Raw genomic sequence first — 57,121 nt, 5'->3', positions numbered from 1 at the left:
CGAGGGCGGCCTGCTGGACGGTGGCGCAGGCCGCGCCGCCGCCGTAGTGGATGCGCGAGAAGAAGGAGAGGTCCCCGATGCCGGCGGCCTGGGCCACGGTGATCTCGGGGCTGGTGTCCATGGTGAAGGTGACCAAGCCGTCGACGTCGGCGGGGGTCAGACCGGCGTCGTCCAGGGCGGCGTGCACGGCCTCCACGGCGAGCCGCAGCTCGCTGCGGCCGGAGTCCTTGGAGAACTCGGTCGCGCCGATGCCGGCGATGGCGGCGCGCCCGCCGAGTGTGTCGCGGTGCCGGACGCTCATGCCGCCACCTCCGCGGTGACCGTGCCGGTGACGTGGTGGCCGATGCCGTTTGCGCCGACGACCCGGACCTCCACCGTGTTCCCGTCGACGGCGGCCACGGTGCCGGTCAGGACCATGGTGTCGCCGGGGTAGTTGGGGGCGCCGAGGCGGATGGCCACCTTGCGCAGGACGGCGCCCGGCCCGAGGCGGTCGGTGATGTACCGGCCGACCAGGCCGTTGGTGGTCAGGATGTTCATGAAGATGTCCGGGGAGCCCTTCTCGCGCGCGAGCGAGGCGTCGTGGTGCACGTCCTGGTAGTCGCGGGAGGCGATCGCGCCCGCGACGATCAGCGTGCGGGTCACCGGGATCTCCAGCGGCGCCAGTGTGTCGCCGACGTTCATGCGTGGTCCCCCTCGGATACGGCGTGGTCGGACAGGAGTGCGCCCAGTTCGGCCAGCAGCTCGCTGCCGCAGCCCAGGTACGCGTCCAGCTGGCGCCCCCAGAGGAAGTGCCGGTGGACGGGATGGTCCAGGTCGGCGCCCATCCCGCCGTGCAGGTGCTGGCCCGCGTGCACGACCCGCTTGCCCGCCTCCGAGGCCCACCAGGCCGCGGTCAGGGCGTGCTCGCGCGCCGGAAGTCCCTCGTCGATCCGCCAGGCGGCCTCGTACGCGGTGACCCGGATCGCCTCCGTGTCCATGTACGCGTCGGCCGCGCGCAGCATCACCCCCTGGTTCGTGGAGAGCGGCCGGCCGAACTGCTCGCGGGTGGAGGTGTACTCGACCGCGCGGGCCAGGGAGCCTGCGCACACCCCCGCCTGCAGCCCGGCGAAGGCGGTGCGGGCAGTGGCCAGGACCTCCTCGTAGGCCCCGCCATCCCCCAGCGGTTCCGCCTCGGACTCGGCCAGGGTGAGCCGGCCCGCCGACCAGGGGGCCGTGGTCTCCACGTCTGCCGTCCCCACGCCGGGCGCGTCCGTCCGTACCAGCCACAGCGCCCGGTCGGCGTCCGGGACCAGTACGTGCGTGGCATCGCGCAGCCAGGGCACGACGGGGACCGTCCCGGTCAGCCGGCCGTCCGGCGAAGCGGTGATGCGGCCGCGGGCCGGAAAGGCGCCGGTGGCGACCGCCTCGCCCGAGCCCAGGGCGGGCAGCAGCCGGGCGCGCTGCTCGGCGCTGCCGTGCGTGGCGACGGGCAGGATCCCGTACACGCAGGTGGCGGCGTACGGGGCCTGCGCGGTGGTGCGGCCCAGCTCCTCCAGCAGCAGCACCAGGCCGAGCAGGCCGACGTCCTCCACGGCGGCGGTCAGACCGGCGGCGGTGAGCGCCTTCCACAGTTCGGCATCGCTGCCGGTGCCGGCGGCGGCGAGGCGTTCGTGCGTGGCGAGGTCGCGGAAGATCCGGGCGGCGAGTCCGGCTGCCGCTGCCTGCTCCTCGGTGGGGTGGAAGTCCATCAGCCCTCGCTCCCTCGGAAGACCGGCAGTTCCAGGTCCTCGTCGGCCCGCAGGAACTCCAGTTGCACGGGCAGCCCGATGCGCACCTTGTCGTAGGGGACGCCGGTGATGTTGCTGACCATCCGGACGCCCTCGGCGAGTTCGACGAGGGCTACCGCGTACGGGCCCGCCGCGGCAGCGGCGTGTTCATGCGCAGTGAACGCCGGGAAGGGCGGGTGGTGCATGACGACGTAGCTGAACACCGTGCCGGCGCCGGAGGCCTCGACGGTGTCCCAGTCCAGGCTCGCGCAGGCGTTGCAGCCGGGCAGCCAGGGGAAGCGGAGGGTCTCGCAGGCGGTGCAGCGCTGGATCAGCAGCCTGTGGTCCGCGACCCCGTCCCAGAATCCCTGGTTGTCGCGGTTGACCACCGGGCGGGGGCGTCGGGCCGCGGGCTTCTTCCCGCGCGGGGCGGCGGGCACGTACTTGAGGATCCGGAAGCGATGGGTCCCGGCGAGTTCGCCGTCCGCGCGGACGTCCATGCGAGTGGTCACGAAGTGGCCGGTGCCCAGCTTGGTCGTCTTGCGCGGGGACACCGACTCGATGACGGCGTCGTAGGTGATCGTGTCGCTGGGGCGCAGCGGACGCAGGTACTCCTGCTCGCAGTCGGTGGCCACCACGGAGGTGCAGCCCGCGTCGTCGAGCAGCCCGAGGAGCTCGTCGTAGGCGGAGGAGCGGTCGCCGTGGCCGGAGAGCCCACCCATCGTCCAGGCCTGGAGCATGGTGGGCGGGGCGATGGCGTCCGGGCCTGTGTAGGCGGGGTCGGTGTCGCCCATCGCCTCGCACCAGTGCCGGATCATGGGCAGGTTGACCGGGTCCTTGCCCTGGCCCGCGGTGGCTGCGGGCTGCCCCTCGAAGGCCTTGAGCAGCGTGTGGAACAGGGCGGCCTCCTCGGCGCCCGCGCCCGCTGCCTGGTCCGCCGTGGCGGTCATCGCTTCCTCCCCTTCATGCCGAGCCGCATCATGGCGACGATCTCCCGCTGGACCTCGCTGACCCCGCCGCCGAAGGTGTTGATCTGGGCGGCCCGGTTCATCCGTTCCAGCTCGCCGCCGGCGAAGGCCGCAGGCCCCCGTACGAGAGCCTCCTCGCCCACCACCTCCTGGCACATCCGGTACACCTCGACGGTGGACTCGGTGCCGAGGAACTTCACGCCACTGGCGTCGCCGGGGGCCAGCGCGCCGCTGCCCACGTCCTGGACGAGGCGCCAGTTGAGGAGGCGTACGGCGGCCAGCCGGGCATGGGCCTCGGCGAGCCGGGACTGCACCCAGGGCAGGTCGGCGGGGCGTTCGCCGGTGACCGGATCGGGGGTGCGGGCGTGGCGGAGCGCGCCCGTGTAGAAGTCCTCCGCCTGCATACCGATGGCTGCGAGGGCCACGCGCTCGTGGTTGAGCTGGTTGGTGATCAGTCCCCAGCCGCCGTGCTCGGGGCCGACGAGGTTGCCGGCGGGCACGCGGAGGGAGTCGTAGTACGTCGACGTGGTCGTGAGGCCGCCGACCGTGTCGATCGGGGTCCAGGCGAAGCCCGGGGCGTCGGTGGGCACCAGGATGATCGAGATGCCCTTGTGCTTGGGGGCGTCGGGATCGGTGCGGCAGGCGAGCCAGATCCAGTCCGCGTTCTGGGCGTTGGAGGTGAAGATCTTCTGCCCGTCGACGACCCAGTCGGCTCCGTCGCGTACGGCGCGGGTGCGCAGCGAGGCGAGGTCCGTGCCGGCCTCGGGCTCCGAGTAGCCGATGGCGAAGACGGTCTCACCGCGGAGGATCCGGGGCAGGAAGTAGTCCCTCTGCTCCGGGGTCCCGTACTTCATCAGGGTCGGGCCGACGGTGTTGAGGGTGACCATGGAGACGGGGGCGCCGGCCCGGTAGGCCTCGTCGAAGAACACGAACTGCTCGTCCGGGCCGCGCCCTTGGCCGCCGTACTCGACGGGCCAGCCGAGGCCGAGCAGTCCGTCGGCGCCGATGCGGCGCAGCAGTGCGCGCTGGGCGACGGGGTCCTCGGGAGGCCCGTCCGGCAGCAGATCGTGGAAGTACTCCCGCAGTTCGGCGCGGAGCCGCAACTGGCCTTCGGTCGGGGCGAGGTGCACGGCGCTGGCCTCCCGGCATCACATCATCGAGTGAACCTGACTGTCCGTCAGATTCCCTGTCGATGTCAAGGTCGGGAGAACCCGGAAGGGGCTCGGCCGGATCGTCGTCCGGACGCGCGAGGGCGCCTGCCCCACCGGACCCCAGCCGGTCCGGTGGCACAGGCGCCCTCAAGACTCAGAGGACCCGGGGAGCGTCTACCACCAGGGGTGGAGGTTGACCGCGAGGTTGCCCTGCTGGATCGCCGTGAAGGCCGAGCCGTTGACCTGCGCGGTGTTGTTCTGGTTGGACGCACCCGAGCCGGTGGCGACCTGCTGGGAGGTGGACGAGTTGCCGTGGTTGTTCCCACCGACACCGCTGCCGATGATGCTGGCGACGCTCGCATTCGATCCGTCGTTCGCGAAGGAGCCGTTGTCGGCCGAGGCCACACCGCCGAAGAGGGCGACGGCGAGGGGGAGAGCGGCGACAGCGGCGAAGACGCGGGCGGTACGGATGCTTGCCATGTCTGAATCCTCCAGAAAACCGAAGTGGGAGTTCCTCCAAGGCAGTTGGCCGACCGCCTCGGTCGTTCTGTGTGGTGACGACGTCGCGAGACCAGAGTTGCCCACCGAATCCCCGGCGAACCACCCCGGAGCCCACGATTCCCCCGCAAGCATGAGCAACATCGGATAAACCTCGTTCGCGCCCCGACACCGCAGGTCAGCGGCTCGGAGGGGGCTGAAACCTCCGCCACGCATGAGGCGAAACGTTCCCTCAAACTCTTGTGCGCCGGGCATGCCGAAAAGGGCCGCGTCGTCCGGGAACCCCACCGTCTCCCGGGCCTGCGGCCCCGCAATGCCAAGCTTCACGCCCCCTGCACGCCCCCGGCGCCCGCCGGGGCCATCCCACCCGTGCCCCGCTCCGGGGGCACACCTCCGGCGCGATCCGCGGTCGCGACCTGCCGACCGGGCTCCAGCGCCTGCTGGTGTTGGTGTTGCTGCCGTTGCTGCTGTCGACTCCGTGCTGCTCACTGCGTACTGCGTACTGCGTACTGCGTGCGCGTATCGCATGCGCGTATTGCGTATTGCGTATTGCCGGCCAGGTACGGGTACCGCCCGCTACGTCCGTTCGAGGTGCGCGATGCGTCTCGTACGGGCGCTATGCGACCAGCCCGAGCTCTTCTCGACCGGCTCCGAAGGTCCCCCCGGCCAGCGAGGCGGCGGTGGTCGAGCGGCGGACCGACGGGGCCTTGCCGTGCGCCTCGGCGCGGATGCGCTGCTTGATGGTCGGCGGGAGCGATCCGCCCCGCATCATCGCCCGCCAGGTCCGGCGCCCCATCGGACGGGCGGGTCGGCGCACGGCGGCGTCCGCACGGCGGGAAGGAGCAGCGGCGGGGGCGCCGGAAGCGACGGCCGAGGCGGCCTTGGCGGCCTTGGCGCCGAACCCGAGCGAGGCCAGCAGCGCCACGAGGGCGGCGACCACTGCGGTCCAGATCGACGTGACGGTGATGCGGTGAGCCATGACGGGGTCCTTCGTTTCGCGATGTTCCGACGGGCGGATCTGCATACATTCGTCATGATGTATTCGCAACCGCAGCACCCCCACCACGCGCGCCGATCTTCCGACAAACACCACTCAAAGGGCGCAACGCCACCCGCCGGCCGACGCTGACGCCGCCAAGAGCCGGGAGGGCCCCGTCGGCTCGAGGTGTTCGACGCAGCCCCGGAGACGCTCGGGCGGACCCGTCAGGCGAGCTTGGCGGCCAGGACGTCTACCGGGAGGATCTCGGGGGCCCCGGCCAGCAGCTTCGGGGCGTTCTCCATGAGAGCCGCGGCGATCCTCCCCTGGAGATGGGCGGTGCGGTCCTCGTCGCTGCCGAAGGCGTCGAAGACGCCGAACGTGGTCGGGCCGAGCCGCAGCGCAAACCAGACCGTGGTGCCGGTTTCTTCCTCGGCCAGGGCCAGGGCGCCGGTGAGCAGGCCCACGCGGGTGGTGTCGGGGACGGAAGGGCTGGGCATGAAGGTCTCCTTCTGAGGGGGCGTACCGCGCCGCGGGATGCGCGCCACGCGATGGGTGCTGTGCGGTGCGCGCCGTGCGGTACGACCACCGCAGGAGCGGGCGCCCGGCCGCGCTCAGTGGCAGATCCAGACCTCGGTGCTGGTCATGGACGACCTCTTCGGCTCCGGGCCGGCCACGGTCCTCGACGTCCTGCAGACGGCCAATGAGCTGCGCGCCGAGCTGCCCCATCCCCCGGCGCGCTGGGAGCTGACCCGGGTCAGCGGCTCCGGCGCCGTACGCACCGCCTCCGGGCACGTGATCGAAGCCGTCGCCGTCGAGGACGCGCCCCGGCCCGATCTCCTCGCCGTGCCCGGCGCCGGCCCCGAGCAGCCGGACCACTGCTGGACCGGGTGGCGTGGCGGAGCGGGGGCCGGAACGCGAGGCCCTGCGGCAGGCACGGGCCGACGGCATCCCCCTGGCCGCGGCCTGCACGAGCACGTTCCTCCTCGCCGAGGCGGGGGGGCCTGGACGGGCTCGGCGCCAACACCAGTTGGTGGCTGGCCCCGGCCTTCCGGCAGGCCTACCCGCGCGTGGCACTGGACGAGAGCAACATGCCGGCCCACGCCGACGGGGTGATCACCGCAGGTGCCGCCATGGCCCACCTCGCGCTCGCCCTGGTCCGGCCCAGACCATCCGCCTCGAGCAGGCCCAGGCACCACCCCCGGCCGCTTCCGCACCCCGGACGCACCCCGCCCATGACGAAGGGGCGCCCCCCTGACGGGGGACGCCCCTTCCGGTCAGCGACGCCGACCTGATGCGGTGGGTGTGGGATTTGAACCCACGGTGACTCGCGCCACGACGGTTTTCAAGACCGTTCCCTTAGGCCGCTCGGGCAACCCACCTGGCCGGTACAGAGTACCGGCAGGTGGGGGGCGGCTGGGTCAGGAATTCTGGGCCTTGTCGTACGCCGCCTTCGCTTCGTTGCCGAAGTACGGGCCGAACATCCGGTTGGGCAGGAAGGTGTAGCCGAAGCTGTTCACCGAGACCTGGGTGCCCAGGCCCGTGGACTCGTTGAAGTCCTGGAACCAGGGGCCGCCGCTGGAGCCGCCGGTCATGTTGCAGCCCAGGCCGTGGTCCTTGGTCAGCAGGAAGTCCTTGCCGGAGTTCCCGCTGCAGTAGACCAGCTTGGTGCCGTCGTAGGGCGCGGCCGCCGGGAACCCGAAGGAGTACATCTTCTTGTTGTAGCCGCCGTTGAACAGGATCCCCTGGGCACCGACGACCTGGCTCAGCTTCTGGCCGTTCAGTGGGGCGACGACGGCGAGGCCGACGTCCATGTTCATGTCCTCGCTGGCGGCCCACTGGTCGGTGGCGAAGGTCTTGGTGGCCGACCACTGGCCGTAGGGCGCGTTCCCGTTGTCGTACGCGGGGACGAAGATCCAGTTGGTGTGCCAGGTGCCCTGGTACTTCACGCAGTGGCCGGCGGTGATGACCGTGCTGCCGTTGGCGCTGCTGATGGAGTCGCCGGAGCAGGATGCGGTCCGGTCTCCGAAGGTGAAGAAGACCCGGCCCGATGTCTTGACCACCGCGCCGCCGCCCGTCCACGCGCCACCCGCCTGCGGGAACGCCGTCGGGGAGGCCGCCGCGGACGGCGCCGCGGAGGACGCCGCCGTCGGGGCGACCGCCGTGGGCCGGTCCGAGGCCGCGACCCGCGCACGCCCGGCGCCGGGGGCTGCCGTCACGTCCAGCGGGGTGGCGCTGCGCATCCGCTCGGCGGTCCAGAAACCCTGGCTGGGCTGCTGCTTGAACGAGGCCGGGGCGTCTGCGGCGGCCGAGGGGGTGGCCGACGTCAGCGCGCCCGCGATCAGGGCGCCCGCCGCCATGAGGACCGATGCTGCCGTGCGATGACGATTCACGCAGGACTCCTTCTGCCGTGCCCGGTCCCGTCGGAGCGGGCAGGGTGGGGGTGAAGAGCTGTCGGTGCGGATCGGCCGCAGAGTCGCACGCGCGGCACGAGAAGTCAGGAGACGGTCGGAACGTTCGGTCGGTTCCGGCCAGGAATTGGCGAACTCCCGTCGATGGAAGGTGGCCGCGGGTCACATCGTCAGCAGCACTCCCGCGTACGAGACGCCGGCCACCACGATCCAGGCGCCGAGCCCCAGTACCGCGGCCCGTCCGCCGGTCTTGGCCAGCCGGGGGAGGTCCACCGCACTGCCGAGTCCGAACAGGGCCGCCGCAAGCAGCAGTTCCTGCATGGTGTGCGCCCACACCAGTGCCGCGTCGGGCAGCACCCCGGTGGCGCGCAGCGCGGCCGCGGCCAGGAACCCGGCCACGAACAGCGGCACCGGCGCCGGGCGGCGGCCCGAGGACGTGCGCACACCCTGCCGGCGTGCCCGTACGGAGAAGGCCACGGCGGCCACCAGCGGGGCCAGCAGGGCCACCCGCATCAGCTTGACCAGGACGGCCTCGCCGAGCGCTCCCGGGCCCGCCGTCTGGGCGGTGGCGACCACCTGGCCGACGTCGTGGACGCTCGCGCCGACCCAGCGGCCGAAGGCCGGGTCGGAGAGCCCCAACGGGTCCTGGAGGAGGGGGAGGACCGCGATGGCCAGCGTCCCGCACAGGGTCACCAGCGCCACCGAGGCGGCCACGTCCTCCTCGTCGCTGCCGGACACCTGGCTCACCGCGCCGATCGCCGAGGCCCCGCAGATGGAGTACCCGGTGGCGATCAGCAGCGGCTGGTCGCCGGGGAGCCCGAGCCTGCGGCCCAGCCAGAGCGTGCCGAAGAAGGTCGCGGCGACCACCGCGGCCACCATCGCCACCGTGGCCCAGCCCAGCCGGAGCACCTGGTCCAGGCCCAGGCCGAGGCCCAGCAGAACGATGCCGATCCGCATCAGCCGCCGCCCGGCCAGCGAAAGCCCTGGCCGGGCTGCTCCGCGTACGACCTCGCGTATGCCCGGGAGATGGGCCACCGCGATGCCGAGGACCACCGACGCGGTCAGCATGGGCACGTCGGGCACCAGCCGGTGCACACACCACGCCACCAGCACGCCCACGGCCGCCAGCCCCAACCCCGGCCAGGACGAGGATGTTTCACGTGAAACACGCCCTGCGCCTTCTGTCTCCGCCCCGCGTACCGGGCGGTTCAGCAGGGCCATCAGTCGGTGGGGAGCGTATAGACGCGGCGGACGCTGCTGCCCAGGCGGATGACGTCGGCTCCGTAGACGTGAAGGGATATCGCCGTGGTGCCACAGGAGTTGCGGACCTTGTGGATATCGCCGGGCGGGGCGAATCCGCAGACGTCGCCGGGGCCGTTGACCACCTGCTCGGTCGCCACCAGCCGGGCACAGGACTCTCCGGCGGCGGGAGCCAGCCGGTAGCGGAGCTCGCTCTCCTCGCCCTCGTGCACCCCGGCCACGCACCAGGAGACGTGGTCGTGGATGGCGGTCTCCTGGCCGGGCAGCCACACCAGGGCGACCACCGAGAAGCTGCCGTCCGGCTCCGCGTGCAGGACGTGCTGCCGGTACCGGTCCGGGTGCCCTTCGCGCTGCTCGGGGGTGAGCAGGTCGGCCGTGCCCAGGTGCGGGGCGACGCGCTCGCCGACGAGGTAGGCAGTCACGTCCGGGGCCAGCCCCCGGTCCACGACCGTACGGATCTCACTGACGAGGGCGGCCATCCTCGCGGTCGTACGGGCCGGCGTAGTGGTGGTCATATGGGCAGCGTCGGACAGCCGTCCCATCACGTCCAACGACAGTTCTCACCTGAAATCCCAAGCAGTGCTTATGGATTCGGGGAAGGAGCCGCCAGACGGTCAGCAGCCCACGCGGTTGGAGGCCGCCTGCTTCAGCGCGTTGAGGACCACGGACGTCGCCGGGATCCGCAGATGGTCGCGGTAGACGTGCGCGGCGATGTGCCGGCGCGCGGCGGGCTGCAACGCCCGTCCGCACACCTTGTTCAAGGAGAGGGAGGGAAGCACCAGTGCGGGCATCATCGCCACGCCGAGGCCCTGCCCGACCATGCTCTGCACCACCAGGTTGTCGTCCGTGGCGAACCGGATGTCGGGCACGAAGCCCAGCTCGGCGCACTCGTGCAGCAGGTTCGCCCGGCAGCGCGGACAGCCGGCGATCCACCGCTCCTCCGCCAGGTCGGCCAGGTGCACGGCCCGCCGCCGGGCCAGTGGGTGCCCGGTCGGGAGCAGCACCGTCAGCTGGTCCTCCATGAGTCTGACCTCGGCGACCTCCTCCGGAATCTCCTCATGGAGCCCGGGATAGGTGAAGGCGAGGGTGATGTCGCACTCCCCGCGCTCCAGCCGGCGCAGCGACTCGGGGGGCTCCCCTTCCAGCAGCTCGACCTGGATGCCCGGATGCTCCTTGGCCAGGCTGCTCAGGGCCTCCGGGACGAGCGTGACGTTGGCGCTGGGGAAGCCGCACAGCCGTACCCGCCCGGTGCGCAGGCGTGCGTACGCCTTGAGCTGGGCCTCTGCGGCGGAGAGACTGCCGAGGATGGACTCGGCGTGCCGGGCCATGGACTCCCCGGCCTCGGTGAGCTGCATCTTTCGGCCGACCCGGGTGAACAGCGGGGTGCCGACGGCGCGTTCCAGCGCCTTCATCTGCTGGGTGACAGCAGGCTGGGTGTAGCCGAGAACGCGAGCGGCCGCCGAGTATGACCCGTTGGTGACCACTTCGTGGAAAGTACGTATGTGCCGCGAATCGAACACGTGGGAAGCATAAGCGGACATTGGGAGGGTCCGTAGGCGTATTCGCGCCCACGGACCCTCGCCATCAGGCCAGCGGTCCCGGCCGGTCCTCGCGCGCGGGGACCGGCCGGGGAACCGTGGTTACTTGTCGCCGACCCGCGAGCCGAGCGTGATGTCGACGGTGTTCGGCTTGCCGTCGCGCAGGTAGGTCAGCTTCACGACGTCGCCGGGCTTGTGCGTCCAGATCTCACTGATGAGGGTCGGGCCGCTGTCGATCGACTTGTCGCCGAACCGGGTGATGACGTCGCCGGGCTTGAGGCCCGCCTTGCCGGCCGGACCGTTGGGGTCGACCAGCTCGTTGGCGGGGGCGCCCTGCTCGGAGATCTTGGCGCCGTCGGTCTTGGCCTGGAGGTCCACTGAGACGGAGATGATCGGGTAGACCGGCTTGCCCGTCTTGATCAGCGATTCGGCGACGTTCTTCGCCTGGTTGATCGGGATGGCGAAGCCGAGGCCGATCGAACCGGCCTGCCCGCCGCCGAAGCCGCCGTTGCCGGCCGACTGGATGGCGGAGTTGATGCCGATGACCGCGCCGCGCCCGTCGAGCAGCGGGCCGCCGGAGTTGCCGGGGTTGATCGAGGCGTCCGTCTGGAGTGCGCTCATGTACGAGCTCTTGCTGCCGGAGCCGTCCCCGGAGGCCACCGGTCGGTTCTTGGCGCTGACGATGCCGGTGGTGACCGTGTTCGACAGGCCGAAGGGGGCGCCGATCGCGATGGTCGAGTCGCCGACCGCGACCTTGTCGGAGTCGCCGAGCGGCAGCGGCTTGAGCCCGGCCGGCGGGTTCTTCAGCTTGAGCACGGCCACGTCGTAGCCCTGGGCCCGGCCGACGACCTCGGCCTCGTACTTCTTGCCGTCGGAGAAGGTCGCCGAGAGCTTGCCGCCGTTCGCGGCGGAAGCCACAACGTGGTTGTTGGTGAGGATGTGGCCCTGCTGGTCGTAGACGAAGCCGGTGCCCGTGCCGCCCTCGCCGTCGCCGGCCGAGGCCTCGATGGTGACGACGCTGGGCAGCGCGCCCGCGGCCAGGCCCGCGATGGAACCGGCCTCCCGCTTGAGGTCCTTGGGGGTGTTGCCCGCGGTGATCGTGGTCGAGCCGAAGCCGTTGTCGTTGCGCTCGGCGGCCCAGTAGCCGATGCCGCCGCCGACGCCGCCCGCGAGGAGGGCGGCCACGAGCACCGCGGCGACCAGGCCGCCCTTGCCCTTCGGCTTGGCGGGCGGCATGCCGCCCGCGGTCAGGGGTGCGCCCCAGGCGCCGCCGTCGTGGCCGCCGGATCCGTACGCCGGGACGCCGGGCGGCGGGGGCGGCCAGCCCTCGGCGCCGTGCGCGGCCGGGGCCTGCGGCGCGGCGGCCTGGGCGTAGGCCGGGGCGGGGGTGGGCGGGAGCTGCTGCGTCGGCTCCGCGCCCGGCGCGGGCGTCGGCGGGAGCTGCTGGGTGACGGGCTCCGCGGCGGGCACGGCCGGCGCGGGGGCATGAGTGGCGGCGGCCTGCTCTGCCGTCGGAGCAGGTGCCGTCGGAGCAGGTGCCGGGGCGCCCGCGGGGGCCTCTGCGGCCGGTGCGTGGGCAGACGTCTCGGGGGCGGGAGCGGCCACCGGGCGTGCCGACGGGGCCGCGGGGGGCGTCGGGGCCGCGGTGCCCTCGTTCTCGGTGCTCACAGCGCTCTTCTCCTCGTCACACACGGCTTCAGACAAACTGGCGGTTCGGCCCGACTGAACGTTCGACGTGCCGCACAAGTTCCTGGGAAAAGCCTTCCCCATGACCCGTCAGAGCACTGTAAGCCGGACCTGTGTATCTCCCCCATCCTTTATCTCCGGCATTTCGGTCGCATCCGGAGGGCGGATCCCGACACCGGGCGCCTTCCCGGTGGCACCATGACCCGGTGACCCACGCAATGCCGCCCATCCAGGTCGTCGCCCACCGCGGCGCCTCGGAGGATGCCCCCGAGCACACCCTGGCCGCCTACCGCAAGGCCATCGAGGACGGCGCCGACGCCCTCGAATGCGATGTCCGGCTCACCGCCGACGGCCACCTGGTCCTGGTCCACGACCGCCGGGTCAACCGCACTTCCAACGGCCGCGGCGCCGTCTCCGCCCTCGAGCTGGCCGACCTCGCCGCCCTCGACTTCGGCTCCTGGAAGGACCGCGAGGAGTCCCCCGACTGGGACGCCGACCCCGAGCGCACCTCCGTGCTCACCCTGGAGCGGCTGCTGGAGCTGGTCTCCGACGCCGACCGGCCGGTGCAGCTCGCCATCGAGACGAAGCACCCGACCCGCTGGGCCGGACAGGTGGAGGAACGCCTCCTCTTCCTCCTCAAGCGGTTCGGGCTGGACGCGCCGCCCGCCGAGGGCCCGCACCCGGTCCGCGTCATGAGCTTCTCCGCACGCTCCCTGCACCGGGTGCGGGCGGCCGCGCCGACGATCCCGACCGTGTACCTGATGCAGTTCATCTCGCCCCGGATGCGCGACGGGCGGCTGCCGGCCGGGGTACGGATCGCCGGTCCGGGGATGCGCATCGTGCGCAGCCATCCCGGGTTCATCCGCAGGCTCCAGAGCGCGGGCCACTCCGTACACGTATGGACCGTTAACGAACCGGAAGACGTTCAGCTCTGCGCTGATCTGGGTGTAGAAGCGATCATTACGAACAGGCCGCGCCAAGTTCTGTCACAGCTCGGGCGCTGACGTCCCCTTTTGCCCACCCGTCCCGCAGGTCGCGCACGTGACAGGGTGTGCCCCGGCGCATCCGCTCCGCAATCGCTGGTCATGAATGCGTCAGAGGGCTCTGCTCGGTCGGTTTCCGGTCCAGGCCATTGGGGCATCCAGACCATGGCGTGGGGCTAAGGAGGTTCCGGGGGTGGCGTTGGTGGTGGCACAGGAAGTGCCCACGTCGTCGTGCATGGACGTATGCCATGGTCCTGCGGGCGTGGGCGAGGCGAGACGCCGCATGCGTGAGCAATTGCGTATGAGCGGGGTGTCCGAATCGGTCGTTGACGACGCCGTACTGATCCTTTCCGAACTGCTCAGCAATGCCTGCCGACACGGCAGACCGCTGGGCGCCGGGGAGATCGGGGACGGGGAGATACGCGCCGCCTGGCGCATCGACAAGGCGGGGCGGCTGACGGTCGAGGTCACGGACGGGGGCGGTCCCACCCGCCCGGTTCCGGCCACGCCCTCGGTCACAGCGCGCGGCGGCCGGGGGCTGAACATCATCAGCGCCCTCGCCCAGAACTGGGGTGTCCGGGACGGAGCGGCAGGCGAGGTCACCGTATGGGTGACCGTTGCATGTGGGCCCCGGCACGACGATTTCGCTACGCGCGTTGCGCCCCCGGCGATCGACTTCAGCACGGCCTTCGACGATCTGAATCCGTGACCGGATACCGACGCGGACCCGACCCGGATCCCGGCACGGATCCCCGAGGCGGACCCGACCAGGATCCCCGACAGCAGCACCCGCACCTTCGGCCATCCGAACGAGCGGCCGCCGGGAGCGCACGCCGACCGTGCTCCCGGCCGCATCCTCCCGGTTGCAGCGGTACGAACGGCTAGGCTCGCGCCCAGACACAACGCCGTACCGCCGCAACCGGGAGACACCCACGATGGCCAAGAAGCGCCCCGCAGCCAAGACTGCAAAGCCGCAGCTCAAGAACGGGGAGATCCCGGTGGTGGGCGCACGCGAGCCCTGCCCCTGCGGATCCGGGCGCCGCTACAAGGCCTGCCACGGAGCAGCCGCCGCGCACGCCGTCACCGAGCACGTGGCACGCCCCTTCGAGGGCCTGCCCGGCGAGTGCGACTGGGTCGCGCTGCGCGAGCTCGTGCCCGCGGCGACCATCCCGCTCACGCTCAAGGGCGGCCTGCCCGAGGGCGTCCCCTCCGTCACGCTGGTGACCGTACTGCCCATGGCCTGGCCGGCGCTGCGCCGCGAGGACGGGTCCGTCCTGCTCGGCCTGCAGAACGACTCGACCACCGGGGACCTCTCCCGGGACATGGCCGACACGCTGGAGCGCGCGCTCGTCGCGGAACCGGGTACCCCGATTCCGGCCCGCCGTGTTCCCGCCGAGGGTCCTCGACTTCAGGATCTCCTGGACACGGACGGCGTTTTCGAGCCGGTTGTGCACAGCGGCTTCGAATTCTGGATTCCGGATGCGGAGAGCGCCCAGAGCGCCTCCCCGGAGATCGCCGCCTCCCTCGAGCGCGCCAACGCCGCCGCCATCCCGACGGTCAAGCTGGCCGGCGTGGACGCGGCCTACTGGTGCGAGACCCCGGACAAGAACCACCTGCGCTGGGTCATGCCGCACGCCGAGGAGAAGCTGCTCGACGCCCTTGCGCGGCTGCACTCCGCGGGCACCTCCTCGCTCGGCGAAGGCACCCGACTGGTCGGTTCCTTCCGGGCGCACGGCCTGATGGTCCCCGTCTGGGACCTGCCGACCGGAGTGACCGCCGACGACGTGGAGAAGCCTGCGGCGGAGTTCGCGGAGCGGCTGGCCACGGCCCTGGCCGCGGACGCCCCGCTGACCGCGGAGGAGCGCCGGGCGCGCGGCGGACTCACCAACCGCCAGGTCACGCTCAGCTGACCGCCGGGCCCCTGCAGGACCGGTGACTGGGGTCACAACTCCCGCTAATCGCCTGCAAATCGGTGTCTGAATATCAGAGATCGAATTTGCGAACAGGCGATCTCTTGTTACCGTTCTTGTAGCCCGGTCGCTGGTGCATCCCCCGTCGCCAGCGACCGGGCCCTTCCATTTCCGCCGTCGCTCAACCGTCGGCCGGTGCCGGTGAGTTGCTCCCGGACCGCAGCAGCAGTCGCCCTTCATCATCCGGAACTGCAAACTCCGCAACGGCCGAGTAGGCGTCCGGCGCCCCCGCCGAGTCCTCCCGCGGCGTCTCGCACAGTCCCGGCTCGTCGCCCGCCCCGACCGCGCACCGGATCTGCACCGTGCGCCCCGCGGGCCCCATCACCGTCAGGACGGCGTCCAGGGCGTGCCCGGTGGTGTTGCGGTAGTAGCTCCGGCCCCAGGTCCGCCCCTCGCCCACCAGGATGCAGGTCTGCGCCTCCACGCCTTGCGGGGAGGAGAGTTCGGGGCCGCACCGGGAATCCGTACGGGGCTGCTCGGACGGACCCGGCTGCGACTGCCCGGCCTGCGGATGCCCGGCGTGCCTCGCGGGCGGGGCACCGGGCGCCGGCGCACGGGATCCGCCCGCCGGATCGACCAGCCCGAGCGAGGAGAGCAACCCGCCGCCTTTTCCGTCGTCCTGACCGGCGAAATCCGGTCCGGCGATCGCTCCTGCCAGCGGGAGCGACAAGATGATCAGCACACCCGCGCTGATACCGATCAAGCGGAGATTCATTCGGCGAACATAGCGATGCTGGAATGGGGCGCGGAGATCCCCGCGCCCAATTCCCTTGGAAACTCGTCGCACTGGCACCCGTACGAGTGATCCGCGGGCGCCCGGCGCGCCGCTGCGGCCGCTCGCGCGCGGGCCGTACGCCCACCGTGCGTGATCAGTACGCGAGCCGGCTGCCGCCGCCGGAGGCCCCGCTGCTCGCCTCGACCAGTGCGTCCACGACGGCCTCGATCTCCGGCAGCCAGAGTCCCCCGGCATCCGCGGGCTCGCGCTCCCACCGCACCTGCCCGCCGCCGGACGCGGGGGAGGGCGGGAGCAACAGGTAGCCGCCCTCGCCGTGGAAGCGCAGCGCGGAGGGCACGTGGTCCTTGGCGTACAGGAGTTCGCCGAGCCGCTCCAGCGAGTACGGCGCGACCAGGAGCGACCACCGGGTGGGGGTGGCCACGATCGGGCCCAGCCGCATCCCCTGCGCGTCCAGCCGTACGACGGCCCGCGCGGCCGCGGCGGCCGGCAGGCTCACGGCGCACGGCGCGGACCCGCCGGTGGCCAGCAGCACGGGTGCGGTGGGCCGGTTGGTCCACCACCAGGCCACCATCCGGGGGTCGGTGGTCGCAGCCAGCAGCCCGGGGTCGAAGGGGTGGGCGCCGGGGACGACGCAGTCGGGGTCGGGGCAGGCGCACCGGGTGCTGTCGGCGCCGGAGCGGCCGACGCCGGGCAGCACCGGCCACTGCCAGGCGGTGGCGCAGGTGAGCGCCGCGTCGAAGAGGGCCTGGTCACCGCTCTGCCCGGGGGCGGGGCGAAGGGATTTCAGGCGATTGCGAAGCCGCTGGAGACGCCTTCCGAGGATCTCGCGCATGAGCGCTCGTTCCTTTCCGTTGAACGCCGAGGGCCACATCACACCATGTAACCGGTGTCTCACCACACGTACACGTTTCGCGTCACTGTCCGCCAGAAGCAGGTTCACACGGTTCGTGCAGTTTTCTTACGGGTCCATGAAACGTCCGGCGGGGGCGGAACGCGACCCGCGCCGGTGCCGAGACCGGCTGCCGCCGCTAAGGACGACGGCCCGTGCCGGGCGGTTCCCGGCGACCACCGGGCTGCGCCAACTCTCCCCGGGCACCACCGACTAGGTACCCGGAGCCACTCCGGCGCCTGACCAGTCGATCGCAAAAACCGTCCGCTTCCAGTTCTTTCCGGCCAAGTTCTAGCCTTGGCTGGACAGTGAGTTGCAGCCCCACGGACACCAGGATTCCCACCTGGGCAATGCTGGACATCGATCCTCGTGTGCGTGTAGATGTGGATTCATTGATGGCGGCGCAGCACGATCTGGGGGTTTGCGATGCTATATGGCGAATCGCACCAGGTGGAAAGGCGGACGCCATGAGCGCCCCGCATCTGCCGAAAGTGGCTGGAATCGATCCAGCAGTTACCGCGGTCCCGCACACTGCGGCGCCCACGCCCGCCCGAACAGCCCCCGCACCGGCCCCGGCACCGGTCCCCGCACCGAGCACTCTGATCCAGGACCGCCTGGCGGGGATGGTCTCCGACCTCACCACCCTCCACGAGCTCACCGAACGCCTCGCCCGCGCCCGTGACCTCGACTCCTCCCTCCAGGAGTTCCTGCGCGCCGGAGCCGCGCTCGTCGGCGCCCGCCGCGGCCTGATCGTCCTGGAGCCCTCCGACGGACTCGGCCCGACGGCCACGATCGGCCTCGGCCTCGGCCGTGCGGACCTCGGGCACATCGAGACCGTCCCGCGCGCCGCGACCTCGTACGGCCGGATCCTCGACGGACTCCCCGACGCCCACGGCGGTTCCGAGGTGCTCCCCGAACCCGACGCCGTCCCCGGCTCGAGCGGGTACGGCACCCCGGTCGACCCCCGCCACCGCGAGGTCGCCGCCCGGCTCGGCTACGCCGCGAGCTACGCCTTGCCGCTCACCGCCGAGGCCACCGGCCGGCTCGGCGCGGCCGTCTGGCTCTACGACGAGCAGGCCGAGCCGAGCGACCGCCAGCGCGATCTCGCCGGGCTCTACGTCCGGCACGCCGCCGAACACCTGGCCCGGATGCTCGAGGTGGAACGGTCCCGCAGCCGGCTGGCCACGGTCGCCGAGGAGCTGCTGCCCAGCCGGCTCCCGCGGATCCCGGGCGTCCAGCTCGCCGCCCGCCACCACACCGGACCGCGCGGCGGCGGCGACTGGTACGACGCGCTGCCGCTGCCGGAGGGCGCCCTGGGGCTGGCCGTCGGCTCCGTCACCGGAGCGGGGCCCAGCGCGGTCGCCGCGATGGGGCGGCTGCGGGCGTCGCTGCGCGCGTACGCCGTCATGGAGGGGGAGGACCCCGTCGCGGTCCTGTCCGATCTGGAGCTGCTGCTGCGCCTGACCGAGCCTGCGCGCTGCGCGACCGCGCTCTTCGCGTACTGCGAGCCCGCCCAGCGGAAGATCATCCTGGCCGGGGCGGGACACGCCCCGCCGCTGCTCATCGGCGAACGCCGCACGGAGTACGTGGAGACCTCGCTCTCCGCGCCGCTCGGGATGCTGTCGTGCTGGGAAGCGCCGAGCGTGGAGATCGAACCTGCGCCTGGAGAAACGGTGCTGCTGTACACCGACGGGCTGCTGCGGCGGACCGGCGACCCGATGGACCGGGCCTACGCGCGGCTGCACGCCGCGGCCGCCGGAGTGCCCCGGGGCATCCGGGACGACCCGGCGGCCGTCTGCGACCACATCCTGCGGACGGTGCTTCCGGAGGACGACCCGGCGCTCGCGCCCGCCGGATCCGCGGCCGCCGCGGCCGCCACCGGGACCACCGCCGCCATGGCCGCCACGGAGGACGGGGTGGAGGACATCGTCCTGCTCGCCGCCCGTTTTGACTGATTTATCACACCCGCCGCCGGGCGTCTTCCCCTCGCACATACGATGGATGCGGTCCATACCCGGTCCTGTCGTAGCTGAGGAGAAGACGTGGCTGACGAGCTCACCCCGGAGACCCCGGAAGAAGAGCAGCCCCAGAAGAAGCACAAGCAGCGCAAGAACGGGCTGTACCCGGGCGTCAGCGACGAACTCGCGGAGAACATGCGCACGGGCTGGGCCGACACCGAGCTGCACGGGCTGGAGCCGATCGCCCAGGCCGCGCACACCGCCGCCCGTCGCGCCGCGCTGTCCGCGCGCTTCCCCGGCGAGCGCCTGGTCGTGCCCGCGGGTCGCCTCAAGACCCGCTCGAACGACACCGAGTACCCCTTCCGCGCCTCGACCGAGTACGCGTACCTGACCGGCGACCAGACCGAGAACGGCGTCCTGGTCCTCGAGCCCGCGGGCGAGACCGGCCACACCGCCACCGTCTACCTGCTGCCCCGCTCGGACCGCGAGAACGGCGAGTTCTGGCTCTCCGGCCAGGGCGAGCTGTGGGTCGGCCGCCGCCACTCCCTGGCCGAGGCCGAGCAGCTGCTGGGCATTCCCGCGAAGGACGTCCGCAAGCTCGCCGACGAGCTGGCCGAGGCCGAGGGCCCGGTGCGGGGCGTCCGCGGCCACGACTCCGTCATCGAGACCGCTCTGACCGACAAGGTCACCAAGGAGCGCGACGAGGAGCTGCGCGTCTACCTCTCCGAGGCACGCGCCGTGAAGGACGACTTCGAGATCGGCGAGCTGCAGAAGGCCGTCGACTCCACCGTCCGCGGCTTCGAGGACGTCGTGAAGGTCCTGGACAAGGCCGAGGCCACGTCCGAGCGCTACATCGAGGGCACGTTCTTCCTGCGCGCCCGCGTCGAGGGCAACGACGTCGGCTACGGCTCCATCTGCGCCGCCGGACCGCACGCCTGCACCCTGCACTGGGTCCGCAACGACGGCGACGTCCGCTCCGGCGACCTGCTGCTGCTCGACGCCGGTGTGGAGACCCACTCCCTCTACACCGCCGACGTCACCCGCACGCTGCCGATCAACGGCACGTACACCGACATCCAGCGCAAGATCTACGACGCGGTGTACGAGTCCCAGGAAGCCGGCATCGCGGCCGTCAAGCCGGGTGCGAAGTTCCGTGACTTCCACGACGCCTCTCAGCACGTCCTCGCCGAGAAGCTCGTCGAGTGGGGCCTGCTGGAGGGCCCGGTCGAGCGCGTCCTGGAGCTCGGCCTGCAGCGTCGCTGGACCCTGCACGGCACCGGCCACATGCTCGGGATGGACGTCCACGACTGCGCCGCCGCGCGCACCGAGGCGTACGTCGACGGCACGCTGGAGCCGGGTGTGTGCCTCACCGTCGAGCCCGGTCTGTACTTCCAGGCCGACGACCTGACCGTGCCCGAGGAGTACCGCGGGATCGGCGTCCGGATCGAGGACGACATCCTGGTCACCGAGGACGGCAACCGGAACCTGTCGGCCGGGCTGCCCCGTGCCTCGGCCGATGTCGAGGCCTGGATGGCGCGCCTCAAGGGCTGATACCGGCTGGCCGCGACGGCCGGCCTGCGAAGGCCGACCTCAGGCGGCTGACCTCCGATGGGCGGGATCTCGTACGCGAGTCCCGTCCATCGGCGTATCCGGGAGGACTTGGGCGGCTACGACGCCTTCAGCAGCGCTCCCTCACGCCATTTCAGGATCTTGTCGAAGCTGACCACCGCACCCCGGCCCGGCCGGTTGCGGAGCCTGACGTGGTCGGCGAGCTCCGCGATCAGCCACAGGCCCCGGCCGTGCTCGCTCTCCGACGGCTCGGAGGGGCCGGCCGGCGGGGGTCTGCGCCCCGCGACCGTCGCCGCCGGGAAACCCGGGCCCGAATCGGTCACCTCGATGCGGCAGCAGTCCCCGTCCAGGTACGCCGTGACGCGGTACGCCGCGCACGCCTCCGGATCCGGTTCCGCGCCGACACCGGCTTCGGCCGCCGGGCCGCCGTGCTCCACCGCGTTCGCGCACGCCTCGCTCAGTGCCACCGACAGATCGAAGGAGATGTCCGGGTCCACCCCCGCGGTCTCCATCGTCCCCAGCAGCAACCGCCTGGCGAGCGGCACGCTCGCGGCTTCGCGCCTCAAGTGGAGAGACCACCAGATGCTCATACGGGTACCTATTGCCGCCCGCGGGGGTGCGTAAGCGCCCGGCGGGCGCCACAGCCCTCATTCGGCCGATGCGGCACTCCCGGGCAGCGGTGTATGCGGCGGCTCACGGGCCTCCACACGGCGCGGACACCCGAGGTGAAGCCCGCGTACAGGGGCACTCACGACCTTCCGGACCTGCCGTATGGACGGCGTGAGCTCAGTGCGATGATGGCCCGGCCATGACTGTCCCCCACGCGACGCCCGCCGGAGCCGGCCTCCGGCTGACCCGGGCCGCGGTGTTCACCGCGGTCTGCGTCGTGCTGTCCGCGGCCGGGCACGCACTGGCGTCCTGCGCCATCGTTCCCTGGTGGGCCCTCGTCATCGCCTTCCTCGCCGTGTTCGCGGTCGCCGCCCCGCTCGCGGGACGCCGGCGCTCGCTGCCCGGCATCGCCGCCGGGCTCGCCTTCGGGCAGCTCGGACTGCACGCCGTGTTCGGCCTCGCCCAGCACGGTGACGCCGCGGCCCAGGCACCCGCCGGCACCGACACCTCGCTCGCGGCGCTCGCCGCCCGGCTGGTCTGCGGGGGCAACTCCGTTCCGCTCAGCCCGGCCGACGCCCGGCAGATCCTGGAGACCGCCGGACTGGACCCGGCCGCCATGACGGCCCAGGCCGCAGGGCAGGCCGCGGCGCAGGCACATGCCGGCCACGCGCACATGGCCCAGGCCTACGCGGCGCCCGCCACCGGCCTGTTCAGCACCGGCATGCTCGTCGGCCACCTGCTGGCCGCGCTGGCCGCGGGCTGGCTGCTGGGGCGCGGCGACGCCGCCCTGTTCCGGCTCGTCGAGCTGTCCCGCACCTCCGCCGAAGCCGATCCGGTACGCCCGCTGCGCGCCGCGCTGGCCTTCGTACGCGCCCTCGGCGCCGGGCTCGCGGGCACGCCTGGCGGTACCCCGCAGGCCACCGGTAGCGCTGCCGAACCCGCTGCCCACACCGGCCGGGAGACACTCCAGCACACGGTGATCAGGCGCGGGCCGCCCTGCACGGCACTCGCCCTCGCAGCCTGACGCGGCACCCCCTCCCCGGAGCACCCGGCGGAAGAACCGGTGCCGCGAACTCCGCGCGCGCCCGTGCGCGGAGCCACCGTCACCACTGCCCCCGTGGAGTGTTTCTGCCATGAAGACCTCTCGCGTCTCCTTCGCCGCCGCCCTTGCCGCCGGCGCCGTCCTCGTCCTGTCCGGCCCCGCCTTCGCGCACGTCAGCGTGCAGCCCGGCGAGGCCGCCAAGGGCGGCTACGCGACGATCAACTTCAAGGTTCCGAACGAGCGCGACAACGCCTCGACCACACAGCTGGAAGTCAACTTCCCCGTGGACCAGCCCCTGACGTCCGTCATGCCGCAGGACATCCCCGGCTGGACGTCGAACGTCGAGAAGACCAAGCTCGACAAGCCGCTCACCGTGCACGGCAAGCAGGTCAACGAGGTCGTCACCAAGGTGACCTGGAGCGGCGGCAAGATCGAGCCCGGCAAGTTCCAGCAGTTCCCGGTCTCCGTCGGCAAGCTGCCCGACAGCGCCGACCAGATGGTCTTCAAGGCGATCCAGACGTACGACAACAACGAGATCGTCCGCTGGATCGAGGAGACCAAGGAAGGCGCGGCGGAGCCGCAGAACCCGGCGCCCGTCCTGAAGCTGACCGCGGCCAAGGCTGCCGACGGCCACCACGACGACAAGAACGCCACCGCCACCAAGGACGACCACAGCCACGACGAAGCCGCCGCGGACGCCTCCGACACGACCGCGCGGGTCCTCGGCGTCGCAGGCATCGTCATCGGACTCGGCGGTGTCGCCTTCGGTGTCGCCTCGCGTCGCCGCGCCTCCTGACCCGACGCGGCCACAGGCCGTATCCCCGTATTCAGAACGTGCGCGCAGCCGGCCCGCCCTCGTGGCCGGCCCGCCCGCACCACATACCCGATCCCAGGGACATTTCTCCATGCGCACCACACGTGTGACGGCCGCCGCCCTCGCGGCAGCGGCCGCGCTCACCCTCACCGCCTGCGGCGGTGAGCCCACCAAGACCAACGCGGTCACACAGATCACCGGCCAGTCCAAGGCCGGTACCGCCACGGTCCTCGACCGCCCCTTCGACAAGCCGGAGCTGGTCCTGACGGACACCACCGGCAAGCCGTGGAACCTGCGCGAGCAGACCAAGGGCAAGCCGACGCTCATCTACTTCGGCTACACCAACTGCCCCGACGTGTGCCCCCTGACGATGAGCAACATCGCCGTCGCCAAGAAGGCACTTCCCAAGGCCGACCAGGAAAAGCTCCAGGTCGTGTTCGTCACCACCGACCCCGAACGGGACACTCCCGACTCCCTCGGCGCGTGGCTCAAGGCCCAGGACCCGTCCTTCACCGGACTGACCGGGGACTTCGCCACCATCCAGGCCGCCGCGCGCAAGCTCGGCATCGGTATCGAGGCCGCCAAGAAGGAGGCCGACGGCAGCGTCGTCTCCATGCACGGCGCCCAGGTCATCGCGTTCTCGCCCAAGACGGACGAGGGGTACCTCCTCTACGGCGAAGGCAGCACCGTCGACGACTACACCAAGGACCTGCCGAAGATCATCAAGGGAGAGAACCCGTGAACGCCCGCACCACCCGCACCCTCGCCGCCGCACTCTCCCTGACGGCAGCGCTCGCCATATCCGGATGCTCCTCGGACTCCGACTCCGGCTCCGCCGCCAAGGCCGGCGCGGACAAGCCGAGGATGACGGTCACCGGCGCCTTCATGCCGGAGCCCGTGAACGACAAGATGGCCGGCGCGTTCATGGTCATCAAGAACGACTCGAAGACGGCCGACAAGCTCACGGCCGTCACCAGCCCGCTCTCGGACGATCTGCAGATCCACGAGACCAAGGACCAGAAGATGCAGCAGGTCGCGGCCATGGACGTACCGGCCAATGGCGAGCTCAGGCTGGAGCGCGGCGGCAACCACGTCATGTTCATGGGGCTGAAGAACGCGCCGAAGGTCGGTGACAAGGTCACCGTCGAGCTGCACTTCGAGAAGGCCGAACCGGTCAAGGTCGAGCTGGACGTCAAGGAACGGACGTACAACGCCCAGAACACCAGCGCCCACTGACGGACCGAGGTACTGACACGCCATGACGGCCATCGCCCCCTCCCCGGCTCGCGTCCGGGCCGCGGCACTCCTGCCGCGGCTCGCGCTGGTCCTCGCGGCCCTGCTGGCAGCCCTGTTCACCGCGGCCGGCCCGGCCACGGCACACGCCGCACTCACCGCGAGCGACCCCAAGGACGGGGCGGTGGTCGCCACGGCCCCCGCCCAGGTCACCCTCTCCTTCTCGGAGCAGGTCGCCATGGGCGACGACTCCATCCGCGTCATGGACCCGCAGGGCAGGCGGGTGGACACCGGCGAACTGCGCGACATGTGCAGCGGATCCACCATCCGCTACGGCACCGCCCTGCACTCCGGGCTGCCGGACGGCACGTACACCGTCGCGTGGCAGGCCGTGTCCGCCGACAGCCACCCCGTCTCCGGCGCCTTCACCTTCTCCATCGGCGCCCCCTCGGCGACCAGCGTCGCCCTGCCCACCGGGCAGGCGGGCGGCGGACCCGTCGGCATCGCGTACGGGATCGCCCGCTACGCCGCCTACGCCGGTTTCACCGTCCTCGTCGGCGGGGCCGCCTTCATCCTGCTGTGCTGGCGCCGCGGCGCCGCGCAGCGCCCGCTGCAGAAGCTCGTCGTGCGCGCCTGGGTCACGCTCACCGCCGCCACGCTCGCGATGCTGGTGCTCCGCAACCCGTACACGGGGTCGGGGAAGTTCGCCGACGCGCTGGACCTCGACGGCCTCAAAGCCGTGCTGGAGACCAAGCCCGGCGCCTCCCTCGTCTCCAGGCTGCTGCTTCTCGGTGCTGCCGCGCTGTTCATCGCCGTGCTGTTCGGCGCCTTTGCGCGCAGGACCGCCGAGACCGGGGACATCGGCAAGGGCAAGAACGGGGACAAGGACAACGGCAAGGCGCAGGCTGCGGACAAGGAGGCCAACGACCTGCTCTTCGGCCTGGGCATCGGCGGAGCCGTCGTCGCCGGCGGTATCGCCGCCACCTGGGCCCTGTCCGAACACGCCTCGACCGGCATCCAGCCCGGTATCGCCATGCCCGCCGACATCCTGCACCTGCTGGCCGTCGCCGCCTGGCTCGGTGGACTCACAGCCCTGCTCGTCGCCCTCCACAAGGTGCCCGGGATCGAACGCGAGGCGGTCCAGCGGTTCTCCCGGGTCGCGTTCATCAGCGTCCTGGTGCTGACCGTCACCGGCATCTACCAGTCCTGGCGCCAGGTCGGCAGCTGGACGGCCCTCACCGGTACCAGCTACGGACGGCTCCTGTTGCTGAAGGTCGGGCTCGTCGCCGTCCTGGTCGGCATCGCCTACGTCTCCCGCTCCTGGACCGCACGGCTCACCGACGCTCCCGCCGGGAAGCCGTCCAAGATCGCCCGGCAGCGCGATGTTTCACGTGAAACACGGCCGGCCGCCGTCACGGTCCCCGAGGACCCCAAGCGCGCCGCCCAGCTCGCCCGCCAGCGTGCCGCCCGCGAGAACGCACGCGAGAAGCAGGTCCGCGACGCCGATCCGACCCGGGCAGGGCTGCGCCGCTCCGTCCTCGCCGAGGCCGGGGTCGCCGTCGTCCTGCTCGCGGTGACCACCGTCCTCACCAGCACCGAACCCGGCCGGACCGCCGAGCAGGCGAGCGGGCGCGAGTCCGCGGCCACCGCCGTCCCCAACCGCGCCATCAAGATCACCCTGCCGTTCGACACCGGCGGCGAGAACGGGAAGGGATCGGTCCGGGTGGAGCTCGACCCGGGCCGGGTCGGCGCCAACTCGCTGCACGTCTGGGCCGACGACCCCGAGGGCAAGCCTCTCGACATCCCCGAGATCAAGGTCGCCTTCACCCTCCCCGCCAAGGACATCGGCCCCCTGCCGCTCATCCCGGAGCGCGCGGCCCCCGGACACTGGAGCGCATCCGGCGTCCAGCTGCCGCTCGCCGGGGAATGGCGGATCGACGTGACCGTCCGTACCTCCGACATCGACCAGACGACCGTGCAGAAGAACGTGAAGATCGGCTGACCAGCGTGACCGAGAGCAACCCCGACATCGAGATCTCCCGGCGCCGGCTGCTGGGCACCGTCGGCGCCGCAGGCGCCGCCGGGCTCGCACTCGGCGCCACCGGCGGTGCCCTCGTGCACTCCGCACTCGCCGACTCCCCGGCCGGCGCTCCCGGCGCCGCCGGGAGCCTCGCCTCACTCGGCGCCACCGAGGTCGCCTTCCACGGCGACCACCAGGGCGGCATCACCACCCCGCTGCAGTCCAAGGGCCACGTCCTCGCCTTCGACCTGGCCCCGGGTGCCGGGCGCAAGGAGGCCGCCGCCCTGATGCGCCGCTGGTCCGACACCGCCCGCCTGCTGATGGCAGGCAAGGCCGTTTCTTCCACGGACACCGGGATCGCCCTCGACGCCGGGCCGTCCTCCCTGACCGTCACCTTCGGCTTCGGGCACTCCTTCTTCGAGCGGACCGGGCTCGCCGCTCGCCGCCCCACCGCCCTCGACCCGCTGCCCGACTTCTCCGCCGACCGGCTCGACGCCCAGCGCAGCAACGGCGACCTGTGGGTCCAGATCGGCGCCGACGACGGGCTCGTCGCCTTCCATGCCCTGCGCGCCCTGCAGAAGGACGCGGGGGACGCCGCCCGCGTGCGCTGGCAAATGAACGGCTTCAACCGGTCCCCCGGTGCCACCGCCGCCCCGATGACCGCGCGCAACCTCATGGGCCAGATCGACGGCACCGGCAACCCGAAGCCCGCGCAGCCGGACTTCGACAAGCGGATCTTCGTCCCCGCCGCGGGCCCCGGGCCCGCCGAGCACGCCTGGATGGGCGGGGGCTCGTACGCCGTCGTACGCCGCATCCGGATGCTCCTCGACGACTGGGACAAGCAGTCCCTGGCCCAGCAGGAGCAGGTCATAGGCCGTACGAAGGCCACCGGCGCGCCCCTCACCGGCGGCAACGAAACCACCGAGATGGCCCTCGACAAGATCGGCCCCGACGGCAAGCCGGTCATCCCGTCCAACGCGCACGCCCGGATCTCCGCCCCCGCGCAGAACGGCGGGGCCGCCATGCTCCGGCGCCCCTTCTCCTTCCACGACGGGATCGCCGCCGACGGCACCCCGGACGCGGGGCTCCTCTTCATCTGCTGGCAGGCCGATCCGCTGCGCGGTTTCGTCCCCGTCCAGCGCAAGCTCGACCGCGGGGACGCCCTGTCGGAGTTCATCCGGCACGAGTCCAGCGGGCTGTACGCGGTGCCGTCCGGCCCGCGCGACGGGGAGTACGTGGGGCAGCGGCTGCTCGAAGGATGAACAGCGCCCCGGCGGCCGGGGGCCCGGCATTAGGCTGATCACATGTCGGCCACCCGCTTCACCTATCTCGGTCCCGAGGGCACCTTCACCGAAGCCGCCCTCCGCACACTGCCGGAAGCCGCGACCCGGGAGCTCGTCCCGATGGTTTCGGTCCCGGCCGCCCTGGATGCCGTACGCAACGGGGAGGCCGCGGCCGCCCTGGTGCCGATCGAGAACTCGGTGGAGGGCGGTGTCACCGCCACGCTGGATGAGCTGGCCTCCGGCGAACCGCTGATGATCTACCGCGAGGTGCTGCTGCCCATCACGTTCGCGCTGCTCGTGCGGCCCGGGACCACGCTGTCGGACGTCAAGACCGTCACCGGGCACCCGGTCGCCCAGCCCCAGGTGCGCAACTGGCTGCGGGCGAACCTGCCCGACGCGGTGTGGGAGTCGGCCGCCTCCAACGCCGACGGCGCCCGGCTGGTCCAGGAGGGCCGCTTCGACGCCGCTTTCGCGGGCGAGTTCGCGGCCGCCACGTACGGGCTCGTCCCGCTGGTCACCGAGATCCACGACGCGGAGAACGCCGAGACCCGGTTCGTGCTCGTCGGCCGCCCCGCCCGGCCCGCTGCACCGACCGGCGCCGACAAGACCTCCGTCGTGCTGTGGCTCGGCGACGACCACCCCGGTGCCCTGCTGGAGCTCCTCCAGGAGTTCGCCGTCCGCGGGGTCAACCTGATGCTGATCCAGTCCCGGCCGACGGGCGCGGGCATCGGCAACTACTGCTTCGCCGTCGACGCGGAGGGCCACATCTCCGACCGCAGGGTCAGCGAGGCGCTCATGGGGCTCAAGCGCACCTGCCCCCAGGTCCGCTTCCTCGGTTCCTACCCGCGCGCGGGCGTGGCTCAGGGTGACGTGCGCGATCCGCGACCCGGCACCTCGGACGGTGACTTCACGGCCGCTTCCGACTGGCTGACGCGCTGCCTCGACGGCCGGGCGTAGCTCTTCCTCCACTGTCCACAGAGTTATCCACAGGCCGAGATGGGGACCTGTGGACTAGTCGACATCGCGGCGCGACAAGGTCGACAAATCGGTCGGCGGGCCCAGGTTTCGCGCTGGGGAGCGGGAGGTGAACGTCGTCACCCCCGCATCGCCGATCAACTCTTTGGAGCGAGTCATTCCCACCCGAATGAGTGTGTGAGGGTGGTTTGAACCCTGATTCGTCTGGACGGCCCGCCGGTGGGGATTGATCTAATTCCGTGTCCACAGATCCGGCACACAGCCTGTGGAAAAGTCTCCGCAGTGGACAATTCCTGTGGACAAGGAAGGCCTTCCGCCCTGCTCAGAGGATGCCCGGATACCCCGGTTGTGCCCCTTTTCAGGGAATGGGCCGCTTTTATTGACCGCCCAACAAGGGTCACTTCCAGCCAGTCGGCCAGAGTTTTCCATTCTCCGCAATTAGGACATAGCGACACGCAGCGTGATATCGGTGTGAGCCCAGGAAGCCCAGCCCGGTAGCCTGGAGGGGTGATTGACCTCCGGCTGCTCCGTGAAGACCCTGACCGTGTCCGCGCCTCGCAGCGCGCCCGTGGAGAGGACGTCGAACTCGTCGACGCACTGCTCTCCGCCGACGAGCGCCGCAGGTCCTCCGGCATGCGCTTCGATGAACTCCGCAATGAGCAGAAGTCGCTCGGCAAGCTCATCCCCAAGGCCTCCCCGGAAGAGCGGGCAGAGCTGCTCAAGAAGGCCGAACAGCTCAAGACGGACGTCAAGGCTGCCGAGGCCGAGCAGAACGAGGCCGACGAGGCCGCCAAGCGTCTGCTGCTCCAGCTCGGCAACATCGTCCACGAGGACGTTCCGGTCGGCGGCGAGGAGGACTTCACGGTCCTCGAGACGCACGGCACGATCCGCGACTTCGGCGCCGAGGGCTTCGAGCCCAAGGACCACCTGGAGCTCGGCGAATCGCTGGGCGCCATCGACGTCGAGCGCGGCGCCAAGGTGTCGGGCTCGCGCTTCTACTACCTGACCGGTGTCGGCGCCCTGCTGGAGCTCGCCCTCGTCAACGCGGCGATCGCGCAGGCCACCGAGGCCGGCTTCATCCCGATGCTGACCCCTGCGCTGGTCCGCCCGCGCGCCATGGAGGGCACCGGCTTCCTCGGCCAGGCCGCGGAGAACGTGTACCACCTCGAGAAGGACGACTACTACCTGGTCGGCACCTCCGAGGTCCCGCTCGCCGCGTACCACATGGACGAGATCATCGACGCCGACAAGCTGCCGCTGCGCTACGCCGGCTTCTCGCCGTGCTTCCGCCGCGAGGCCGGTACGTACGGCAAGGACACCCGCGGCATCTTCCGCGTCCACCAGTTCGACAAGGTCGAGATGTTCTCGTACGTCGCGCCGGAGGAGGCCGAGGCCGAGCACCAGCGTCTCCTGGAGTGGGAGAAGCAGTGGCTGACCAGCCTGGAGCTGCCCTTCCAGGTGATCGACGTCGCCACCGGTGACCTGGGCTCCTCCGCCTCGCGCAAGTTCGACTGCGAGGCGTGGATCCCGACGCAGGGCAAGTACCGCGAGCTCACCTCCGCCTCGAACTGCAACGGCTTCCAGGCCCGCCGCCTGTCGATCCGCTACCGAGACGGCAAGAAGACCGCGCCGCTCTCGACGCTGAACGGCACGCTGTGCGCCGTACCGCGCACGATCGTCGCCATCCTGGAGAACCACCAGCAGGCCGACGGTTCGGTGCGGGTGCCTGCGGTGCTCCGTCCGTACCTGGGCGGCCGCGAGGTCCTGGAGCCGATCGCCAAGTGAGCCCGGCCCCGTTCCCGTACAAGCTCGTCGCGACCGACCTCGACGGCACGCTGCTGCGTGGCGACGACACCGTCTCGGAACGCACCCGTGAAGCGCTCGTCGCGGCCACCGCGACGGGCGCGGCGCACATCATCGTCACCGGCCGGGCCGTGCCCTGGACCCGGAGCGTGCTGGACGACCTCGGCTACAAGGGGATCGCGGTGTGCGGGCAGGGCGCGCAGGTCTACGACGCGGGGGCCCACCGGCTGCTGACCTCGGTGACGCTCGACCGGCAGCTGGCGGGTCTGGCGCTGTCGAAGCTCGAGGCCGAGGTGGGTCCGCTGGCGCTCGCGGCCAGCCGGGACGGGGTGGACGGCGACGTGCTGTTCGGGCCCGGCTACCGGGTGCAGGAGGGCCTGCCGGCGCTCTACCTGGAGGACACCACGGAGGTGTGGTCCGCTCCGCTGAACAAGCTGTACATCCAGCACCCGGAGCTCGACGACGACGCGCTGGTGAAGGTGGCGCGGGAGACGGTGGGCTCCTTGGTGGACATCGTCCTGGCCGGCCCGGGCATAGTGGAGATCCTGCCGCTGGGGCTGACGAAGGCCACCGGCCTCTCGCTCGCCGCCCGCCGGCTGGGCGTGAAGGCGGCGGAGACGATCGCCTTCGGTGACATGCCCAACGACATCCCGATGTTCGGCTGGGCGGCCCACGGTGTGGCGATGGCCAATGCCCATACGGAGCTGAAGGCGGTGGCCGACGAGGTGACGACCTCCAACGAGGAGGACGGCATCGCGGTGGTGCTGGAACGCCTGCTGGGCGCCGCCTGACGGCTCGGCGGGGAACAGGGAAGGTCCGGAACAGCCCGCGCCGCAAGGCACGCTCGAAGTGGCTGCTCCGGACCTTTTTGTTGCTCCCCGCACGACTCACTCTGCCCGGGGCGTACGTCCCGTACCAGTCAATTTCCGTGCGTCAGCCCGGCGAGCGCGGTGCTCATGTTTCACGTGAAACATGCCTGGGGTGCGGGTGGCGGGTCAGCGGCCAGGCGAGCAGGCCGACGGAGAGCGAAATGGCGTGCCCGAGGTCGGTGAAGGTGCCTCCGGTGAGGAGGGGGAGCCCGAAGAAGGCGACGACACAGGCGAGGTAGAGCCAGCGCAAGGGGTTCGGCAGCCGGTAGGTGAGGACCCCGATCGAGGCCGCGAGTCCGTAGCTGACGCCGACATCGACGACGTGGACCATGCTCTGCGGGGCCCGGTGGTCCTGAATGGCCATCAGGACCACCTTCTGGCTGATCAGGGTGGCCGTGATGTGGGCGGTCGCGACGATGGCGAGCCAGCGCAGGGTGCCGAGCCAGCGTTCGACGGGGGCGTGGAAGAGCTCGAAGAGGACGGCGTACAGGGCGAGCGAGGCCGGGTTCGCTATCCAGAAGGCGCTGGAGAGCAGGGCCCGCACGGGGTGCCGGGTGAGCTCGTGGATATTGCTGCTGTGGCGGTGGAGCAGGACGTGCTCGAGGTGGTCGGGCGCGATCACGACGATGATGCTCGTGACGGCGATGATCAGCAGCCATATGTGCGTACCGGGCGAGGAGCGTATCCAGGACCGTACGGGCCTGGACGGCTCGGGCTCGGTGTGCTCGATCATGCACTGATTTTGCCCCGTACGGCGGTGCCCCGCCTGGCCGGTGGGCCGGGCGGGGCACTGGATGCGGAGCCGGTGCGGCGGGGCCTACTCCTCGCCCGCCAGGGTGAGGCGGCGCAGCTTCTGGCCGGCGTAGACGGTGGCGCCGACGGTGACCACCAACAGCAGGATCACCGCAGTGGGCAGGCCGACGGTGGCGTCCACGTAGCCTTCGCCGGCGACCTTCTCGGCGAGAGCCAGGGCCCACTGCTGGACGCTGAGGGTCTTCGCCCCGGAGACCAGGCTGCCGAAGAGCGACTCCCAGATCAGGGCGTAGACCAGGCCGAAGACGACCGCGTGCCGGCTGACGGTGCCCAGCAGCAGGAACAGGGCGCTGTAGGCGATCGAGGCGACGAGGGCGGCGACGGTGTAGGCGACGGCGATCTGCTGGCCGTTGCCGTTGAGGATGAAGCCTGCGATCAGGGTCGGGATCGCGGAGAAGGCCATGGTGACGGCGATCGCGACAATCAGCTTGGTCATGATGATCGTCGGACGCTTCACCGGCTTGGAGAGCAGGTAGACGATCGAGCCGTCGTCGATCTCGGGGCCGATGGCCCCGGTGCCGGCGATGACGCCGATCAGCGGAACCATGGTGGCGAGGGCGAAGCCGCCCAGCAGGTCGGCCGCGACCTTGTCGTCCAGGCCCGTGAACGCGCGGACGGCGAGGGAGATGACGATCAGAAGGGCGGGCAGCGCGAAGAGGATCAGTGCGCGGCGGCGGCCGAGCAGCGCGCGGTAGGTGAGCCGGGCGACGGTGGGGTTGTACATGGGTGCCAGCTCCTTCAGGCCGCGACGAGGTAGGAGAAGACCGACTCGAGGGACTCGTCGGAGGGCGAGACCGTCAGCAGCCGGATGCCGTGCGCACGGGCGACCCGCGGCAGCAGCTCGGTGAAGCGGCCGAAGTCGACGGCCTGGATGCGCAGTGCGCCTTCCTTGAGGTCGATCTCGATGCCTGCGGTGGAGGGGTCGGCGATCAGGGCCGCGGCGAGGGCCCGGTCGTCGGAGGAGCGGACGACGTAGCGGTGCGGGCGGTCCGTCATCAGGCGGCGGATCTTGCGGAAGTCGCCGGAGGCGGCGTGGCGGCCGGCGACGACCACCTCGATGTGGGAGGCGAGCTGTTCGACCTCCTCCAGGATGTGGGAGGAGAACAGCACGGTGCGGCCGCTGTCGCCCATGCGCCGCAGCAGGTCCATGAGCTGCATGCGCTGACGCGGGTCCATGCCGTTGAACGGCTCGTCGAGGAGCAGCACGGACGGGTCGTGGACGAGGGCCGAGGCCATCTTCACGCGCTGCCGCATGCCCTTGGAGTACGTGGAGATCTTGCGGTCCTGGGCGTACTCCATCTCGACGGTGGCGAGCGCCCGCTGGGCGGCCGCGTCGTCGAGGCCGTGCAGCTCGGCGTTGGCGACGACGAACTCCCGGCCGGTGAGGAAGTCGTACATGGCCTCGCGCTCGGGCACGACGCCGATCTGCTTGTAGACCTGCTCGTTCTGCCAGATCGGCGCGCCGTCGAGGGTGACAGTGCCCGTGGAGGGGGCGAGGAAGCCGCCCATCATGTTGATGAGGGTGGACTTCCCGGCGCCGTTGGGGCCCAGGAGTCCGGTGACGCCGGGGCCGATGCGCATGGTCACGTCGTTGACGGCGACGACGTTCCCGAACCAGCGGGAGGTGTGGTCGATGTCGATGGTGGTCACAGCCCGGCCTTCCGGTAGCGGGCCATCAGGGCGGCGTAGGAGCCGGCGATGAGGGCGAGGACGACGAGCAGGTAGACGAAGCCGACGCCGGCCGAGGGGCCGTCTCCGCCGGGGAAGGCGGAGGTGCCGCCGAGGAACGCGGCCTGGACCCCGTCGATCAGGCTGATCGGGGAGAACAGGCCCATCCACTCGATGGCACCGGTCGAACCGGTGCTGTACGCGATGCCCTGGACGGCGGTCACCGCGCCGAAGGGGATCAGGAGCACGGCGATGATGGCGGCGACGCCGAAGCCGCGGCGCGGCGTGAGCGCGGCCATGATCAGGCCGATGCCGGAGAACAGCACCGAGAGCAGCAGCACGGAGACCAGTCCCTGGGCGAACCCCTTGGTCTGGTCCGCGAAGTCGAATTTGGCCAGCAGCGAGCCGATCCACATGATCAGCAGCGGTGTGGCGGTCAGGATGAACAGGGCCGAGGCCATCGCCGCGAACTTCGCGAGGACGTAGTCGACGCGCTCGATGGGCCGCGAGAAGTAGAGCGGCACGGTCTTGAAGCGCAGGTCCCGGGAGACCGACTGGGGTGCCTGCGAGGCGAGGTAGAGGCCGATGATCACCTGGGTGGTCAGGGCGTACGTCGTGTACTTGATCGGCAGGCTGGTGGAGCCGGGCACCGCGATGGCGACCGCGACGATGATCAGCGCGGGGACGCACATCACCGCGAAGAGGAGCATCGGGAGGACCTTGGACTTGGCCGACCGGCCGAGTCCGTACGCGCCGCGCAGGGACTGCGAGAACAGCGACTTGCGGGCGTAGGCGCGGCCGAGCCGGGCCCCCTCGTAGGACCGGTAGCCGATGTTGTGGATCTGGGTCGAGGTGTCAGGCGCCATCGGAACCGGCTCCCTTCCGGACGAGCTGCTGCTGGTCGTTGTCGCGGAAGACCTCCGCGATGTGGTGGCGGCGCTGTTCCATGCGGACCAGGCCGAGGCCCAGGTCGGCGACGGTGTCGCGCACGGTGTCGTAGGTGTCCTCGCCGGTGGCCTCGACGAGCAGGATGTGGCCGGCTCCGGGCAGCCCCTGCTCCTCGCCCGCATGCAGGGTGATGCCCGCCCCGACGAGCGCCTTGCGCAGGGCGGCGGTGCCGTCCGGGTGGGTGTCGGAGTCGGTGACCTCGACCGCGAGGGTCGTGGTGATCTGCGTGAAGTCGCTGGTGGAACTGGAACGCAGCAGCTTGCCGCCGTCGACGACCACGACGTGGTCGCAGGTCCGCTCCAGCTCGCCGAGGAGGTGGGAGGTGACCAGGACGGAGATGCCGAAGTCGGTGTAGACGCGGCGGATCAGGCCGAGCATCTCGTCGCGGCCGACGGGGTCGAGGCCGTTGGTGGGCTCGTCGAGGAGCACCAGCTGGGGGTCGTGGACGAGCGCCTGCGCCAGCTTGACCCGCTGCTTCATGCCCGTGGAGTAGCCGCCGATGGGGCGGTAGCGCTCCTCGTACAGGCCCACGTGGCGCAGGGTGTCGGCGGTCCGCTCGCGGGCGGCGGTCGGCGGGAGCCCGGACATGCGCGCCATGTGTACGACGAACTCGGTGGCCGAGACGTCGGGCGGCAGGCAGTCGTGCTCGGGCATGTAGCCGACGCGCTCACGGATGGCGCTGCCATGGGTGGCGACGTCGAGTCCGAGCACGGCGGCGCGGCCCTCGGTGGCGGGGGACAGTCCAAGCAGGATCTTGATCAGCGTGGACTTGCCGGCTCCGTTGGCACCCACGAGGCCGGTCACTCCCGGCCCGATGTCCAGGGAGAGCCGGTCGATTGCGGTCACTCGGGGGTACCGCTTGCTCAGGCTTTCGGTCGCGATGACAGTCACGGCTCCGACGTTAGTGGCGTCGGCCGTGCGGAGCGTCAGACCTGGAGCGTCATCCCGTCTCCGCCTTCAGGACTACAGACCCTGACGAAAGGCTGATGCGGTCCGGACAAGTTTGTCCACAGGTCTGTGCACGGGCCTTGACGTGATCTCCGGTCATTGTCACATTCATCAGTGTCAAGTTACGGGCGGGTACGGCTCTACGGACGGACGGCTGTCATGGCTGGGGACACCAGGGAACGCACCGCGCAACTCTCGGCGGACCTGCGGGGGTTCAGGGAAGTGCAACGCCTCTCGTACGAGTGCGCGGAGACCGTCGCGGCCCAGCTGAGGCCGGGGGTGACCGAGCGCGAGGCGGCGCGGATGCAGCGCGAGTGGCTGCGCGAGCGCGGTGTGCGGGACTGGTTCCACCTGCCGTTCGCGTGGTTCGGGGACCGCACCGCCTTCGCGAACTTCAAGATCCCTCTGCAGTTCTTCCCGACGAACCGGAAGCTGGAGCCGGGGATGCCGTTCATCCTGGACATGGCGCCCGTCCACAAGGGGTACGCGGCCGACATCGGGTACTCGGGCAGCCTCGGGCTGAACCCCGTACAGGACCGGCTGATGTCCGATCTGCGGGTGCACCGCGAGCTGATCCTGGAGCAGGTCCGCGAGCGCCGCCCGCTGCGCGAGATCTACGAGAACGTCGAGCGGCTGATGATCCGCCAGGGGTATGCCAACCGGCATCGCGCCTACCCCTTCGGGGTGATCGCCCACAAGATAGACCGGGTCAAGGAGCGGCGCTGGGCCCCGACCGCCTTCGGGTTCGGGACGCAGTCCCTCAAGGGGCTGGCCTCCGACGCCCTGCACGGGCACCGCGAGGGCTGGTCCCCGCTGTGGAGCCCGTACCGCTTCTCCGACCACCCGCCGCAGCCCGGCCTGTGGGCGGTGGAACCGCACCTGGGCTTCCGGGGCACCGGCGCGAAGTTCGAGGAGATCCTGGTCGTCACCGACTCACGGGATCCCGAGGAGAGCGCGTTCTGGCTGGACGACGATCTGCCGCACGTGCGGCGCTGGGCCGAGGAGAAGGCAGCATGAGCGGCATGAGCGGAGCGGACGGCAGCAAGGACGGCATCAAGGGGACGGCCCTCGCGGGGGCCCGCGAGCGCCGGGTGAGCACCGGCGGCATCGAGCTGTGCGTCGTCGAGCTCGGCGACGGCGACCGGCCGACCGTGGTGCTCGTGCACGGGTACCCGGACAGCAAGGAGGTCTGGTCGGAGGTCGCGGAGCGGCTGGCTGCCCGCTTCCACGTGGTGCTCTACGACGTACGCGGCCACGGTCGCTCCACCGCGCCGGTACCACTGCGCGGCGGCTTCACCCTGGAGAAGCTGACCGACGACTTCCTGGCGGTGGCGGACGCCGTCAGCCCGGACCGGCCGGTCCACCTGATCGGCCACGACTGGGGCTCCGTACAGGGCTGGGAGTTCGCGACGGTCGCCCGTACCGAGGGACGGATCGCCTCCTTCACCTCGATGTCGGGACCCTCCCTGGACCACTTCGGGCACTGGATCAAGAAGCGGCTGGCCCGGCCCACCCCGCGCCGGGCCGCGCAGCTCCTAGGCCAGGGCGTCAAGTCCTGGTACGTGTACATGCTGCACACCCCCGTACTGCCGGAGCTCGCCTGGCGCGGGCCGCTCGGCAAGCGGTGGCCGCGGATGCTGGAGCGCGTGGAGAAGGTCCCGGCCGGCTCCTATCCGACGGCCTCGCTGCCCTCGGACGCCGCGCACGGAGCCTGGCTCTACCGCGACAACGTACGGCCCCGGCTGCGCCGGCCCCGCCCCGATGCGTACGCGCACGTGCCCGTCCAGCTGATCACCCCGACCGGGGACGCCTTCCTCTCCGAGCGGCTCTACGACGACCTGGAACTGTGGGCCCCCGACCTGGTGCGGCGCACTCTGCCCGCCAAGCACTGGGTACCGCGGACCCGGCCCGACCAGCTGGCCGCGTGGATCACCGAGTTCGTCACCGCCCGGGAGGAGCCCGCCACCCGGGCGCCGGAACAGAAGGCTCCGGGCCGGTACGCCGACCGGTTCGGCGGCCAGCTGGTACTGGTCACCGGCGCCGCCAGCGGCATCGGCCGGGCCACCGCGTTCGCCTTCGCCGAGGCCGGGGCCCGGGTGGTGTGCGTGGACCGGGACGCCGAGGGCGCAGCGCGGACGGCCGGCATGGCGCGGCTCGTCGGGGCCCCCGAGGCATGGGGCGAGTGCGTCGACGTCAGCGACGAGCAGGCGATGGAGAAGCTCGCGGCCAAGGTCGCCGCCGAGTACGGAATCGTGGACGTCCTGGTCAACAACGCGGGCATCGGCCTGTCGGGGCCCTTCCTGGAGACCACCTCGGAGGACTGGAAGAAGGTCCTCGACGTCAACCTGTGGGGGGTCATCCACGGCTGCCGGATCTTCGGCCGGCAGATGGCCGAGCGCGGCCAGGGCGGGCACATCGTCAACACCGCCTCCGCCGCCGCCTATCTGCCCTCCAAGACCCTGCCCGCGTACAGCACGTCGAAGGCCGCGGTGCTGATGCTGAGCGAGTGCCTGCGCGCCGAGCTCGCCTCGCAGTCGATCGGGGTCTCGGCGATCTGCCCGGGGATCGTCAACACCAACATCACGGCCACCTCGCGCTTCGCCGGGGTGGACGCAGCGGAGGAGAAGCGCCGCCAGGAGCGCTCCTCTCGGCTGTACGGGCTGCGCAACTTCCCGCCGGAGAAGGTCGCCGACGCGATCCTGCGAGCCGTGGTGCGCAACGAGGCCGTGGTTCCGGTGACACCAGAGTCCAAGGGCGCCCTGTGGATGTCCCGGTTCGCACCGGGCGCCCTGCGGCGGCTCGCGAAACTGGAACCCCGGCTGTGAACAGGGCGGCGGAGCCGGTCCCCGGCGGTCCGGGGGCGGCGGTGGGGGAGCCGGGCTGCAGCTCCCGCGGCCGCCCCGCGCGGCTGCTGTCGACGTGGAGAGAGCTCGGCACGGCCATATCCCGCTACTTCCGGCGGTCGTACCATCCCTCGCAGGAGGGCTCGCTGCGCAGGGCGGTCGAGTACCTTGCGGCTTCGCCTGCCGCCCGGGCCGCGGCGGCCGCGGTCGGCCGAGCCGCCATGTCGTAGGGAGCCGGGATTGTCAGAACAGGCGGTGGCCGAGTACCGGATCGAGGATCTCGCGCACCACAGCGGGGCGACGGTGCGCACCATCCGTGCGTACCAGGACCGCGGGCTGCTGCCGAAGCCGGAACGGCGGGGCCGCTCCAACGTCTACCGGGACACGCATCTGGCGCGGCTGCGCCAGATCGCCGACCTGCTGGACCGCGGCTACACCCTGGCCTCCATCAAGGAGCTGCTGGAGGCCTGGGACGCCGGGCGCGGGCTCGGCGGAGTGCTGGGGCTCGTCGCCGAGGTGCACGGACCGTGGACCGACGAGGAGGCCGCCCGGATCAGCCGGGCCGAGCTGAACGACCGGTTCGGCGGCCGACCCGACGACGACGCGGTGGGCGAGGCGTGCGAGTTGGGGGTGCTGGAGCGGATCCCGGGGCGCCCTGACGATTTCCTCGTGCCCTCCCCGCAGGAGCTGGCGGTGGCTGCCGAGCTGTACGCGGCCGGGGTGCCGCTGTCGGCGATCACCGGGCATCTGCGGGAGCTGCGCGGGCAGGTGGAGCACATCGCCTCGCGGTTCCTCGAGTTCACCACCGAGCACGTCTTCGCCCGCTACCTCGGGCAGGTGCCGCCGACGGACGCGGACGCGGCGGAGGCGGCGACGATGGTGCGGAGACTGCGGCCCCTGGCCCAGCAGACGGTGGACGCCGAGCTTGCGCGGGCCATGCGGCTGTTCGCGACCCGGCATCTGCAGCGCCACCTGGGGGCGGCCGGGACCTCGCAGCCGTCGGGGCCCGCATCGGTGCCACTGCCGGCGGAGACGGTACGAGCGGTGCAGGAGCTGGTCGGCGCCGAGCACGTCGGGGAGTTCGTCCGGGCTGCGACGGAACGGGAGCTGCAGGCCCGGACGATGAACGAGCTGGCGCGCCGGGGCGGCGGGTAGCAGCCGCCGCCGTCCGGTGACGTCGGCCGGTAGTCCACAGGGCGGATCACTCGTTTGCCCTCAAACCCGACCCAACCGGCTGTGGACAAGTCGGTGCTGCCTGTGGGCAACCCTGTGGACAGCGGTGTGGGCGGCTACTCGGACGGCTCAACCGACGGTCTCGTACGCGGCGTTCACGGGACCGACGGGGCCGACGGCGCCGACGCTTCCGGCGGAGTCGGGCGGGCTGACGGGCACCGGCGCGAGGGCCTCCGCACCCGCCGCGGGGGCGGCCGGCGCGTCCTGCCCACCGGGCCGGGCGCTCCCGTAGAGGAGTGCGGCGAGGGCCAGGCCCAGGACGCCTCCGACCAGCTGGGCCGCGACGAATCCGGGCAGTGACTGCGGGGCGATGCCGGCGAAGGAGTCGCTGAAGGCGCGGCCGATGGTGCCCGCCGGGTTGGCGAAGGAGCCGGACGACGTGAACCAGATCGCGGCGGCGATGTACGCGGCGACCGCGGCCGGGATCAGTTTCGGGCGCCCGATGCGCTCCAGGCCCTGGATGACGAGGACGAGCCCCGCGGTGGCGACGATCTCGCCGACGAGCAGGTGGCCCCCGCCCCGGATCTGCGTGGAGAACGTGCCGGGGACGTGGCCGAACATCAACTCGGCGACGACGGCGCCGCCGATGGCCCCGGCGGTCTGGGCCGCGGTGTAGACCAGGGCCTCCCGGCCCCCGAGCCCCTCACCTCCGGTCCGCCGGGCCCACCAGGAGGTGAGGGTGACGACCGGGTTGAGATGCGCTCCGGACAGCGGTCCGAAGAGGGTGATGATCAGCCCGAGGCCGATGGCCGAGGCGAGCGAGTTGGCGACGAGGGCGACACCGGTGTCACGGCTGAGGTCGGCGGCCTGGATTCCGGAACCGATCACCACCACGAGGAGGCCGGCGGTGCCGATGAGCTCGGCGACCGCACGGCGCGGCAGGGAAGCGTGGATTGTCATGGGTTCTCCCCCTGGGCAGAAGTTCAACGGAAAATGTATTCCGTATCTTGGAAGCGCGATAGGGGGTGTCCGGGGTCGGCGGAGCGGCGAAAAATCGCTGCCCGACCCCGCTGCGACGCGGCAAGCTGGGGCCATGGACGACAGACGCACCGTGAAGGTGTCCAAATACGTCTCGAAACATCTGCGGCATCAGCCGGAACGCATCGGACTGGTGCTCGATCCCCAGGGCTGGGTGGAGATCGACGATCTTCTCCGTGCGGCCGCCGCCCACGGCTTCCCCGTCAGCCGCGCCGAGCTCGACCACGTCGTCGCCGCCAACGACAAGCAGCGGTTCGCCGTCGACGGCACGCGCATCCGGGCCAACCAGGGGCACACCGTTCCCGTGGACCTGGACCTGCCGGAGGCCGAACCGCCCGCGTACCTCTACCACGGCACCGTCGCCGCCGCCTTGGACCCGATCCGCGCCGAGGGCTTGCGTCCCATGGCCCGCCACCACGTGCACCTGTCCCCCGACCGGGAGACCGCGACCCGCGTCGGCGCGCGGCGCGGCCGGCCGGTCGTGCTCAGCGTGGACGCGGGGGCGATGCGCGCCGCCGGGCACGTCTTCCGGATCAGCGCCAACGGGGTCTGGCTGGTGGATGCCGTACCGCCGCAGTTCCTGCGTTTCCAGTAGCGCCGGCCTCGGCGCCGCTCGGCAGCCCCCTCGGCGCCGCCGGAATTCACGAAGAGATTGTCAGATCATCCCCCTACTCTGTTCCTCATTCCGATCTGTGAGGGGGGTACCTCGCGATCGCCGAACCATCCATGCGAGCACGCGAGGTGACGCCCCGTGACGTCCACATCCCCTTCCCCTTCCCACTCCGCCGACCGCTCCGACCCGTCGGCCAACAGCTTCCAAGTCGATCTGCGCGGCCTGGTCGACCTGCTCTCCCACCACCTCTACTCCAGCCCGCGCGTCTACGTCCGCGAGCTCCTGCAGAACGCGGTGGACGCCGTCACCGCCCGCCACGCACTCGACCCGGAGGCGGAGATCCGCATCCGCCTGTCGGCGTCCGCGGGCCGGGTGACCATCGAGGACAGCGGTATCGGCCTGACCGCCGCCGAGGCCCACTCCCTCCTCGCCACCATCGGCCGCAGCTCCAAGCGCGGCGGCGACCACGGCATCGAGACCACCCGCCGGGAGTTCCTCGGCCAGTTCGGCATCGGCCTGCTCGCCTGCTTCGTCGTGGCCCGCCAGATCCGCGTCATCACGCGTTCCGCCCGCGACCCCGAGGCCGCGCCGGTCGAATGGCTGGCCACGGACGACGGCTCGTACACCGTCCGCGAACTGCCCGACGAGGCACGCCGGGAGCCCGGGACCACCGTCATCCTCCAGGCCCGCCCGGGCGCCGAGGAGTGGACCGTCCCGGCCAAGGTCGAGCAGCTGGCCCGCGACTACGGCTCCCTGCTCCCGTACGACATCACCTTCGACGACGGCGAAGGCGGCGAGCCGCAGGCCGTCACCGACCGGCCCGCCGTATGGGACCGTCCTTTCCCCACCCCCGCCGCCCGCCGCGTCGCGCTCGCCGGCCACTGCGCGCAGCTCTTCGGCTTCACCCCGCTCGACAGCATCGACCTCGACCTGCCCGTCGCCGGGGTGCGCGGAGTGGCGTACGTCCTCCCCGAGCCGACCAGCCCCGCCCACCGGGCCGGACACCGCGTCCACCTCAAGGGCATGCTGCTCACCGACCACGCCGACAACCTGCTGCCGGACTGGGCGTTCTTCGTTCGCGCGGTCATCGACACCGACACGCTGCGGCCCACCGCCTCCCGCGAGAACCTGTACGACGACGAGACCCTGTCCGCCGTACGGGAGGCCCTCGGCGCCCGCGTCCGGGCCTGGCTCGCCGAACTCGCCGCGAGTGAACCGGAGCGTCTGGCCGCCTTCCTGGGCGTCCACCACCTCGGCGTGAAGTCCCTGGCCCGGCACGACGCCGAGCTGCTCGGCCTGATGCTGCCCTGGCTGCCGTTCGAGACCAGCGACGGCTCGATGAGCCTCCAGGAGTTCACGGCCGCCCACACCGAGATCCACTTCACGCGCACCGTCGAGGAGTTCCGCCAGATCGCCCCGATCGCGGCGGCCCACGGCCTCGGCGTCATCAACGCCGGATACACCTACGACGCCGACCTGCTCGCCCTGCTGCCCTCCGTACGGCCGGACCTCAAGGTCACGGAGCTGGACGCCGGAGCCGTCACCGAGCGGCTCGACCCGGTCCCGACCTCCGCCGAACTCGCCCTCGCGCCCTTCCTGTCCACGGCGCGCACCCGGCTGGAACCGCAGGGATGCGACGTGGTGCTGCGCGCCTTCCAGCCCGTCTCCGTCCCGGCGCTCTACCTCGACGACCGCCAGGCCCGCCAGGAGCGCGACCGCACGGCCGCCCTGAGCAGCGCCGACTCGCTGTGGAGCGGAATCCTCGGGGCGCTGCGCGGCTCCGCGCCGCGCGCCCGCCTGGTGCTCAACCACAACAACCCGCTGATCCGCCGGATCTCGGCCCTGCCCGATGAGGCCCTGACCGGCACGGCCGTCGAATCGCTGTACGGGCAGGCCCTGCTGATGTCCCAGCGGCCGCTGCGCCCTGCCGACTCCACCCTGCTCAACCGGGCCTTCCTCGGGCTCCTGGAATGGGCGACCCACTCCACCGACTCCCCGGAGGGCCAGAAGTGACCATGCTGACGCGCGAGGAGATCGAGCGGGGCCTGGCGGAGAACAGGGACGCCCCGAACGGGGCCGCGCGCAACGCGCACGCCGAGGTGCTCGTGGGTGCGGCGGAGGCGAACGGTGACTGGGCGCTGTTCCGCAAGGCGCTCGACAACCTGATCAACGCCTACCTCTGGAGTGCCGAGTCCTCGAAAATGCTGGTGCCGTTCGCCCGGCTGCTCCAGGAGTACGACAAGGACCCCGGCGCCTTCGACCGGTGGGACGCCCACTCGCTGTTCTGGCAGTTCAAGTGGGTGGCCACGGCCATCAGCGATTCCCCCGAGATCCCGCTGGAATCCGCCACCGGCTGGCTGGACGAGATGGAGCGCCGCTACCGGATCGCGGGCTACAGCGAGCGGCCGGTACGCGAGGCCGAGCTGTGGCTGGCCGACGCGATCGGCGAGGACGAGCGGGCCGAGCGGGCGTACCGCGCCTGGCTGGCGGCCGACCGCGACAGCATGAGCGACTGCCACGCCTGCGAGCTCAACGGGCAGGGCGCGTACGCCGTGCTGCGCGGTGACGACGCCCAGGCCCTGGAGGTCTGGCAGCCCGTACTGGCGGGCGAGCGGACCTGCGCCGAGGAACCCCACCGGCTGCTCGCCCACTCGCTGCTGCCGCTGCTGCGCCTCGGCCGCTTCGACGAGGCCCGTTCGCACCACCTGCGCGGCTATCGCATGGCCCGGGGCAACGAGAGCCTGCTGCCCTCGGTCGGCAAGCACATCGAGTTCTGCGCCCTGAGCGGCAACGAGTCGCGCGGCCTGGAGATCCTCGCCGAGCATGCAGCCCACGTGGGCCCGCTCGCCAATGTCGACGACCGGATGGCCTTCCACGGCGGCGTCCTGGTGCTGCTGCGCCGGCTGACGGAACTGGGGCACGGCCAGAGCCCGGCCGTCCCTTACGAGGGCGTCCCGCGCACGGTCTCCGAGCTGTACGAGGTAGTGCGCGCGAGCTCGCTCGAGATCGCCCGGCGGTTCGACGCCCGCAACGGCACCACCCGGGTCTCGGACCGCTTCCTCGCCCGGATCGAACGGGAGCCGCTGGTCGACGTGCTGCCGCTGGGGGTACGCAGCACGGCCCTGCCGAAGACCTCTGCGGCGCCCGCAGCCGTGGCGGCCCCCGCGGCTGCGCCCGTGCCGCCCGCCGCAGGCCTCGACGAGCTGGTGGAGCGGGCCCGGCAGGCCCGCGACCAAGGGCATCCCGCCTCGGACGGGCTCTGGGCCGAGGTCGGCGCACGGGTGGACGCCCGCCCGGAGGGCGAGGTGGACCCGCTCGTCGCCGCCGATGTGGCGGACCACCGGGCCCTGACGGCAGCCCGCGGCGGTGCCGCGAACGCGGCGGAGCTGCTGGGGGCTGTCCGCGACGTCTACCAAGTGCTCGGGCAGGCACAGCGCGCCGCACTGGCGCAGCTGCGGCTGGCGAGCGAGGCCGCGCAGTCCGGAGCCGAGCCTGAGCGGATCCGGGAGCTGCTCGAGGTCGCCGCGCGGGCCGCCGAGGCGCTGGACGCGGACGAGCCGCTGCGCGGGCGCCGGATCGCACTGGCGGAGCTGGCCTCGATCCGTGTGGAGTCGTACCTGCGCTCGCTGGAGGCCGGCCCGGCGCACGACCACGTCCACGGCCCCGGACAGGATCACGGACACGGTGGGCTGGCGGCCGAACTCGGCGCCTTCGTCGCAGCCCATGCCGAGGATCTGCCCGACCTGGTCGCGGAGGCCGAGGAGATGATGGGCCGCGTCGCCCTGTCCCAGGGCGACCCCGAGCGGGCCCTGCCGCTCCTGGTCTCGTCCGCGGACCGCGCGGTGGCGGCGGACCGGCCGTGGCAGGCGGTGGATCCGCTGGTGCTGCGGGCCGGGGTGCTGATGTCGCTGGACCGGCCGGAGGAGGCGGAGGAGGCGGCGCGCGCCGCGCTGGAGCACTCCGCGGAGGTGACCGAGCCCGAGACGCACGCAGTCGTACGGCTCACCCTCGCGGACATCCTGCTGCGCCGGGCCGATGCTGCGGAGGAGGCGGCCGAGCACGCCCTCACCGCGGCGCACTGGTTCGACCAGGCCGGTCTGACCGCCGACGGAGGTGCTCAGGCCCGGCTCGTGCTGGCCCGGGCGCATGCGCGGGAGGGCCGGAACGCAGACGCGGCGGAGGTGTTGCAGTCGACGCTGCCCGATCTGCTGGAACACGGCGAGGGACAGGCCGTGTCCGCAAGGGAGTTCCTCGGCGATCTGCTGCGGCAGCTCAACGACCCGCGGGCGGCGGCCGAGCAGTACCTGCTGGCGGCAGAGGTGGCCAAGGGCTGGGAGGACACCCGCCCGCAAGCCGCCCTCGCGCAGGCGGCCGCGGAACAACTCACCGCCGCGAGCCTGCACCAGGAGGCGGTCGCCGCGTACGAGCGGTCCCTGGAGCTGTACCGGGTGACGGGGGACGCCCCGATTGCCGAGGTGCGGATCCTGCGCTCCCTGGCCTGGCTGGCACCGCGGGAGAACCTCACCGCGGCGGCCTGGGCACAGGCGCGGGAGCTGATGCACCAGGCGGCCGGCGTCGTGGAAGCCGCACTGGCCGAGTACGGGGAGACCTCCGCGGCCCCGCAGCTGCGGGCCGAGCTCGCCCAGACCTGGCTGCAACTGGCGCAGGTGCTCGACTGGCGGGTCAACTCACTCGAGGAGACCGGCGAGGAGACCGGCGAGGAGGACGGCGGCGAGGACGGCAAGGGGTCCCCTGGCGCCGTCGTGGGCCGCGACGCGGAGATCGAAGCGCTGCGGCTGGAGGAGATCGGGCTGAGTGAGCGGGCCGCGGCCCTGTACGCGGAACTGGGTCCGGACCATCTGGGGGACCGACTCCAGTGCGTCCAGTACGCAGCCTGGACCGAGCAGGAGACAGGTCGCGCGGAGGCGGGAGTCGCTCGGCTCTCGGCGCTGATCGATGAACTCCGGGCCCGGCCCGAGGGGGTTCCGGAGGGCCTGCTGGAGCGCGCCCAGTCCTCTCTGGACAGCCTGCGGTCCTGACCGCGATGCCCCCGTCACCAGGCGGCGACGGGGGCATCGGAGCCATCAGCTGTCCAGCTGGGCCAGGCCCTCGGTGGCGATCTCCTCGAAGACGTTCTCGTCCGCCGCGAACTCGGAGTCCGGGATCGGTGCGTGGATCACGATCTCGGTGAAACCGAGCTCTTGGTGGCGGCCGGCGAAGTCGACGAACGCATCGACGGAGTCCAGCATCGTGTTGCGCTCCGGGGTGAAGCCGGTGAGCAGGATCCTCTCCATCGGCTCCGGCGCGCGCCCGATCTCGGCCATGGCCTTGTCGAGCTTGGCCAGCTGGCCGCGGATGGCCTCCAGCGACTGCTCCGGGGTGCCCTCCTCGAAGAGCTTCGGATCGCCGGTGGTCACCCAGGCCTGGCCATGGGCGGCGGCCAGCTTGAGTCCCCGCGGGCCGTTCGCAGCGACGGCGAAGGGCAGTCGCGGCTGCTGCACGCAGCCGGGGATGTTGCGGGCCTCGTCGGCGGAGTAGAAGGTGCCGCGCTCGCTGACCGCGGCCTCGGTGAGCAGCCGGTCCAGCAGCGGCACGAACTCTGCGAAGCGGTCCGCACGCTCACGCGGGCTCCACGGGTCCTGGCCCAGCGCGGTCGCATCGAACCCGTTGCCGCCGGCGCCGATACCGAGGGTGAAGCGGCCACCGGAGATGTCGTCCAGCGCCATGAGCTCCTTGGCCAGCGTCACCGGGTGCCGGAAGTTCGGCGAGGTGACGAGCGTGCCCAGCCGCATCCGCTCGGTGGCGGCGGCCGCCGCGGTCAGCGTCGGGATCGCGCCAAACCACGGCCGGTCACGGAAGGACCGCCAGGTCAGGTGGTCGTAGGTGTATGCGGTGTGAAACCCGAGCTTCTCGGCTCGCACCCACTGGTCACGACCGCCCTCATGCCACGGGCGTACCGGGAGGATCACAGTGCTCAGACGCAGACTCATGTATTCGAGACTACGGCCCTGCCCCTGTTTCACGTGAAACGTCAGCCGCCCATGTTTCACGTGAAACATCAGCCGTCCCTGTTTTCACGGGGAGCACCTGGGTGCCCACCGGACGGGGTTCGTGGGCTGGTGACCGGGGGAGAAACATCGCCATCCGGTGCAGGGTCCGACCCCGCACCGGGCCTCAGCCCCCGGGCCATGGGCGAAGATGGATCCGTGACCTCGGCTCCCCAGCGCCCGGACGGGCCAACCCCCACTCCCCGGCTCATCGCCACCGACCTCGACGGCACCCTGCTGCGCGACGACAAATCCGTCTCGCTCCGCACGGTCGCCGCGCTCGCCGCCGCCGAGGAGGCCGGGATCGAGGTCTTCTTCGTCACCGGCCGCCCGGCCCGCTGGATGGACGTGGTCAGCGACCATGTCCACGGCCACGGCCTGGCGATCTGCGCGAACGGGGCCGCGGTGGTCGATCTCCACGCGGGCCGGAAATTCGTACAGGTCCGGGCACTGCCACGGGCCACGGCCCTGACGGTCGTGGAGACCCTGCGCGCCGCCGCCCCGGGCACGTCCTTCGCGGTCGAGATGACCACCGGGATCAACTACGAGCCGCTGTATCCGCCCTTCTTCCAGGACCCGGGCGCCCATGTGGCCACCGCGGAGAAGCTGCTGGAGGAGGACGGGGACGACACCTCCGCTCCGGTCCTCAAGCTGCTCGCGCACCACGCCGAGCTCGCCCCGGACGACTTCCTGACGCTCGCCCGCTCGGTCGCCGGCGTCTACGCGTCGATCACCCGCTCCAGCCCGACCGCTCTGCTGGAGATCAGCGCGCTGGGCGTCTCCAAGGCCAGCACCCTGGAGCTGTGCTGCGCCGAGCGCGGTATCTCCCCCGCCGAGGTCGTCGCCTTCGGGGACATGCCCAACGACGTGGAGATGCTCCGCTGGGCAGGTACCTCGTACGCGATGGGCAACGCCCACCCGGACGTGATCGCGGCCGCCTCCGGCCGTACGGTCGCCAACAACGATGACGGCGTCGCCGTCGTCATCGAGCGCATCCTCGCGGAACACGTCGCGCACCGGCGGTAGACACCAGCAGTGGGGCCGGCCCGAGCGGGCCCCGACAGGTCAGAGCGGGGCCTCCCACACCAGGGTGGTCCCGCTGCCGTCCTCTCCGATGCCCGTGCCGTACGAGCTCGACCCGCCCAGCGACTCGGCCCGTCGGCGCAGATTCCGCAGCCCGCTGCGCCGCCCGCCCTCGGGAATGCCCACGCCGTCGTCGGCGACCTCCAGCCGCACCCCCGGCCTCCCGTCGGCCAGCGTGGCGGTGCAGTCCACGACCACCTCGATCCGGGACGCCTCCGCGTGCCGGAAGGCATTCGACAGGGCCTCGCGCAGCGCCGCGATCAGGTTCTTGCCCACCAGCTCGCCGACCACCGCGTCGATCGGGCCGAGGAAGCGGTGTGCCGGCTTGAAACCCAACGGCACTGCGGCCATGTTGATCTCTCGCAGGACCCGGGTGCGCAACCCCGACGGAGCCTCGGCCGGTCCCTGCTGGAGCGCGAAGATGGCGGTGCGGATCTCCTGGATCGTCACGTCCAGCTCGTCCACGGCCTTGCCGACGCCGTCGACGACCTCCGGGACGACGGACCGCCGCTGGGCGCCCTCCAGCATCATCCCCGTGGCGAACAGCCGCTGGATGACCAGGTCGTGCAGGTCCCGGGCGATCCGGTCGCGGTCCTCGAACACCGCGAGCCGCTCCCGATCGCGCTGTGCCTCGGCCATCATCAGCGCGAGCGCCGCCTGGGACGCGAACTGGGTGGCCAGGGTCCGCTCGGACTCGCTGAACGGCCTCTTGCCGCGGGCCCGGGGGGTCACCAGCGCACCCAGCACCCGCCCGCCACTGTGCAGCGGCAGCATCATGCAGGGCCCGTACTGACTGGTGAGCCGGCTGATCATGCGGGGGTCGGAGGCGGCGTCGTCCACGAAGACCGGCTCGCCCTGGAGCAGCCTCGCCACCACCGGGCTCTCGGCCGGGATCACCAGGCCGAGTGAGGTGGCCGGATTCTCTGCGGAGACGGCGACGATCTCCATCCCGCCCTCCTCGGCCGGCAGCATCACGATCCCGGCGGCGGAGTCGGCCAGGTGACGGGCCTGTTCGGCCACCACCGCCAGGGCGTCGTCCGCGTCGCCGCCCGACAGCAGGGCGGTCGTGACGGCCACCGAGCCGTCGATCCACCGCTCCCGCTGGGTGGCGGCCTCGTACAACCGGGCGTTGCCGATGGCGATCCCCGCCTCGGTGGCCAGGACCCGGACCATGTGGACGTCGTAGTCGTTGAACTGGCCGCCGCCGTTCTTCTCGGCGAGGTACAGGTTGCCGAAGATCTCCCCCTGCACCCGGATCGGGACGCCGAGGAAGGTCTTCATGGGCGGGTGGTGCGGCGGGAATCCGGCCGAGCGCGGATCCTTCGTCAGATCGGCGAGCTGCACCGTGTCGGGGTGCGAGATCAGCGCGCCGAGCAGGCCCCGCCTCCCGTCCGGGCGGTGCCCGATCCTCCCGGCCGCCTCGGCGTCGATGCCGAAGGTGACGAAGTCCGAGAGCCCGCGGCCCTCGGTGTCGACGACGCCGATCGCCGCGTACCGGGCGTCGGCGAGCTCGGCCGCGGTCTCGCAGATGCGGTCGAGGGTGGAGTGCAGTTCGAGGCCGGTGCCGACCGAGCGCATGGCCTCCAGCAGTTGGGGCACCCGGGCAGTGAGCTCGGTGGAGAGGCCGTGCAGACTCCGGGCGGCCTGGGTGGCTGCCTCCAGCGGGTCAGGCGTTCCGGGTGGTGACTCCGGCGGTTCCTGCGACTCCTGCACTGACATGCCTTGAGACTAGTTAGTCCCTTTTACCGGGGAAAGTCGGCGAGGGCCCCGTCGGCCGCCCGCTCCCGCTCCAGCAGATTCCGCAGCGGGCCCTCGGCTGCGGCCAGCTCCGCGTACGTGCCGCGCTGCACGACCGTTCCGCGGTCCAGTACGAGCACCTCGTCGACCGCCTCCAGGCCGGCCAGCCGGTGCGTGATCAGCACGGTGGTGCGGCCCTCGGTCGCGGCGAGCAGATCAGCCGTCAGGGCGTCCGCGGTCGCCAGGTCCAGGTGCTCGGCCGGCTCGTCGAGGACGAGGACGGGGAAGTCGGCGAGCAGCGCCCTGGCCAGGGCCAGGCGCTGCCTCTGGCCGCCGGAGATCCGCTCGCCGTGCTCACCGACCAGGGTGTCCAGCCCGTCGGGGAGCCCGTCGGCCCACTCCAGCAGCCGGGCCGCCGCCAGGGCCTGTCGCAGCTGCTCCTCGCTCGCCCCGGTCCTGGCCAGCCGCAGGTTCTCCCGTACCGAGCTGTCGAAGAGGTGCGCGTCCTGGGCGCACAGGCCCACGATCCGGCGGACCTCGTCGCTGTCGAGCGTGCGCGCATCGGTACCGCCCAGGGTGTACGCGCCCTCGTGCGGGTCCAGGAACCGCAGCAGGACCTGGGCCAGCGAGGTCTTGCCCGCACCCGAGGAGCCGACGACCGCGATCCGCCGGCCGGCCTCCAGGGTCAGGTCCAGCCCGTGCAGCGCGTCCTGCTCCTGCCCGGGATGCCGGACGGCGAGTCCGGTCAGCCGCAGCGGGAACGGAGAGGTGGGTACCTGGGCCGGCCGCTCCGGCTCGGCGACCGGGACGGGAGCATCGATGACCTCGTAGATCCGCTCGGCGCTGCGGCGTACCCGCTGGCGGTACTGGACAGCCTGCGGAAGCCCGTTGACCGCCTCGAAGGCGGCGAGCGGGGTCAGCACGGCAACGGCCATGGCCACCCCGGACAGCCTGCCGTCGTGGACGGCGTTCGCGGCCACGGCCGCGGCGACCACCACGGTCAGCCCGCACACGAGGGCGGAGAGCCCACTGCCGAGCCCGGTGGCGGCTGCTCCCCGTGCGGCGATGGCCGTCAGCGTCCGGTCGCTCTCCCTCGCGGCGTCCTTGCGGCCGGCCAGCGCGCCGGCGACGGTCAGCTCGGCGGTCCCTGTCAGCAGGTCGGCCGCCCGGGTGGCGAGCTCGCCCCGGGCCGACGCCAACCGCCGCTCCGCACGCCGGGCGCAGGCCCCGCTGACCAGCGGCACCCCCACCCCGGCGGCGAGCAGCCCGACGGCGACCGCGGCCCCTGCCCCAGGCAGCAGCCAGGCGGTGAAGGCGACCGAGCCGGTGCCGACGAGAACCGCGGTGCCGACCGGCAGCAGCCAGCGCAGCCAGTAGTCCTGGAGGGCGTCGGCGTCGGCCACCAGGCGGGCCAGCAGGTCTCCGCGCCGCTGCTCCCGCAGCCCGGCGGGCGCAATGCGCTCCAGCCGCCGGAACACCGACACCCGCAGGTCGGCGAGCATCCGCAGCACGGCGTCGTGGGAGACGAGCCGCTCCGCGTACCGGAAGACGGCCCGCCCGATCCCGAAGGTCCGGGTGGCTGTGACGGCCACCATCAGGTAGAGCACCGGCGGTTGTTCCGAGGCCCGTGAGATCAGCCATCCGGAGACGGCCATCAGCCCGACACTGCATCCGACGGCCAGCGCCCCGAGCAGCAGACCGAGCCGGAACCGCCCCTGCCAGGCCTTGGCCACGGCGCGCACCCGCCGGAGCGGATCGCCCCCGCCCGCGTCGGCCCCGGCAGCCTTGGCCGCCCGCTCCGGGGCGCTGCCGAGAATCCACTCCCCGGGGCCGGACGGCCCGTTGCGCTCCCCGCCGAGGCTGTCCGAGGTCCCCGGCCGGGCCCCGAGCCGGGCAGGGGAGACGGCAGGCAGGAGCCCCGCAGGGCCCACCGGCACCACGCGGTCGGCCACGGCCAGCAGCGCCGGCCGGTGGACGACCAGCAGCACGGTCCGCCCCACCGCAAGGCGTCGTACCGCGTCGACCACGGCCGCCTCGGTCTCCCCATCGAGGGCCGCGGTCGGCTCGTCCAGCAGCAGCACCGGCCGGTCCGCGAGGAACGCCCGCGCCAGCGCCAGCCGCTGGCGCTGGCCGGCGGACAGCCCGACTCCGCCTTCGCCGAGCTCGGTGTCGACGCCGCGCGGCAGCACGGCCACGAACTCCCACGCCCCGGCGTCCTTCAGCGCCTCGACAACGGCGTCCGCGGACGCATCCGGCCGCGCCAGCCGTACGTTCTGCGCGATCGTCCCGGCGAACAGGTGCGGCCTCTGCGGCACCCAGGCGATCCGCTCCCGCCACTCCTCGAGCGACAGCGACGCAAGGTCCACGCCTGCGATCCGCACCCGCCCGGCGGTCGGCGCCACGAAGCCCAGCAGCACCTGGAGCAGTGTGGATTTACCCGCCCCGCTGGGCCCGGTGAGGGCGACGCACTCCCCGGGCCCGACCGCCAGCGAGACCGGTCCCGGCGAGTCCTCGGCCCGGCCCTCGTAGCGGACCGCGACCCCGTCCATCTCGATCCGCAGCCCCGCGGCCGGCACCGGGGCCACGCCGCCCAGGGCGGCGACCGGGGTCTGCAGCACCTCGAAGATCTCCTCCGCGGCCGCCAGACCCTCGGCGGCCGCGTGATACTGCGCCCCGACCTGGCGTAGCGGCAGATAGGCCTCCGGCGCCAGGATCAGGATGACCAGCCCGGTGTACAGATCAAGGTCCCCGTGGACCAGCCGCATGCCGATCGTCACGGCCACCAGCGCCACCGAGAGCGTCGCCAGCAGCTCCAGTGCGAAGGACGAGAGGAAGGCGATGCGCAGGGTCCGCACCGTCGCCTGCCGGTAGTCATCGGTGATCTTGCGGATCGACTCGGCCTGCGCCTTGGCCCGGCCGAAGACCTTCAGCGTCGGCAGCCCGGCCACCACATCCAGGAAGTGTCCCGACAGCCGGGACAGCAGCCGCCACTGGCGGTCCATCCGGGACTGGGTGGCCATGCCGATCAGCACCATGAAGAGCGGAATCAGCGGCAGGGTGACCACGATGATGGCCGCCGACACCCAGTCCTCGGTGACGATCCGGGCGAGGACCGCCACCGGGACGACCACCGCGAGGCCCAGCTGGGGCAGGTAGCGCGAGAAGTAGTCGTCGAGGGCGTCCACGCCCCGGGTGGCCAGCGCCACCAGCGACCCGGTCCGCTGTCCGCTCAGCCAGCCGGGCCCCAGATCCGCGGCCCGGTCCAGCAGCCGGCCCCGCAGTTGCGACTTGACCGCCGCACTGGCCCGGTGGGCGGCGAGCTCCGTGAGCCAGGCGAGCAGGCCGCGGCCCAGCGCCACTGCCGCGAGCAGCAGCAGAGGTGTCCGCAGCGCCTCGCCGTCCAGCCCCTGCTCGAAGGCGCCGACCACGATCTCGGCGATCAGCATCGCCTGGCCGACGACCAGCCCCGCCCCGGCAAGTCCCAGGGCCACCACGGCCGCCAGGAAGAGGCGGGTGGAGCTGGCGTACCGAAGCAGGCGCGGGTCGATCGGTTTCACGTGAAACATCCCCCAGAGCAGGGTCAGGCAGGACGGTCAGGGATCAGTGCGCATCGACGATGTGCTGCGTGCCGATCCGCTTGCGGAACACCCAGTACGTCCAGCCCTGGTAGAGCAGGACGAGCGGCGTGGCCACTCCCGCACACCAAGTCATGATCTTCAGGGTGTAGGGGCTGGACGAGGCGTTGGTGACCGTGAGGTTCCAGGCTTCGTTCAGCGAGGACGGCATCACGTTCGGGAAGAGCGTCAGGAAGAGCATCGCGACCGCGGCCGCGATGGTGATCCCGGACAGGGCGAACGACCAGCCCTCGCGGCCCGCCCGGTTGAAGGCGAGGGCCCCGACCAGTGCGACAACCGCGACGGCCATGGCGATCAGGCTCTTGCCGTCACCGCGCGAGACCTGGGTCCAGATCAGGAAGACGAGTGCCAGCACGGCGGTGACCACACCCAACCGGGTCGCCAGCGCACGCGAGCGCTCCCGGATGTCCCCGACCGTCTTGAGCGAGGTGAACACCGTTCCGTGGAAGGTGAAGAGGGTGAGGGTGACCAGGCCGCCGAGCAGGGAGTAGACGTTGAGCAGGTCGAAAAGGCTGCCGACGTACTCCTTGTGCTCGTCGATCTTCACGCCGCGCACGATGTTGGCGAAGGCCACGCCCCACAGGAACGCGGGGATCAGCGAGGTCCAGAAGATCGCGTGTTCCCAGTTGGTCTGCCACCGGTCCTCGTCCCGCTTGTGCCGGTACTCGAAGGCGACACCACGGATGATCAGACAGATCAGGATGACCAGGAGCGGCAGGTAGAACCCCGAGAAGAGCGTGGCGTACCACTCGGGGAAGGCGGCGAAGGTCGCCCCGCCGGCGGTGAGCAGCCAGACCTCGTTGCCGTCCCACACGGGCCCGATCGTGTTGATCAGGACCCGCCTCTCCCTGCGGTCGCGAGCGAGCAGCTTGGTCAGTACGCCGACTCCGAAGTCGAAGCCCTCCAGGAAGAAGTAGCCGGTCCACAGGACGGCGATGAGCACGAACCAGACGTCATGGAGTTGCATGGTGTGGTCCCCTCAGCCTCAGTACGAGAAGGCCATCGGCCGGTCGGGGTTCTTGTCATCCCCGCCGATCTTGGTGGGCGGGTTCAGGTCTGCCTCGGTGAGCTCGGGCGGCCCGAGCTTGACGTACTTCACCAGCAGCCTGACCTCGATCACCGCGAGCACGGCGTACAGGAGCGTGAAGCCGATCATCGAGGTGAGCACCTCGCCCTGGGAGACGTGGGGCGAGACCGCATCGCGGGTGCGCAGGACTCCGTAGACCACCCAGGGCTGGCGGCCCATCTCGGTGAAGATCCAGCCCCAGGAGTTGGCGATGAGCGGGAAGCCCATGGTCCACAGGGCGACGATCCAGTACCAGGTGGTGAACCGGGGGCTCAGCGCCTTCTTGAAGAGGACCAGGTGCGGGACCTCGTCCTCGCCGGTGCGCAGGCCCGGCGGCAGCATGAACTTCTTCCGGGTGAGCCAGAGCCCCAGCACCCCGACGCCGAGGGAGGCCATGCCGAAGCCGATCATCCAGCGGAAGCCCCAGTACGCGACGGGGATGTTGGGCCGGTAGTCGCCGGGCCCGAACTTCTCCTGTTCGGCCTTGTTGACGTCGTTGATACCGGGGACGAAGGAGGTGAAGTCGTCATTGGCCAGGAAGGACAGCAGGCCCGGGATCTCTATGGCGACCTTGTTGTGGCCCTTTTCGACGTCTCCGTAGGCGAAGACCGAGAAGGGCGCGGGCGCCTCACCGTCCCAGAGGGCCTCCGCGGCGGCCATCTTCATCGGCTGCTGCTTGAACATCACCTTTCCGAGCAGGTCACCGCTGATGGCGGTGCCCATGCCGGCGATGATCAGGGTGATCAGGCCGAGTCGAAGCGAGGTACGCATCACGGGGATGTGCTTCTTGCGGGCAAGGTGGAAGGCGGAGATGCCGACCATGAAGGCGCCGCCGACCAGGAAGGCCGCCGTGATGGTGTGGAAGAACTGGGTCAGCGCGGTGTTCTGGGTGAGGACCAGCCAGAAGTCGGTGAGTTCGGCACGGCCCCGCTCCTCGTTGATCCGGTAGCCGACCGGGTGCTGCATCCAGGAATTGGCCGCGAGGATGAAGTACGCGGAGAGGATGGTGCCGATCGAGACCATCCAGATGCAGGCCAGGTGGATCTTCTTTGGGAGTTTGTCCCAGCCGAAGATCCACAGACCGATGAAGGTCGACTCGAAGAAGAAGGCGATGAGCGCCTCGAAGGCCAGCGGGGCCCCGAAAATATCACCGACGAAGCGCGAGTAGTCGGACCAGTTCATGCCGAACTGGAACTCCTGCACGATGCCCGTGACGACACCCATGGCGATATTGATCAAGAAGAGCTTGCCCCAGAACTTGGTGGCTCTGAGGTACTTCTCTTTCCCCGAGCGCACCCAGGCCGTCTGAAGGCCTGCCGTGAGCGCCGCGAGAGAGATCGTCAGCGGGACGAAGAGGAAGTGGTAGACGGTGGTGATGCCGAACTGCCAGCGCGCCAACGTCTCTGGCGCCAAAGCTACGTCCACGTCGTCGTCTCCTTCGGTGCGCCGTGGTCACTGCCGCAGTTTGCCTGGCGTGCCCCACCCGATACGGGACAAAGCAGGACACGCTTGTGAACGCGTTCACATTCACAAGCATTATGTCGCACCGCTCCCGACGTCTTTCAGGCGGGGTCCCCCTAGCCAACACTTTCAACAGATTGTTGAATGCCGCTCATGAGGATTCGTATCTCCTGGCCCGCAGGCCAGCTCACGGCAACCCTTGACGAGACCCCGACCAGCAAGGCGCTGGCCGAGGCCCTTCCGATCTCCGCGTCCGCCCACACCTGGGGCGAGGAGGTCTACTTCGACACCGGCGTCTCCGTGGCGCTCGAGCACGACGCCCGGCAGGTCGTCGACCCGGGCACGGTCGCGTTCTGGACCGAGGGCGACGCCCTCGCGCTCCCGTACGGCCCCACGCCCATCTCGCGCGGAGGCGAGAGCCGCCTGGCGAGCCCGTGCAATGTGCTCGGCTCGTTCGACGGCGACCCCCGCCTGCTGTCCACCGTCCGCGACGGCGACCCGATCCGCGTGGAACTCGCGTAGCCGCCTGCGAACCCGCGTAGCCCGTGAGGGCTACATCTCCTTGAAGAACGCCTCCGCCGTGTGCAGGAAGATGTCGTTCGCCTCGGGCTCACCGATCGTGACCCGCAGGCCCTCGCCCGCGAAGGGCCGGACCACCACACCGGCCTTCTCGCAGGCCGCCGCGAACTCGACGGTCCGCTCCCCCAGCCGCATCCACACGAAGTTCGCGTGCGTCTCCGGCACCACGGTCCAGCCCTGGCCGAGCAGCGTCTTGTAGACCCGGGCACGCTCTCCCACAAGCGCCCCGACGCGGCCCATCAGCTCGTCCTCGGCGCGCAGCGAGGCGACCGCCGCGTCCTGGGCGAGCTGGCTGACGCCGAAGGGCACCGCCGTCTTGCGCAGCGCCGCCGCCACCGGCTCGTGCGCCACCGCGAAGCCGACGCGCAGGCCGGCCAGCCCGTACGCCTTGGAGAACGTGCGCAGCACGCAGACGTTCGGACGGTTGCGGTAGAGCTCGATGCCGTCCGGCACCTCGACGTCGCGGACGAACTCGCGGTACGC

Annotated in this window: 50 protein-coding genes, 1 tRNA gene and 1 pseudogene (2 of these 52 only partly in view); 23 read left to right on the top strand and 29 right to left on the bottom strand. The window is 71.5% G+C overall.

Annotation, left to right across the window (positions count from 1 at the left end; all coding sequences use genetic code 11):
* The 14 genes from ACZ5WG_RS10555 to ACZ5WG_RS10490 form a co-directional block, all read right to left on the bottom strand.
* On the bottom strand, positions 1-301 hold the 5' portion of the coding sequence (locus ACZ5WG_RS10555; RefSeq protein WP_468722097.1) for a lipid-transfer protein. The gene continues 866 nt to the left of window position 1, outside the view; the window shows 301 of its 1,167 coding nt (coding positions 1-301); it begins with the start codon at positions 299-301; its stop codon lies beyond the left edge, outside the window.
* A complete protein-coding gene (locus ACZ5WG_RS10550; protein ID WP_468722095.1) occupies positions 298-681 on the bottom strand; it encodes a MaoC family dehydratase in 384 nt (127 codons plus the stop codon). Before ACZ5WG_RS10550 ends, ACZ5WG_RS10555 begins: the two co-directional genes overlap by 4 nt.
* On the bottom strand, positions 678-1,727 hold the full coding sequence (locus ACZ5WG_RS10545) for an acyl-CoA dehydrogenase family protein (RefSeq protein ID WP_468722093.1): 1,050 nt from the start codon (positions 1,725-1,727) through the stop codon (positions 678-680). The genes ACZ5WG_RS10550 and ACZ5WG_RS10545 overlap by 4 nt, the downstream gene beginning before the upstream one ends.
* Positions 1,727-2,695 (bottom strand): bifunctional MaoC family dehydratase N-terminal/OB-fold nucleic acid binding domain-containing protein, encoded by a 969-nt coding sequence (locus ACZ5WG_RS10540; protein WP_468722091.1) that lies wholly within the window; start codon positions 2,693-2,695, stop codon positions 1,727-1,729. The genes ACZ5WG_RS10545 and ACZ5WG_RS10540 overlap by 1 nt, the downstream gene beginning before the upstream one ends.
* The gene (locus ACZ5WG_RS10535; protein ID WP_468722090.1) at positions 2,692-3,843 is read right to left on the bottom strand and encodes an acyl-CoA dehydrogenase family protein; all 1,152 of its coding nucleotides are present in this window, start codon (positions 3,841-3,843) and stop codon (positions 2,692-2,694) included. Before ACZ5WG_RS10535 ends, ACZ5WG_RS10540 begins: the two co-directional genes overlap by 4 nt.
* A 195-nt stretch (positions 3,844-4,038) precedes the next feature.
* Positions 4,039-4,344, bottom strand: coding sequence for a hypothetical protein (locus tag ACZ5WG_RS10530; RefSeq protein ID WP_468722089.1), 306 nt, complete (start codon positions 4,342-4,344; stop codon positions 4,039-4,041).
* 634 nt (positions 4,345-4,978) lie between these two features.
* The gene (locus tag ACZ5WG_RS10525) at positions 4,979-5,341 is read right to left on the bottom strand and encodes a DUF6344 domain-containing protein (protein WP_468722088.1); all 363 of its coding nucleotides are present in this window, start codon (positions 5,339-5,341) and stop codon (positions 4,979-4,981) included.
* A gap of 224 nt (positions 5,342-5,565) precedes the next feature.
* Positions 5,566-5,838: a putative quinol monooxygenase gene (locus ACZ5WG_RS10520; protein WP_468722086.1), complete on the bottom strand. Its 273-nt coding sequence runs from the start codon at positions 5,836-5,838 to the stop codon at positions 5,566-5,568.
* Between the two features lie 797 nt (positions 5,839-6,635).
* A tRNA-Ser gene (locus ACZ5WG_RS10515) sits at positions 6,636-6,720 on the bottom strand.
* A 39-nt stretch (positions 6,721-6,759) separates the two neighbouring features.
* Positions 6,760-7,731 (bottom strand): trypsin-like serine peptidase, encoded by a 972-nt coding sequence (locus ACZ5WG_RS10510; RefSeq protein WP_468722085.1) that lies wholly within the window; start codon positions 7,729-7,731, stop codon positions 6,760-6,762.
* A gap of 180 nt (positions 7,732-7,911) precedes the next feature.
* A complete protein-coding gene (locus tag ACZ5WG_RS10505; RefSeq protein WP_468722083.1) occupies positions 7,912-8,970 on the bottom strand; it encodes a YeiH family protein in 1,059 nt (352 codons plus the stop codon).
* Positions 8,970-9,524, bottom strand: a complete 555-nt coding sequence (locus ACZ5WG_RS10500; protein ID WP_468722082.1) for a cysteine dioxygenase family protein — start codon at positions 9,522-9,524, stop codon at positions 8,970-8,972. The genes ACZ5WG_RS10505 and ACZ5WG_RS10500 overlap by 1 nt, the downstream gene beginning before the upstream one ends.
* A gap of 99 nt (positions 9,525-9,623) precedes the next feature.
* The gene (locus ACZ5WG_RS10495) at positions 9,624-10,529 is read right to left on the bottom strand and encodes a LysR family transcriptional regulator (RefSeq protein ID WP_468722081.1); all 906 of its coding nucleotides are present in this window, start codon (positions 10,527-10,529) and stop codon (positions 9,624-9,626) included.
* A gap of 120 nt (positions 10,530-10,649) precedes the next feature.
* Complete coding sequence (locus ACZ5WG_RS10490) at positions 10,650-12,215, bottom strand: S1C family serine protease (protein ID WP_468722079.1); 1,566 nt, start codon at positions 12,213-12,215, stop codon at positions 10,650-10,652.
* Between the two features lie 236 nt (positions 12,216-12,451).
* On the opposite strand from ACZ5WG_RS10490, the gene ACZ5WG_RS10485 reads away from it, so the two are divergent.
* The 3 genes from ACZ5WG_RS10485 (at position 12,452) to ACZ5WG_RS10475 (ending at position 15,126) form a co-directional block, all read left to right on the top strand.
* Positions 12,452-13,237: a glycerophosphodiester phosphodiesterase gene (locus tag ACZ5WG_RS10485; RefSeq protein WP_468722292.1), complete on the top strand. Its 786-nt coding sequence runs from the start codon at positions 12,452-12,454 to the stop codon at positions 13,235-13,237.
* Between the two features lie 85 nt (positions 13,238-13,322).
* Positions 13,323-13,925, top strand: coding sequence for an ATP-binding protein (locus ACZ5WG_RS10480; protein WP_468722077.1), 603 nt, complete (start codon positions 13,323-13,325; stop codon positions 13,923-13,925).
* Positions 13,926-14,151: 226 nt separating this feature from the next.
* Positions 14,152-15,126, top strand: a complete 975-nt coding sequence (locus ACZ5WG_RS10475; protein ID WP_468722075.1) for a DUF5926 family protein — start codon at positions 14,152-14,154, stop codon at positions 15,124-15,126.
* A 181-nt stretch (positions 15,127-15,307) separates the two neighbouring features.
* On the opposite strand, the gene ACZ5WG_RS10470 is transcribed toward ACZ5WG_RS10475, so the two are convergent.
* Positions 15,308-15,901, bottom strand: a complete 594-nt coding sequence (locus tag ACZ5WG_RS10470) for a hypothetical protein (RefSeq protein ID WP_468722074.1) — start codon at positions 15,899-15,901, stop codon at positions 15,308-15,310.
* Between the two features lie 154 nt (positions 15,902-16,055).
* A complete protein-coding gene (locus tag ACZ5WG_RS10465) occupies positions 16,056-16,754 on the bottom strand; it encodes a bifunctional DNA primase/polymerase (protein WP_468722073.1) in 699 nt (232 codons plus the stop codon).
* 407 nt (positions 16,755-17,161) lie between these two features.
* On the opposite strand from ACZ5WG_RS10465, the gene ACZ5WG_RS10460 reads away from it, so the two are divergent.
* Entirely contained in the window at positions 17,162-18,766 is a 1,605-nt protein-coding gene (locus tag ACZ5WG_RS10460) for a PP2C family protein-serine/threonine phosphatase (RefSeq protein ID WP_468722072.1), read from the top strand.
* Between the two features lie 87 nt (positions 18,767-18,853).
* The gene (locus ACZ5WG_RS10455) at positions 18,854-20,320 is read left to right on the top strand and encodes an aminopeptidase P family protein (protein WP_468722071.1); all 1,467 of its coding nucleotides are present in this window, start codon (positions 18,854-18,856) and stop codon (positions 20,318-20,320) included.
* 116 nt (positions 20,321-20,436) lie between these two features.
* Here the strand turns inward: ACZ5WG_RS10455 and ACZ5WG_RS10450 are convergent, their stop codons facing one another.
* Entirely contained in the window at positions 20,437-20,928 is a 492-nt protein-coding gene (locus ACZ5WG_RS10450) for an ATP-binding protein (RefSeq protein WP_053785428.1), read from the bottom strand.
* Positions 20,929-21,146: 218 nt separating this feature from the next.
* Here ACZ5WG_RS10450 and ACZ5WG_RS10445 point away from each other — a divergent pair, with 218 nt between their 5' ends.
* From ACZ5WG_RS10445 to ACZ5WG_RS10405, 9 genes are all read left to right on the top strand, one after another.
* The gene (locus ACZ5WG_RS10445) at positions 21,147-21,971 is read left to right on the top strand and encodes a hypothetical protein (RefSeq protein WP_468722070.1); all 825 of its coding nucleotides are present in this window, start codon (positions 21,147-21,149) and stop codon (positions 21,969-21,971) included.
* 109 nt (positions 21,972-22,080) lie between these two features.
* Positions 22,081-22,785 carry a YcnI family copper-binding membrane protein gene (locus tag ACZ5WG_RS10440; protein WP_468722068.1) on the top strand — a complete coding sequence of 235 codons (705 nt, stop codon included), beginning with the start codon at positions 22,081-22,083 and terminating at the stop codon, positions 22,783-22,785.
* Positions 22,786-22,894: 109 nt separating this feature from the next.
* The gene (locus ACZ5WG_RS10435) at positions 22,895-23,545 is read left to right on the top strand and encodes an SCO family protein (RefSeq protein ID WP_468722066.1); all 651 of its coding nucleotides are present in this window, start codon (positions 22,895-22,897) and stop codon (positions 23,543-23,545) included.
* A complete protein-coding gene (locus ACZ5WG_RS10430; protein ID WP_468722065.1) occupies positions 23,542-24,039 on the top strand; it encodes a copper chaperone PCu(A)C in 498 nt (165 codons plus the stop codon). Before ACZ5WG_RS10435 ends, ACZ5WG_RS10430 begins: the two co-directional genes overlap by 4 nt.
* A 22-nt stretch (positions 24,040-24,061) precedes the next feature.
* Entirely contained in the window at positions 24,062-26,038 is a 1,977-nt protein-coding gene (locus ACZ5WG_RS10425) for a copper resistance CopC/CopD family protein (protein ID WP_468722063.1), read from the top strand.
* The gene (gene efeB / locus ACZ5WG_RS10420; RefSeq protein ID WP_468722290.1) at positions 26,035-27,318 is read left to right on the top strand and encodes an iron uptake transporter deferrochelatase/peroxidase subunit; all 1,284 of its coding nucleotides are present in this window, start codon (positions 26,035-26,037) and stop codon (positions 27,316-27,318) included. Before ACZ5WG_RS10425 ends, efeB begins: the two co-directional genes overlap by 4 nt.
* 42 nt (positions 27,319-27,360) lie before the next feature.
* Positions 27,361-28,296: a prephenate dehydratase gene (gene pheA, locus ACZ5WG_RS10415; RefSeq protein WP_468722062.1), complete on the top strand. Its 936-nt coding sequence runs from the start codon at positions 27,361-27,363 to the stop codon at positions 28,294-28,296.
* A 525-nt stretch (positions 28,297-28,821) separates the two neighbouring features.
* On the top strand, positions 28,822-30,099 hold the full coding sequence (serS, locus tag ACZ5WG_RS10410) for a serine--tRNA ligase (protein WP_468722061.1): 1,278 nt from the start codon (positions 28,822-28,824) through the stop codon (positions 30,097-30,099).
* Positions 30,096-30,908 carry an HAD family hydrolase gene (locus tag ACZ5WG_RS10405; protein WP_468722060.1) on the top strand — a complete coding sequence of 271 codons (813 nt, stop codon included), beginning with the start codon at positions 30,096-30,098 and terminating at the stop codon, positions 30,906-30,908. Before serS ends, ACZ5WG_RS10405 begins: the two co-directional genes overlap by 4 nt.
* A 163-nt stretch (positions 30,909-31,071) precedes the next feature.
* Here the strand turns inward: ACZ5WG_RS10405 and ACZ5WG_RS10400 are convergent, their stop codons facing one another.
* The 5 genes from ACZ5WG_RS10400 to ACZ5WG_RS10380 all read right to left on the bottom strand — a co-directional run bounded on the left by ACZ5WG_RS10400 (position 31,072) and on the right by ACZ5WG_RS10380 (position 35,306).
* Entirely contained in the window at positions 31,072-31,719 is a 648-nt protein-coding gene (locus tag ACZ5WG_RS10400; protein ID WP_266665788.1) for a rhomboid-like protein, read from the bottom strand.
* 84 nt (positions 31,720-31,803) lie between these two features.
* Positions 31,804-32,523: an ABC transporter permease gene (locus ACZ5WG_RS10395; RefSeq protein WP_356870009.1), complete on the bottom strand. Its 720-nt coding sequence runs from the start codon at positions 32,521-32,523 to the stop codon at positions 31,804-31,806.
* Between the two features lie 14 nt (positions 32,524-32,537).
* On the bottom strand, positions 32,538-33,449 hold the full coding sequence (locus tag ACZ5WG_RS10390; RefSeq protein ID WP_468722058.1) for an ABC transporter ATP-binding protein: 912 nt from the start codon (positions 33,447-33,449) through the stop codon (positions 32,538-32,540).
* The gene (locus tag ACZ5WG_RS10385; RefSeq protein WP_468722057.1) at positions 33,446-34,333 is read right to left on the bottom strand and encodes an ABC transporter permease subunit; all 888 of its coding nucleotides are present in this window, start codon (positions 34,331-34,333) and stop codon (positions 33,446-33,448) included. Before ACZ5WG_RS10385 ends, ACZ5WG_RS10390 begins: the two co-directional genes overlap by 4 nt.
* A complete protein-coding gene (locus tag ACZ5WG_RS10380) occupies positions 34,323-35,306 on the bottom strand; it encodes an ABC transporter ATP-binding protein (RefSeq protein ID WP_468722056.1) in 984 nt (327 codons plus the stop codon). Before ACZ5WG_RS10380 ends, ACZ5WG_RS10385 begins: the two co-directional genes overlap by 11 nt.
* A gap of 216 nt (positions 35,307-35,522) precedes the next feature.
* Here ACZ5WG_RS10380 and ACZ5WG_RS10375 point away from each other — a divergent pair, with 216 nt between their 5' ends.
* The 4 genes and pseudogenes from ACZ5WG_RS10375 to ACZ5WG_RS10360 all read left to right on the top strand — a co-directional run bounded on the left by ACZ5WG_RS10375 (position 35,523) and on the right by ACZ5WG_RS10360 (position 39,361).
* Positions 35,523-36,380, top strand: coding sequence for a M24 family metallopeptidase (locus ACZ5WG_RS10375; RefSeq protein ID WP_468722054.1), 858 nt, complete (start codon positions 35,523-35,525; stop codon positions 36,378-36,380).
* Positions 36,377-38,188, top strand: coding sequence for an SDR family oxidoreductase (locus tag ACZ5WG_RS10370; protein ID WP_468722053.1), 1,812 nt, complete (start codon positions 36,377-36,379; stop codon positions 38,186-38,188). Before ACZ5WG_RS10375 ends, ACZ5WG_RS10370 begins: the two co-directional genes overlap by 4 nt.
* Positions 38,189-38,271: 83 nt before the next feature.
* Positions 38,272-38,436, top strand: a pseudogene (locus tag ACZ5WG_RS10365) (metal-dependent hydrolase); the annotation flags it as partial.
* A gap of 10 nt (positions 38,437-38,446) precedes the next feature.
* Positions 38,447-39,361, top strand: coding sequence for a MerR family transcriptional regulator (locus ACZ5WG_RS10360; RefSeq protein ID WP_468722052.1), 915 nt, complete (start codon positions 38,447-38,449; stop codon positions 39,359-39,361).
* 147 nt (positions 39,362-39,508) lie between these two features.
* Here the strand turns inward: ACZ5WG_RS10360 and ACZ5WG_RS10355 are convergent, their stop codons facing one another.
* Complete coding sequence (locus ACZ5WG_RS10355; protein ID WP_468722051.1) at positions 39,509-40,339, bottom strand: aquaporin; 831 nt, start codon at positions 40,337-40,339, stop codon at positions 39,509-39,511.
* 133 nt (positions 40,340-40,472) lie between these two features.
* Here ACZ5WG_RS10355 and ACZ5WG_RS10350 point away from each other — a divergent pair, with 133 nt between their 5' ends.
* The 3 genes from ACZ5WG_RS10350 (at position 40,473) to ACZ5WG_RS10340 (ending at position 46,069) form a co-directional block, all read left to right on the top strand.
* Complete coding sequence (locus tag ACZ5WG_RS10350; RefSeq protein ID WP_468722050.1) at positions 40,473-41,012, top strand: RNA 2'-phosphotransferase; 540 nt, start codon at positions 40,473-40,475, stop codon at positions 41,010-41,012.
* Between the two features lie 156 nt (positions 41,013-41,168).
* On the top strand, positions 41,169-43,043 hold the full coding sequence (locus ACZ5WG_RS10345) for an HSP90 family protein (protein WP_468722048.1): 1,875 nt from the start codon (positions 41,169-41,171) through the stop codon (positions 43,041-43,043).
* On the top strand, positions 43,040-46,069 hold the full coding sequence (locus ACZ5WG_RS10340; protein ID WP_468722046.1) for an ATP-binding protein: 3,030 nt from the start codon (positions 43,040-43,042) through the stop codon (positions 46,067-46,069). The genes ACZ5WG_RS10345 and ACZ5WG_RS10340 overlap by 4 nt, the downstream gene beginning before the upstream one ends.
* A gap of 45 nt (positions 46,070-46,114) precedes the next feature.
* Here the strand turns inward: ACZ5WG_RS10340 and ACZ5WG_RS10335 are convergent, their stop codons facing one another.
* Entirely contained in the window at positions 46,115-47,020 is a 906-nt protein-coding gene (locus ACZ5WG_RS10335; RefSeq protein ID WP_468722045.1) for an LLM class flavin-dependent oxidoreductase, read from the bottom strand.
* Positions 47,021-47,218: 198 nt separating this feature from the next.
* On the opposite strand from ACZ5WG_RS10335, the gene ACZ5WG_RS10330 reads away from it, so the two are divergent.
* Complete coding sequence (locus tag ACZ5WG_RS10330) at positions 47,219-48,103, top strand: Cof-type HAD-IIB family hydrolase (protein ID WP_468722044.1); 885 nt, start codon at positions 47,219-47,221, stop codon at positions 48,101-48,103.
* A 39-nt stretch (positions 48,104-48,142) separates the two neighbouring features.
* Here ACZ5WG_RS10330 and ACZ5WG_RS10325 read toward each other — a convergent pair whose 3' ends face one another.
* The 4 genes from ACZ5WG_RS10325 to ACZ5WG_RS10310 are packed head-to-tail and all read right to left on the bottom strand — an operon-like array spanning position 48,143 to position 56,023.
* Positions 48,143-49,879 carry a sensor histidine kinase gene (locus ACZ5WG_RS10325; protein WP_468722042.1) on the bottom strand — a complete coding sequence of 579 codons (1,737 nt, stop codon included), beginning with the start codon at positions 49,877-49,879 and terminating at the stop codon, positions 48,143-48,145.
* 23 nt (positions 49,880-49,902) lie between these two features.
* Entirely contained in the window at positions 49,903-53,454 is a 3,552-nt protein-coding gene (cydD, locus tag ACZ5WG_RS10320; protein WP_468722041.1) for a thiol reductant ABC exporter subunit CydD, read from the bottom strand.
* A 43-nt stretch (positions 53,455-53,497) separates the two neighbouring features.
* A complete protein-coding gene (cydB, locus tag ACZ5WG_RS10315) occupies positions 53,498-54,499 on the bottom strand; it encodes a cytochrome d ubiquinol oxidase subunit II (protein WP_468722039.1) in 1,002 nt (333 codons plus the stop codon).
* Positions 54,500-54,517: 18 nt separating this feature from the next.
* Positions 54,518-56,023 carry a cytochrome ubiquinol oxidase subunit I gene (locus ACZ5WG_RS10310; protein ID WP_385585827.1) on the bottom strand — a complete coding sequence of 502 codons (1,506 nt, stop codon included), beginning with the start codon at positions 56,021-56,023 and terminating at the stop codon, positions 54,518-54,520.
* A 189-nt stretch (positions 56,024-56,212) separates the two neighbouring features.
* On the opposite strand from ACZ5WG_RS10310, the gene ACZ5WG_RS10305 reads away from it, so the two are divergent.
* Positions 56,213-56,581, top strand: coding sequence for a cyclophilin-like fold protein (locus ACZ5WG_RS10305; protein ID WP_266627638.1), 369 nt, complete (start codon positions 56,213-56,215; stop codon positions 56,579-56,581).
* A gap of 30 nt (positions 56,582-56,611) precedes the next feature.
* Here the strand turns inward: ACZ5WG_RS10305 and hisC are convergent, their stop codons facing one another.
* Positions 56,612-57,121, bottom strand: partial view of a histidinol-phosphate transaminase gene (gene hisC / locus ACZ5WG_RS10300; protein WP_468722038.1) — the final stretch only. It continues 573 nt past the right edge of the window; the window shows 510 of its 1,083 coding nt (coding positions 574-1,083); the start codon falls outside the window, past its right edge; its stop codon occupies positions 56,612-56,614.

The organism is Streptomyces sp. NPDC032745 (genome assembly GCF_055579465.1).
Note: the sequence above shows the minus strand (reverse complement) of the source record. Positions and strands in the feature narration are given on the sequence as shown.

Bases quoted from the DNA above. Each gene is read 5' to 3' on its own strand.
- ACZ5WG_RS10445 (WP_468722070.1), top strand. From the start codon at position 21,147: ATGACTGTCCCCCACGCGACGCCCGCCGGAGCCGGCCTCCGGCTGACC.
- ACZ5WG_RS10385 (WP_468722057.1), bottom strand. From the start codon at position 34,333: ATGGCGCCTGACACCTCGACCCAGATCCACAACATCGGCTACCGGTCC.
- ACZ5WG_RS10335 (WP_468722045.1), bottom strand. From the start codon at position 47,020: ATGAGTCTGCGTCTGAGCACTGTGATCCTCCCGGTACGCCCGTGGCAT.
- ACZ5WG_RS10465 (WP_468722073.1), bottom strand. From the start codon at position 16,754: ATGCGCGAGATCCTCGGAAGGCGTCTCCAGCGGCTTCGCAATCGCCTG.
- ACZ5WG_RS10450 (WP_053785428.1), bottom strand. From the start codon at position 20,928: ATGAGCATCTGGTGGTCTCTCCACTTGAGGCGCGAAGCCGCGAGCGTG.
- ACZ5WG_RS10325 (WP_468722042.1), bottom strand. From the start codon at position 49,879: ATGTCAGTGCAGGAGTCGCAGGAACCGCCGGAGTCACCACCCGGAACG.
- ACZ5WG_RS10305 (WP_266627638.1), top strand. From the start codon at position 56,213: ATGAGGATTCGTATCTCCTGGCCCGCAGGCCAGCTCACGGCAACCCTT.
- ACZ5WG_RS10520 (WP_468722086.1), bottom strand. From the start codon at position 5,838: ATGCCCAGCCCTTCCGTCCCCGACACCACCCGCGTGGGCCTGCTCACC.
- ACZ5WG_RS10525 (WP_468722088.1), bottom strand. From the start codon at position 5,341: ATGGCTCACCGCATCACCGTCACGTCGATCTGGACCGCAGTGGTCGCC.
- ACZ5WG_RS10370 (WP_468722053.1), top strand. From the start codon at position 36,377: ATGAGCGGCATGAGCGGAGCGGACGGCAGCAAGGACGGCATCAAGGGG.
- ACZ5WG_RS10500 (WP_468722082.1), bottom strand. From the start codon at position 9,524: ATGACCACCACTACGCCGGCCCGTACGACCGCGAGGATGGCCGCCCTC.
- ACZ5WG_RS10545 (WP_468722093.1), bottom strand. From the start codon at position 1,727: ATGGACTTCCACCCCACCGAGGAGCAGGCAGCGGCAGCCGGACTCGCC.
- ACZ5WG_RS10505 (WP_468722083.1), bottom strand. From the start codon at position 8,970: ATGGCCCTGCTGAACCGCCCGGTACGCGGGGCGGAGACAGAAGGCGCA.
- ACZ5WG_RS10355 (WP_468722051.1), bottom strand. From the start codon at position 40,339: ATGACAATCCACGCTTCCCTGCCGCGCCGTGCGGTCGCCGAGCTCATC.
- ACZ5WG_RS10480 (WP_468722077.1), top strand. From the start codon at position 13,323: ATGCGTCAGAGGGCTCTGCTCGGTCGGTTTCCGGTCCAGGCCATTGGG.
- cydB (WP_468722039.1), bottom strand. From the start codon at position 54,499: ATGCAACTCCATGACGTCTGGTTCGTGCTCATCGCCGTCCTGTGGACC.
- ACZ5WG_RS10485 (WP_468722292.1), top strand. From the start codon at position 12,452: ATGCCGCCCATCCAGGTCGTCGCCCACCGCGGCGCCTCGGAGGATGCC.
- ACZ5WG_RS10550 (WP_468722095.1), bottom strand. From the start codon at position 681: ATGAACGTCGGCGACACACTGGCGCCGCTGGAGATCCCGGTGACCCGC.
- ACZ5WG_RS10475 (WP_468722075.1), top strand. From the start codon at position 14,152: ATGGCCAAGAAGCGCCCCGCAGCCAAGACTGCAAAGCCGCAGCTCAAG.
- pheA (WP_468722062.1), top strand. From the start codon at position 27,361: ATGTCGGCCACCCGCTTCACCTATCTCGGTCCCGAGGGCACCTTCACC.
- ACZ5WG_RS10375 (WP_468722054.1), top strand. From the start codon at position 35,523: ATGGCTGGGGACACCAGGGAACGCACCGCGCAACTCTCGGCGGACCTG.
- ACZ5WG_RS10330 (WP_468722044.1), top strand. From the start codon at position 47,219: ATGGGCGAAGATGGATCCGTGACCTCGGCTCCCCAGCGCCCGGACGGG.
- ACZ5WG_RS10400 (WP_266665788.1), bottom strand. From the start codon at position 31,719: ATGATCGAGCACACCGAGCCCGAGCCGTCCAGGCCCGTACGGTCCTGG.
- ACZ5WG_RS10395 (WP_356870009.1), bottom strand. From the start codon at position 32,523: ATGTACAACCCCACCGTCGCCCGGCTCACCTACCGCGCGCTGCTCGGC.
- ACZ5WG_RS10440 (WP_468722068.1), top strand. From the start codon at position 22,081: ATGAAGACCTCTCGCGTCTCCTTCGCCGCCGCCCTTGCCGCCGGCGCC.
- ACZ5WG_RS10470 (WP_468722074.1), bottom strand. From the start codon at position 15,901: ATGAATCTCCGCTTGATCGGTATCAGCGCGGGTGTGCTGATCATCTTG.
- ACZ5WG_RS10435 (WP_468722066.1), top strand. From the start codon at position 22,895: ATGCGCACCACACGTGTGACGGCCGCCGCCCTCGCGGCAGCGGCCGCG.
- ACZ5WG_RS10540 (WP_468722091.1), bottom strand. From the start codon at position 2,695: ATGACCGCCACGGCGGACCAGGCAGCGGGCGCGGGCGCCGAGGAGGCC.
- ACZ5WG_RS10425 (WP_468722063.1), top strand. From the start codon at position 24,062: ATGACGGCCATCGCCCCCTCCCCGGCTCGCGTCCGGGCCGCGGCACTC.
- ACZ5WG_RS10350 (WP_468722050.1), top strand. From the start codon at position 40,473: ATGGACGACAGACGCACCGTGAAGGTGTCCAAATACGTCTCGAAACAT.
- ACZ5WG_RS10460 (WP_468722072.1), top strand. From the start codon at position 17,162: ATGCTGGACATCGATCCTCGTGTGCGTGTAGATGTGGATTCATTGATG.
- ACZ5WG_RS10530 (WP_468722089.1), bottom strand. From the start codon at position 4,344: ATGGCAAGCATCCGTACCGCCCGCGTCTTCGCCGCTGTCGCCGCTCTC.